This is a genomic window from Pseudomonas sp. LM13, from assembly GCF_041381355.1.
Classification (GTDB): domain Bacteria; phylum Pseudomonadota; class Gammaproteobacteria; order Pseudomonadales; family Pseudomonadaceae; genus Stutzerimonas; species Stutzerimonas frequens.
Window position 1 is genome coordinate 1 of sequence record NZ_JACBXH010000028.1, and the last position, 57,671, is coordinate 57,671.

General features: G+C 64.4%; 48 protein-coding genes and 2 pseudogenes (1 of these 50 running past the window's edge). 13 read left to right on the plus strand and 37 right to left on the minus strand.

What is annotated here, in order from left to right; translation table 11 throughout:
• The 5 genes from HZR81_RS16410 to HZR81_RS16430 all read right to left on the minus strand — a co-directional run.
• The coding region (locus HZR81_RS16410; protein WP_500128728.1) for a hypothetical protein at positions 1-615 on the minus strand (615 nt) is incomplete at its 3' end.
• 49 nt (positions 616-664) lie between these two features.
• Entirely contained in the window at positions 665-1,780 is a 1,116-nt protein-coding gene (gene aguA / locus HZR81_RS16415) for an agmatine deiminase (protein ID WP_500128729.1), read from the minus strand.
• 93 nt (positions 1,781-1,873) lie between these two features.
• A complete protein-coding gene (aguB, locus tag HZR81_RS16420) occupies positions 1,874-2,755 on the minus strand; it encodes an N-carbamoylputrescine amidase (RefSeq protein WP_500128730.1) in 882 nt (293 codons plus the stop codon).
• Positions 2,756-2,881: 126 nt separating this feature from the next.
• Entirely contained in the window at positions 2,882-3,538 is a 657-nt protein-coding gene (locus HZR81_RS16425) for a TetR/AcrR family transcriptional regulator (protein WP_125867614.1), read from the minus strand.
• A gap of 74 nt (positions 3,539-3,612) precedes the next feature.
• Positions 3,613-4,989 (minus strand): glutamine synthetase family protein, encoded by a 1,377-nt coding sequence (locus HZR81_RS16430; protein WP_500128756.1) that lies wholly within the window; start codon positions 4,987-4,989, stop codon positions 3,613-3,615.
• A 237-nt stretch (positions 4,990-5,226) separates the two neighbouring features.
• Here HZR81_RS16430 and HZR81_RS16435 point away from each other — a divergent pair, with 237 nt between their 5' ends.
• The 8 genes from HZR81_RS16435 to HZR81_RS16470 all read left to right on the plus strand — a co-directional run bounded on the left by HZR81_RS16435 (position 5,227) and on the right by HZR81_RS16470 (position 14,710).
• Complete coding sequence (locus HZR81_RS16435) at positions 5,227-5,973, plus strand: gamma-glutamyl-gamma-aminobutyrate hydrolase family protein (RefSeq protein ID WP_063540312.1); 747 nt, start codon at positions 5,227-5,229, stop codon at positions 5,971-5,973.
• Positions 5,974-6,015: 42 nt separating this feature from the next.
• Positions 6,016-7,374 carry a glutamine synthetase family protein gene (locus HZR81_RS16440; RefSeq protein ID WP_063540313.1) on the plus strand — a complete coding sequence of 453 codons (1,359 nt, stop codon included), beginning with the start codon at positions 6,016-6,018 and terminating at the stop codon, positions 7,372-7,374.
• A gap of 67 nt (positions 7,375-7,441) precedes the next feature.
• Positions 7,442-8,800, plus strand: coding sequence for an aspartate aminotransferase family protein (locus tag HZR81_RS16445; RefSeq protein ID WP_500128731.1), 1,359 nt, complete (start codon positions 7,442-7,444; stop codon positions 8,798-8,800).
• 214 nt (positions 8,801-9,014) lie between these two features.
• The gene (locus HZR81_RS16450) at positions 9,015-10,112 is read left to right on the plus strand and encodes an extracellular solute-binding protein (RefSeq protein ID WP_156245644.1); all 1,098 of its coding nucleotides are present in this window, start codon (positions 9,015-9,017) and stop codon (positions 10,110-10,112) included.
• 262 nt (positions 10,113-10,374) lie between these two features.
• The gene (locus tag HZR81_RS16455; RefSeq protein ID WP_200600895.1) at positions 10,375-11,460 is read left to right on the plus strand and encodes a polyamine ABC transporter substrate-binding protein; all 1,086 of its coding nucleotides are present in this window, start codon (positions 10,375-10,377) and stop codon (positions 11,458-11,460) included.
• A gap of 146 nt (positions 11,461-11,606) precedes the next feature.
• Positions 11,607-12,758, plus strand: coding sequence for a polyamine ABC transporter ATP-binding protein (gene potA, locus HZR81_RS16460; protein WP_063540317.1), 1,152 nt, complete (start codon positions 11,607-11,609; stop codon positions 12,756-12,758).
• A gap of 11 nt (positions 12,759-12,769) precedes the next feature.
• Entirely contained in the window at positions 12,770-13,651 is an 882-nt protein-coding gene (locus tag HZR81_RS16465) for an ABC transporter permease subunit (RefSeq protein ID WP_172974197.1), read from the plus strand.
• Between the two features lie 156 nt (positions 13,652-13,807).
• Complete coding sequence (locus tag HZR81_RS16470; RefSeq protein WP_063540319.1) at positions 13,808-14,710, plus strand: ABC transporter permease subunit; 903 nt, start codon at positions 13,808-13,810, stop codon at positions 14,708-14,710.
• Between the two features lie 93 nt (positions 14,711-14,803).
• Here HZR81_RS16470 and HZR81_RS16475 read toward each other — a convergent pair whose 3' ends face one another.
• Positions 14,804-15,373: a DUF6436 domain-containing protein gene (locus HZR81_RS16475; protein WP_500128732.1), complete on the minus strand. Its 570-nt coding sequence runs from the start codon at positions 15,371-15,373 to the stop codon at positions 14,804-14,806.
• A gap of 85 nt (positions 15,374-15,458) precedes the next feature.
• Here HZR81_RS16475 and bipL point away from each other — a divergent pair, with 85 nt between their 5' ends.
• On the plus strand, positions 15,459-16,397 hold the full coding sequence (bipL, locus tag HZR81_RS16480; RefSeq protein ID WP_125867618.1) for a phospholipase BipL: 939 nt from the start codon (positions 15,459-15,461) through the stop codon (positions 16,395-16,397).
• Between the two features lie 10 nt (positions 16,398-16,407).
• Here bipL and HZR81_RS16485 read toward each other — a convergent pair whose 3' ends face one another.
• Positions 16,408-17,172 carry a DUF2059 domain-containing protein gene (locus HZR81_RS16485; RefSeq protein ID WP_102839171.1) on the minus strand — a complete coding sequence of 255 codons (765 nt, stop codon included), beginning with the start codon at positions 17,170-17,172 and terminating at the stop codon, positions 16,408-16,410.
• A 153-nt stretch (positions 17,173-17,325) separates the two neighbouring features.
• Here HZR81_RS16485 and HZR81_RS16490 point away from each other — a divergent pair, with 153 nt between their 5' ends.
• Complete coding sequence (locus HZR81_RS16490; RefSeq protein ID WP_110778575.1) at positions 17,326-17,934, plus strand: 2OG-Fe(II) oxygenase; 609 nt, start codon at positions 17,326-17,328, stop codon at positions 17,932-17,934.
• Between the two features lie 75 nt (positions 17,935-18,009).
• Here HZR81_RS16490 and dctM read toward each other — a convergent pair whose 3' ends face one another.
• The 30 genes and pseudogenes from dctM to HZR81_RS16640 form a co-directional block, all read right to left on the minus strand.
• Complete coding sequence (gene dctM, locus HZR81_RS16495; protein WP_500128733.1) at positions 18,010-19,290, minus strand: C4-dicarboxylate TRAP transporter large permease protein DctM; 1,281 nt, start codon at positions 19,288-19,290, stop codon at positions 18,010-18,012.
• Positions 19,290-19,916 carry a TRAP transporter small permease gene (locus tag HZR81_RS16500; RefSeq protein ID WP_500128734.1) on the minus strand — a complete coding sequence of 209 codons (627 nt, stop codon included), beginning with the start codon at positions 19,914-19,916 and terminating at the stop codon, positions 19,290-19,292. The genes dctM and HZR81_RS16500 overlap by 1 nt, the downstream gene beginning before the upstream one ends.
• Positions 19,917-20,180: 264 nt before the next feature.
• Positions 20,181-21,176, minus strand: coding sequence for a C4-dicarboxylate TRAP substrate-binding protein DctP (gene dctP, locus HZR81_RS16505; protein ID WP_063540326.1), 996 nt, complete (start codon positions 21,174-21,176; stop codon positions 20,181-20,183).
• 340 nt (positions 21,177-21,516) lie between these two features.
• Positions 21,517-22,911, minus strand: a complete 1,395-nt coding sequence (locus tag HZR81_RS16510) for a sigma-54-dependent transcriptional regulator (RefSeq protein ID WP_500128735.1) — start codon at positions 22,909-22,911, stop codon at positions 21,517-21,519.
• The gene (locus HZR81_RS16515; protein ID WP_500128736.1) at positions 22,908-24,713 is read right to left on the minus strand and encodes a sensor histidine kinase; all 1,806 of its coding nucleotides are present in this window, start codon (positions 24,711-24,713) and stop codon (positions 22,908-22,910) included. Before HZR81_RS16515 ends, HZR81_RS16510 begins: the two co-directional genes overlap by 4 nt.
• Before the next feature lie 125 nt (positions 24,714-24,838).
• On the minus strand, positions 24,839-25,753 hold the full coding sequence (gene rfbD, locus HZR81_RS16520; RefSeq protein ID WP_500128737.1) for a dTDP-4-dehydrorhamnose reductase: 915 nt from the start codon (positions 25,751-25,753) through the stop codon (positions 24,839-24,841).
• Positions 25,750-26,295, minus strand: a complete 546-nt coding sequence (rfbC, locus tag HZR81_RS16525; RefSeq protein WP_500128738.1) for a dTDP-4-dehydrorhamnose 3,5-epimerase — start codon at positions 26,293-26,295, stop codon at positions 25,750-25,752. The genes rfbD and rfbC overlap by 4 nt, the downstream gene beginning before the upstream one ends.
• Entirely contained in the window at positions 26,292-27,164 is an 873-nt protein-coding gene (rfbA, locus tag HZR81_RS16530; protein ID WP_500128739.1) for a glucose-1-phosphate thymidylyltransferase RfbA, read from the minus strand. The genes rfbC and rfbA overlap by 4 nt, the downstream gene beginning before the upstream one ends.
• Entirely contained in the window at positions 27,161-28,231 is a 1,071-nt protein-coding gene (gene rfbB / locus HZR81_RS16535) for a dTDP-glucose 4,6-dehydratase (protein ID WP_045159584.1), read from the minus strand. Before rfbB ends, rfbA begins: the two co-directional genes overlap by 4 nt.
• A 196-nt stretch (positions 28,232-28,427) precedes the next feature.
• Positions 28,428-29,555 (minus strand): ABC transporter permease, encoded by a 1,128-nt coding sequence (locus tag HZR81_RS16540; RefSeq protein WP_017246009.1) that lies wholly within the window; start codon positions 29,553-29,555, stop codon positions 28,428-28,430.
• Between the two features lies 1 nt (position 29,556).
• On the minus strand, positions 29,557-32,301 hold the full coding sequence (rbbA, locus tag HZR81_RS16545) for a ribosome-associated ATPase/putative transporter RbbA (protein ID WP_500128740.1): 2,745 nt from the start codon (positions 32,299-32,301) through the stop codon (positions 29,557-29,559).
• A complete protein-coding gene (locus HZR81_RS16550; RefSeq protein WP_500128741.1) occupies positions 32,298-33,374 on the minus strand; it encodes an HlyD family secretion protein in 1,077 nt (358 codons plus the stop codon). The genes rbbA and HZR81_RS16550 overlap by 4 nt, the downstream gene beginning before the upstream one ends.
• A gap of 118 nt (positions 33,375-33,492) precedes the next feature.
• Positions 33,493-34,113, minus strand: a complete 621-nt coding sequence (locus tag HZR81_RS16555; RefSeq protein ID WP_500128742.1) for an ABC-type transport auxiliary lipoprotein family protein — start codon at positions 34,111-34,113, stop codon at positions 33,493-33,495.
• Entirely contained in the window at positions 34,110-35,048 is a 939-nt protein-coding gene (locus HZR81_RS16560) for an MlaD family protein (RefSeq protein ID WP_500128743.1), read from the minus strand. Before HZR81_RS16560 ends, HZR81_RS16555 begins: the two co-directional genes overlap by 4 nt.
• A gap of 144 nt (positions 35,049-35,192) precedes the next feature.
• The gene (locus HZR81_RS16565; RefSeq protein ID WP_500128744.1) at positions 35,193-35,975 is read right to left on the minus strand and encodes an ABC transporter ATP-binding protein; all 783 of its coding nucleotides are present in this window, start codon (positions 35,973-35,975) and stop codon (positions 35,193-35,195) included.
• Complete coding sequence (locus HZR81_RS16570; RefSeq protein WP_500128745.1) at positions 35,972-37,120, minus strand: MlaE family ABC transporter permease; 1,149 nt, start codon at positions 37,118-37,120, stop codon at positions 35,972-35,974. Before HZR81_RS16570 ends, HZR81_RS16565 begins: the two co-directional genes overlap by 4 nt.
• A gap of 144 nt (positions 37,121-37,264) precedes the next feature.
• Positions 37,265-38,401 (minus strand): catalase family protein, encoded by a 1,137-nt coding sequence (locus tag HZR81_RS16575; RefSeq protein WP_500128746.1) that lies wholly within the window; start codon positions 38,399-38,401, stop codon positions 37,265-37,267.
• Between the two features lie 27 nt (positions 38,402-38,428).
• Entirely contained in the window at positions 38,429-40,300 is a 1,872-nt protein-coding gene (locus tag HZR81_RS16580; RefSeq protein WP_500128747.1) for a di-heme-cytochrome C peroxidase, read from the minus strand.
• Between the two features lie 160 nt (positions 40,301-40,460).
• Entirely contained in the window at positions 40,461-40,871 is a 411-nt protein-coding gene (locus HZR81_RS16585) for a lysozyme inhibitor LprI family protein (protein ID WP_063540342.1), read from the minus strand.
• A complete protein-coding gene (locus tag HZR81_RS16590; protein WP_500128748.1) occupies positions 40,871-43,168 on the minus strand; it encodes a DUF8812 domain-containing protein in 2,298 nt (765 codons plus the stop codon). The genes HZR81_RS16585 and HZR81_RS16590 overlap by 1 nt, the downstream gene beginning before the upstream one ends.
• Positions 43,169-43,216: 48 nt before the next feature.
• Positions 43,217-45,319 carry a type VI secretion system Vgr family protein gene (locus tag HZR81_RS16595; RefSeq protein ID WP_500128749.1) on the minus strand — a complete coding sequence of 701 codons (2,103 nt, stop codon included), beginning with the start codon at positions 45,317-45,319 and terminating at the stop codon, positions 43,217-43,219.
• Between the two features lie 21 nt (positions 45,320-45,340).
• Positions 45,341-46,318: a serine/threonine-protein kinase gene (locus tag HZR81_RS16600; RefSeq protein WP_500128750.1), complete on the minus strand. Its 978-nt coding sequence runs from the start codon at positions 46,316-46,318 to the stop codon at positions 45,341-45,343.
• Positions 46,315-47,046 carry a PP2C family protein-serine/threonine phosphatase gene (locus HZR81_RS16605; protein WP_500128751.1) on the minus strand — a complete coding sequence of 244 codons (732 nt, stop codon included), beginning with the start codon at positions 47,044-47,046 and terminating at the stop codon, positions 46,315-46,317. Before HZR81_RS16605 ends, HZR81_RS16600 begins: the two co-directional genes overlap by 4 nt.
• A complete protein-coding gene (gene tssM / locus HZR81_RS16610) occupies positions 47,046-50,585 on the minus strand; it encodes a type VI secretion system membrane subunit TssM (protein WP_500128752.1) in 3,540 nt (1,179 codons plus the stop codon). Before tssM ends, HZR81_RS16605 begins: the two co-directional genes overlap by 1 nt.
• A 1-nt stretch (position 50,586) precedes the next feature.
• Positions 50,587-51,468 (minus strand): type IVB secretion system protein IcmH/DotU, encoded by an 882-nt coding sequence (icmH, locus tag HZR81_RS16615; protein WP_020309034.1) that lies wholly within the window; start codon positions 51,466-51,468, stop codon positions 50,587-50,589.
• A gap of 5 nt (positions 51,469-51,473) precedes the next feature.
• A pseudogene (gene tssK, locus HZR81_RS16620) lies at positions 51,474-52,806 on the minus strand (type VI secretion system baseplate subunit TssK).
• A 2-nt stretch (positions 52,807-52,808) separates the two neighbouring features.
• Complete coding sequence (tssJ, locus tag HZR81_RS16625; RefSeq protein WP_500128753.1) at positions 52,809-53,291, minus strand: type VI secretion system lipoprotein TssJ; 483 nt, start codon at positions 53,289-53,291, stop codon at positions 52,809-52,811.
• 4 nt (positions 53,292-53,295) lie between these two features.
• Positions 53,296-54,492, minus strand: coding sequence for a type VI secretion system-associated FHA domain protein TagH (gene tagH, locus HZR81_RS16630; RefSeq protein ID WP_500128754.1), 1,197 nt, complete (start codon positions 54,490-54,492; stop codon positions 53,296-53,298).
• Between the two features lie 20 nt (positions 54,493-54,512).
• Positions 54,513-54,614 (minus strand): type VI secretion protein, encoded by a 102-nt coding sequence (locus tag HZR81_RS16635; RefSeq protein ID WP_369806274.1) that lies wholly within the window; start codon positions 54,612-54,614, stop codon positions 54,513-54,515.
• Between the two features lie 874 nt (positions 54,615-55,488).
• Entirely contained in the window at positions 55,489-55,734 is a 246-nt protein-coding gene (locus HZR81_RS16640) for an AbrB/MazE/SpoVT family DNA-binding domain-containing protein (protein WP_500128755.1), read from the minus strand.
• A 323-nt stretch (positions 55,735-56,057) separates the two neighbouring features.
• Here HZR81_RS16640 and HZR81_RS16645 point away from each other — a divergent pair, with 323 nt between their 5' ends.
• The 3 genes and pseudogenes from HZR81_RS16645 to HZR81_RS16655 all read left to right on the plus strand — a co-directional run.
• Complete coding sequence (locus HZR81_RS16645; RefSeq protein ID WP_003294185.1) at positions 56,058-56,534, plus strand: Xre family toxin-antitoxin system antitoxin; 477 nt, start codon at positions 56,058-56,060, stop codon at positions 56,532-56,534.
• On the plus strand, positions 56,531-57,022 hold the full coding sequence (locus tag HZR81_RS16650) for an RES family NAD+ phosphorylase (protein ID WP_003294183.1): 492 nt from the start codon (positions 56,531-56,533) through the stop codon (positions 57,020-57,022). The genes HZR81_RS16645 and HZR81_RS16650 overlap by 4 nt, the downstream gene beginning before the upstream one ends.
• Before the next feature lie 637 nt (positions 57,023-57,659).
• Positions 57,660-57,671 (plus strand): annotated as a pseudogene (locus HZR81_RS16655) (DUF3375 family protein) (its annotated part continues 222 nt past the right edge of the window); the annotation flags it as partial.

The following is a 57,671-nucleotide window of genomic DNA, read 5'->3' on the forward strand; positions in this document are numbered from 1 at the left end:
AGTCACCACCAGATTGCCGGCGACATGCTGCAGGGTCACCTGGCAGTCGTACTCGTCATCGCCTTCGCTGATCTTCAGCAGGTCGTCCGAGGGTCGAGCATGGCCGGAGAATGCCCCGACATGAACGATTGGCTCTCCGTAGCTGTTGAGGCCGCCTTGCCACATGGCCTCGCCTTCAACGGTGAAGGGGCCGTCGGGCGAGGGTTGGGTAATGAGGATGCTGTTGCCTCCCGCGATGGGGTGCCAGCGGCCGATCCAGTCGCCGGCCTTGGGTACCGGCGTAGCGTGGTCGATACGGACGTGGTGCGCCGGCAGCCAGCCGACGAACTCGCGCTTGCTGGAGAAATACCAGCCGCAGGCCCAGCCATCCGCCTCCTTGCCAACCAGCAGCCTGTCGCCATTCACCAGATAGGCGCGTCGGATGCAGGATTCCTGCTCCGGGCAGCCAACCGCGTCATCGCGGAAATGCACGGGTTGATCTGCATTGGCGACAACCTCCGCATGCCTTACCGCGCCGGCGAAGGCCGGAAAGAAGCCATTGCGGCAGGAATACGGGTCGATGGCCTGCGCTGATGGCGCCAGTAGCATGCATAGCAGGATGGCTCTGATTCGCACGGTGCGCGGTCTCCTCATTACAGCCATGTTGACCCGCCCAGGGGATCAACTACATGGCTGATCGGTTCAGCGGTGCCGGCTGCTGCTGGGTGATGCAGTGAATATTGCCGCCGCCGAGGAGAATCTCGCGGCCGGGCACCATGACGACCTGATGCTCCGGAAATACCCGCGCCAGGATGCGTTCGGCCTCGGCGTCCAGCGGGTCGCCGAAGGCCGGGGCGATGATGCCGTCGTTAACGATGAGGAAGTTCACGTAGCTGCCGGCCAGACGTATCGACGGGTCGCGCGGCTGGCTGCCATCCAGGGCGAGCACGCCGGCGCATTCTTCGGTGGTCGCGTGCAGCGGGCCGGGGATTGGCATCTTGTGCACCGTCAGCGTGCGGCCCTTGGCGTCGCGAACGCTCTGCAGCACGGCCATGGCCGCCTGACAGCGCTCGAAGTTGGGGTCGTTCGCATCGTCGGTCCAGGCCAGCAGCACTTCGCCGGGGCGGACGAAGCAGCAGAAGTTGTCGACGTGGCCGTCGGTTTCGTCGTTGTAGAGGCCGTGGGGCAGCCAGATGATGCTGTCGACCGCCAGGTGCTCGCGCAGCACCGCCTCGATCTGCTCGCGGGACAGCTGCGGATTGCGGTTGCGGTTGAGCAGGCATTCCTCGGTGGTGATCAGCGTGCCTTCGCCGTCGACATGGATCGAGCCGCCCTCGAGCACGAAACCTTCGGTGCGATAGCGATCGCAGTACTCGATCTCGAGGATCTTGCGCGCCACCTCGTCGTCACGCTGCCAGTCGGCGTAGAGCCCGCCGTCTTCGCCGCCCCAGGCGTTGAAGGTCCAGTCGACGCCGCGCAGACCGCCGTTGTCGTCGATGACGAAGGTCGGTCCGGTGTCACGCACCCAGGCGTCGTCGCTGCTGATTTCCACCACGCGAATGCGCGGGTCATCCAGCGCGGCGCGCGCCGCCAAGTATTGCTCGGCGCTGGCGCAAACGGTCACCGGCTCGAAACGGGCGATCGCCTTGGCGACGGCGGTGAACGCCGCCTGCGCCGGTCCCGCGTTGTCCCGCCAGTTGTCCGGGCGCTGCGGCCAGACCATCCAGGTCTGGCTGTGCGGTGTCCATTCGGCGGGCATGAAGTAGCCGTCTTGGCGGGGCGTGGAACTGAGGGTGGTCATGGCTGAGATCCTGATAGGGTGGAAAACGGCCGCAGGCCTTTTCCACCATGTGCGTCCCTGGTGGAAAACGCTGCGCGGTTTTCCACCCTACGTTCATTCCGACGGCGTTTCACCGTCCAGGGTCTTGATCGAGCCGTACAGGTTCGGCCGGCGATCACGGAACACGCCCCAGGCGCTGCGGATATGTTCGAGCTGGTCGAGATCGAACTGGTGCACCAGCACGCCCTCGCTGGTTTCGTCCAATTCCTCGACCTTGGCCCCGAACTGGTCGGCGATGAACGACGAGCCGTAGAAGGTGATGTCGTAGCCGTCCTGCTCCTCGCGGCCGATGCGGTTGCTGGCGATCAGCGGCATCAGGTTGGCGCCGGCATGGCCCTGTTGCACGCGCTGCCAATGGTCGCGGGAAGTGATGCTCGCATCGTGCGGCTCGCTGCCGATGGCGGTCGGGTAGAACAGCAGTTCGGCACCCATCAGCGCCATGCTGCGTGCGGTCTCGGGGAACCATTGGTCCCAGCAGATGGCCACGCCGATCTTGGCGTAGCGGGTGTTCCAGACCTTGAAGCCGGTGTCGCCCGGGTTGAAATAGTATTTCTCGTGGTAGCCGGGGCCGTCCGGGATGTGGCTCTTGCGGTAGACGCCGAGCAGCTTGCCGTCGGCATCGATGATGGCGATGGAATTGAAGCGTGCCCGCCCGGCCAGCTCGAAGAAGCTGATCGGCAGCACCACCTGCAGTTCGGCGGCGAGCTTCTGGAAATGCTGGATCGCCGGGTTCTGTTCCACCGGTGTGGCCAGCTGCAGGTATTGCGGATTGGGTTTCTGGCAGAAGTACGGGGTCTCGAACAGCTCCTGGATCAGGATGATCTGCGCGCCCTTGGCGGCGGCCTCGCGCACCAGCCTGTCGGCATTGGCGATGTTGGCCTGGCGATCCCAGGAACAGGCCATCTGGGTGGCGGCTACGGTAACGACTCGGGACATGGAGCACCTCGCGGCTGCGGTTGAAAGGGCGGCGGCTATCGAAGGCGCAAATTTATTCGATAGTTATCCGGATTGATAGTGCAGTGAATGCGTTTACGACCGATTAGGAACGCCTTTTGTCGATATCTATCGATTAACGATCGGCGATTCTCGCTTCGGCAGGCACGGCGGCAGATACAGGCCCAGATAGGCATCGAACACCCGCATGCCTTCCTCGGCCATGCGCGGCGTCAGGCTGCCGTACAGCTGTATGGATCGAGCATAGACGCGGTCGCCGAGTTCCACGGCCAGGGCGAATACATCGATGTCCTGCGGCAGCGGAGGCAGGGCGAAATGCCGCTCGAACACCGCCTGCATGGCCTGGCCGAGTTCCAGATCCAGGCGCTGGTCGGTCTGGGTGACTTCACCGAGACCGTGTTGCGCCAGGATCAGCTGGCGAGCGGCGCTGTCCTGCTCGTAGACCTTGAGCATGCGCTGTTCGATCAGCCGCGACAGGTCGCGCCAGCTGGTCAGGCTGTGGTGATCGATGGGCTGTTCGAGACTCGCTCTGAAGGTCGCGTGCACATCCGCCGTCAGCGCTGCGAGCAGTGCCGGCACGCCGGAGAAGAAGTGATAGACGGAGGAAGGCGGAATGCCCGCATGCTCGGCGACGGCATACACCGACAACGTCGCGGCCCCTTGCCCGGCGAGCAGTTCACGGGCGCTGGCGAGGATCTGGCGAATGCGCGCCTGGCTGCTGGCGCGTGGGCGGCGACTGGTGGTCGCGGGGCTGGGCTTGGTCATCGGCCTATTTGATGCCAGCCCGGCGGCGGATGCAAACCGCCGTGGCGGTCGCCCCGCAGCACACGGGCCCGCGGCTAGACGGTATGCAGATACCAGTTGTACTCGAGGTCCGAGATCGAATGCTCGAACTCCGCCAGCTCGCTCTCCTTGCACGCGACGAAGATGTCGATGTAATCGGGGCTGATGTAGCGCGCCATGATCTCGCTGTCGTCCAGCTCGCGCAGGGCGTCGCGCAGGTTGGTCGGCAGGCTCTGCTCGACCTGCTCATAGGAGTTGCCCTCGATGGGGTCATCCGGCTCGATCTTGTTGGTCAGGCCGTGGTGCACCCCGGCGAGGATGCCGGCAAGCAGCAGGTAGGGGTTGGCGTCGGCACCGGCGACCCGATGTTCGATGCGTACCGCGTCCGGGCTGTCGGTCGGCACGCGTAGCGCCACGGTGCGGTTGTCCATGCCCCAGCACGGCGCATTCGGCACGTAGAACTGCGCACCGAAGCGGCGATAGGAGTTCACGTTCGGGCAGAGGAAGGCCATCGAGGCGGCCATGGTCTGCTGCAGGCCGCCGATGGCGTGGCGCAGCGGTTGACTGTCCAGCGGGTTCTCGGTGGCGAAGATGTTGTTGCCATTCTTGTCGAGCAGCGAGATGTGCACATGCAGACCGTTGCCGGCCTGGCCCGGATAGGGCTTGGCCATGAAGGTGGTGTCCATCTCGTGGTCGTAGGCGATGTTCTTGATCAGCCGCTTGAGCAGCACCGCATAGTCGCAGGCCTTGATCGGGTCGGCGACGTGATGCAGGTTGACCTCGAACTGCGCCGGGGCGCTTTCCTTGACGATGGCATCGGCCGGGATGCCCTGTTCCTTGGCGCCTTCGAGAATGTCCTGCAGGCAGTCGACGTACTCGTCCAGGTCGTCGATCAGATAGACCTGGGTCGAGTGCGGGCGCTTGCCGGAGATCGGCGAGCGCGGCGGCTGCGGCCGGCCGTTGATGTTCTCCTGGTCGATCAGATAGAACTCCAGCTCGAATGCGGCGCAGATGGTCAGGCCCAGCTCGTCGAACTTGCTCACCACCTGGCGCAGCACCTCGCGCGGGTCGGCGAAGAACGGTGCGCCGTCGCGCTCGTGCATGGTCATCAGCAGTTGCGCGGTGGGGCGCTTCTGCCAGGGTTCCTTGGACAGGGTGTTGGGAATCGGGAAGCAGGTGCGGTCGGAGTCGCCGATGTCCATGCCCAGACCGGTGCTTTCCACGGTGATGCCGTTGATGTCGAGGGCGAACAGCGAAGCGGGGAGGTTGATGCCCTTCTCGTAGACCTTGTGCAGGCTGGCGCGCTCGATGCGCTTGCCGCGCACGACTCCATTCATGTCGGTGATCAGCAGATCGACGTACTGCACCTCCGGGTGTTCCTTGAGAAATGCGTTAGCTTCGTTGAGCTGAACGGCACGCGGCGGGGCCATGATGAATTACCTTAATTGTTAAAAATTTCAATCATCAGATGCTTGTCTGGGAGTCAATCGAAAAGCCTGATCACTGTCAATAGTAGCCGGCCGGCGCCCCATGAGTGCCCATGCTGGGCCTTTTTTGGGGCATCCTTGCGCTGTGACGAGCGCAGCGCACGCGGCCGAAGTTCGGGCTATTGTCTATAAAAATGAACAAGACTACTCTCCGGTATGCCCCATTCGAACGACGAGTATCCCATGTCGCGCAAGCCTCTGATCGGCGTATCGGCCTGCACCAAGCAGCTCGGCCACCACAGCTTTCATATAGCCGGCGACAAGTACCTGCGTGCCGCGGCGATCGCCGGACTACCGCTGGTGATCCCGGCACTGGACGAGCTGATCGATCCCGCGACCCTGCTGGAAAACTTCGACGGCCTGCTGTTCACCGGCTCGCCGTCCAACGTCGAACCACATCACTATGGTGGGCCAGCGAGCGAACCGGGCACTCATCATGATCCGTTTCGCGACCGCCTCACCCTGCCGCTGATCCGCGCGGCGGTCGAGGCCGGCATTCCGGTGTTCGGCATCTGCCGGGGCTTTCAGGAAATGAACGTGGCCTTTGGCGGCACCCTGCACCAGAAAGTGCACGAAGCCGGCCCCTATCAGGATCATCGCGAGCGTCCCGAGGATCCGCTGGATGTGCAGTATGGTCTCAGCCATGCCTTGCATGTGCAGCCAGGCGGGCTGCTCGAGCGCCTCGGCCTGCCGCCGCAGATACAGGTCAATTCGGTACACGGACAGGGTGTCGAGCGCCTCGGCGCCGGCCTGCGTATCGAGGCGCTGGCCCCCGACGGGCTGATTGAGGCATTTTCCGTGGAAGCCGCGCCGAACTTCGCCCTCGGCGTGCAATGGCATCCGGAATGGCAGGTCCACTCGCATCCGCACTACCTGGCGCTGTTCCAGGGCTTCGCCGAAGCCTGCCAGGCACGTGCACGACAACGCTGAGGCCGACCCCGTACGGCCACTTCCCAGCAACCCGAGGTCAACATGAGTATCAAGCTCGACCAGCTCACCGGCTGGCTGAAAGAACGCAAGATCACCGAAGTGGAGTGCCTGATCAGCGACCTGACCGGGATCGCTCGCGGCAAGATTTCACCGACCAACAAGTTTCTCGACGAGAAGGGCATGCGCCTGCCGGAAAGCGTGCTGCTGCAGACCGTGACCGGTGACTACGTCGAGGACGACATCTACTACGAACTGCTCGACCCGGCCGACATCGACATGTTCTGCCGGCCCGATCCGAACGCGGTGTTCCTCGTGCCCTGGGCGATCGAGCCCACCGCCCAGGTGATCCACGACACCTACGACAAGATGGGCAACCCCATCGAGCTGTCGCCGCGCAACATCCTCAAACGTGTGCTGAAGATGTATGCCGACCGTGGCTGGCAGCCCATCGTCGCGCCGGAGATGGAGTTCTACCTGACCAAGCGCTGCGAGGACCCGGACCTGCCGTTCCAGCCGCCGATCGGTCGTTCCGGTCGCCAGGAGACAGGCCGCCAGTCGTTCTCCATCGATGCCGCCAACGAGTTCGACCCGCTGTTCGAGGACATGTACGACTGGTGCGAGGCGCAGGGCCTGGATCTGGACACCCTGATCCACGAGGAAGGCACCGCGCAGATGGAGATCAATTTCCGTCATGGCGAGGCGCTGCACCTGGCCGACCAGATCCTGGTGTTCAAGCGCACCATGCGCGAGGCGGCGCTCAAGCACAACGTCGCCGCCACCTTCATGGCCAAGCCGATGACCGGCGAGCCGGGCAGCGCGATGCACCTGCACCAGAGCGTCATCGACCTCAACACCGGGCGCAACATCTTCTCCAACGAAGACGGCTCCATGAGCCAGCTGTTCCTGCACCACGTCGGCGGCCTGCAGAAGTACATCCCCGAGCTGCTGCCGATGTTCGCGCCGAACGTCAATTCGTTCCGCCGCTTCCTGCCCGATACCTCGGCGCCGGTGAACGTCGAATGGGGCGAGGAGAACCGCACCGTGGGCCTGCGCGTGCCGGATTCCGACCCGCAGAACCGCCGCGTCGAGAACCGCCTCGCCGGCGCCGACGCCAACCCCTACCTAGCCATCGCCGCCAGCCTGCTGTGCGGCTACATCGGCATGGTCGAGCAGCTTCCGCCGAGCCAGCCGGTCAAGGGCCGCGGCTACGAGCGCCGCAACCTGCGTCTGCCGCTGACGCTGGAAGCGGCGCTGGAAAGGATGGAAACCTGCCGCGAGCTGGAGAAATACCTGAGCCCGAAATTCATCACCGGCTACGTCGCGGTCAAGCGCGCCGAGCAGGAGAACTACCACCGCGTGATCAGCTCCTGGGAGCGGGAATTCCTGATGCTCTCGGTGTAAGCAAGCGCAGGGTGGGCCGGCCCGTTGCCGGTCCGCCGACCCCACAATACTGGCTAAGAGGTGACTGATGAGCGATTCGCAAACCCTGCACTGGCAAGCGCTGAGCCGTGACCACCACCTGCCGCCCTTCACCGACTACAAGGCGCTCAACGCCAAGGGCACGCGCATCATCACCCGGGCGTCCGGCGTCTACCTGTGGGACAGCGAGGGGCACAAGATCCTCGACGCCATGGCCGGGCTCTGGTGCGTCAACGTCGGTTATGGCCGCGAAGAGCTGATCGAGGCGGCGACCCGGCAGATGCGCGAGCTGCCTTACTACAACCTGTTCTTCCAGACCGCGCATCCGCCCGCCGTGGCCCTGGCCAAGGCCATCGCCGACATTGCTCCGGCCGGCATGAACCATGTGTTCTTCACCGGTTCCGGCTCCGAGTCCAACGACACGGTGCTGCGCATGGTGCGCCATTACTGGGCGGTCAAGGGTCAGCCGGAGAAGAAGGTGATCATCGGCCGCTGGAACGGCTACCACGGCTCTACCGTCGCCGGTGCCAGCCTCGGCGGCATGAAGGCCATGCACGAGCAGGGCGACTTCCCGATTCCCGGCATCGAGCACATCGACCAGCCCTACTGGTACGGCGAAGGCGGTGACATGAGTCCGGAGGAGTTCGGCGTGCGTGTCGCCGATCAGCTGGAGCAGAAGATTCTCGAAGTCGGCGAGGACAAGGTCGCTGCCTTTATCGCCGAGCCGATCCAGGGCGCGGGCGGCGTCATCATTCCGCCGGCCAGCTACTGGCCGCGAGTCAAGGAAATCCTCGCGCGCTACGACATCCTTTTCATCGCTGACGAGGTGATCTGCGGCTTCGGCCGTACCGGCGAGTGGTTCGGCAGCGACTATTACGGTCTCGCGCCCGATCTGATGCCCATCGCCAAGGGCCTGACCTCCGGCTACATCCCCATGGGCGGCGTCATCGTGCGTGACGAAGTGGTGCAGACGCTCAACGAGGGCGGCGAGTTCTATCACGGCTTCACCTATTCGGGGCACCCGGTGGCCGCCGCGGTGGCGCTGGAGAACATCCGCATCCTGCGCGAGGAGAAGATCGTCGAGCGGGTCAAGACGAAGACGGCACCCTATTTGCAGTCTCGCTGGCAGGAACTGGTCGAGCATCCGCTGGTGGGCGAAGCCCGTGGTGTCGGTCTGCTCGGCGCGCTGGAACTGGTGAAAAACAAGAAGACCCGCGAACGTTACGCCGATGCCGATGTGGGCATGCGCTGTCGCGAGCACTGCTTCCGCAACGGCCTGGTGATGCGTGCGGTCGGCGACACCATGATCATCTCGCCGCCGCTGGTGATCAGCGAGGAGCAGATCGACGAGCTGATCGGCAAGGTACGGCTGTGTCTGGATGCGACGGCCAAGGACGTGCGCGGTTGATTCGCGGCAGCCGGTGGAGGCTGGGGCAGGGTTGCCCTTCGCACCGCCGATTGCGCTCGGCTTGTTGAAAAAAAGGGCCTGACCTTGCCAGACTGCGCGCGTGCTGGAAGCCAGACCTACCACGGGGTGTGTCGATGCCGGCACACCCAGGCCGCCACGCTGTTCATGGCCTGTTCCACTGCCCCTACTAACGATGACAACAGGAGCTGCACGGATGAATCCCTTCGCCAAGACCCTACTTGCCATGACGCTGGCCGGCACCCTAGCCGGAGCTGCGCAGGCCGAGGAAAAGGTGCTGCACGTCTACAACTGGTCCGACTATATCGCCGAAGACACCCTGGAGAACTTCACCAAGGAAACCGGCATCAAGGTGGTCTACGACGTCTTCGACAGCAATGAGGTGCTGGAAGCCAAGCTGCTGGCCGGCAGCTCCGGTTACGACGTGGTAGTGCCCTCCAACCCCTTCCTGGCCAAGCAGATCAAGGCCGGCGTGTTCCAGAAGCTGGACAAGTCCAAGCTGCCGAACTGGGAAAACCTCGACAAGGATCTGCTCAAGGCGCTGGAACCTAGTGACCCGGGCAATCAGTACTCGATCCCCTACATGTGGGGCACCATCGGCATCGGCTACAACGTCGACAAGGTCAAGGCCGCGCTGGGCGACAATGCCCCGGTGGATTCCTGGGACCTGGTGTTCAAGCCGGAGAACATCGAGAAGCTGAAGTCCTGCGGCGTCGCCTTCCTCGACTCGCCGACCGAAATGCTGCCGGCCGCGCTGCACTATCTGGGCTATGCCCCGGACAGCGGCAAGGCCGACGAACTGAAGAAGGCCGAGGAGCTGTTCATGCAGATCCGTCCGCATGTGGCCTATTTCCACTCCTCCAAGTACATCTCCGACCTCGCCAACGGCAACATCTGCGTGGCGATCGGCTACTCCGGCGACATCTACCAGGGCAAGTCGCGCGCCGAGGAAGCGGCCAACGGGGTCAACGTCAGCTACAAGATTCCGAAGGAAGGTGCCGGCAGCTTCTTCGACATGCTGGCGGTGCCGGCCGACGCGAAGAACGTCGAGAGTGCCCACGTCTTCCTCAACTACCTGATGAAGCCTGAGGTGATGGCCTCCATCACCAACTACGTGCAGTTCCCCAACGGCAACGCCGCGGCTACCCCGCTGCTGGATGAGGCGATCCGCACCGACCCGGGCATCTACCCGAGCCAGGACGTGCTGAAGAAGCTGTACACCTTCCCCGATCTGGATCCGAAGACCCAGCGTGCCATGACGCGCAGCTGGACCAAGATCAAGTCGGGTCGCTGAGGCGACTGCGTACACCGGCCGGGCGATGCCGGCCGGTGCATGCACCCGATCCGGGCGCCGGGGCAATCCGCGCTTGGAACACCAGCACGAGGACACGGAATGCTTGAAGCCTTTGCAGCCACGTCATCTGCCCTCGTCTCCATCTGCCCTGAAACTGCAGTGGCACTTGCACCAAATCTGTTGATTTCCAGAGGTTTTTCCAATAAATAGGCCGGCCTTTCCCGCCGGGACATGCGCGGCCTGTAACAAGAGGACTCATCCCATGCGCTCGACCCTCAAGTCGCTGATCGTCGCCGCCGCGGTAGCCGGAGCGACAGCCGCCCAGGCTGCCACCGTACATGTCTACAACTGGTCGGATTACATCGGCGAAACGACGCTGGAAGAGTTCGAGAGGGAGACGGGGATCAAGCCCGTCTACGATGTCTTCGACTCCAACGAAACCCTGGAAGGCAAGCTGCTCGCCGGCCGCAGCGGTTACGACGTGGTGGTGCCCTCCAACCATTTCCTCGGCAAGCAGATCCGCGCCGGCGCCTTCCAGAAGCTGGACAAGTCCAAGCTGCCGAACTGGGAAAACCTCGATCCGGCCCTGCTCAAGCAGCTGCAGAAGAACGACCCCGGCAACGCCTACGCGGCGCCTTATCTGTGGGGCACCAACGGCATCGGTTACAACGTCGAGAAGGTCAAGGCGGCGCTCGGCGTCGACAAAATCGACTCCTGGGCGGTGATCTTCGAGCCGGAGAACGCTGCGAAACTGGCCAGCTGCGGCATCGCCTTCCTCGATTCGGCCGATGAGATGATCCCGGCCATGCTCAACTATCTGGGCCTGGACCCCAACAGCGAGAACGCTGCGGATTATCGGAAGGCCGAGGAGAAGCTCCTGGCCGTGCGGCCGCATGTGCGTTATTTCCACTCGTCGAAGTACATTTCCGACCTCGCCAATGGCAATATCTGCGTCGCCGCCGGGTTCTCCGGTGATGTGTTCCAGGCCGCCGCCCGCGCCGAGGAAGCCGGCAAGGGCATCGAGATCGCCTACGCCATTCCCAAGGAAGGCGGCAACCTCTGGTTCGACATGCTGGCCATCCCTGCCGATGCCAGTAACGTCGACGAAGCCCACGCCTTCATCAACTACCTGCTGCGTCCCGAGGTGATTGCCGCGGTGAGCGACTATGTCGGTTACGCCAATCCCAACCTCAAGGCGGGCGAGCTGATGGACCAGGAGGTGCGGCAGGACGCATCGGTGTACCCGCCGCAGGAAGTGCTCGACCGGCTTTACGTTTCGGCCGAGCTGCCGCCAAAGGTTCAGCGGCTGATGACGCGCACCTGGACCAAGGTGAAATCCGGCAAGTGAACTCCGGAGCGGTTGCGCTTGGCCCGGCCTGCCTTGGCCAAGCGCAGCCCGCTCTGCCGGGGTGTGCCAGCAGGCGTGCCCGCTGCAACGATCATTAGATTTCCGGCAATGGCCGGGCCAACCATTTTCATTTCGGGAGTTCGCGCATGGCCGTTGCCTCCAGCGCCTACAAGAAAGCCCTCAGTGGCGAGAGCAAGAACAAGCAGGTGCTGCTGAAGATCGATCGCGTCACCAAGAAGTTCGACGAAACGGTGGCGGTCGATGATGTCTCGCTGAGCATCCACCAGGGCGAGATCTTCGCCCTCCTCGGCGGCTCGGGTTCGGGCAAGTCGACGCTGCTGCGCATGCTCGCCGGCTTCGAGCGGCCCACCGAGGGGCGCATCTTCCTCGACGGACAGGACATCACCGACATGCCGCCCTACGAGCGGCCGATCAACATGATGTTCCAGTCCTACGCGCTGTTCCCGCACATGACGGTGGAGCAGAACATCGCCTTCGGCCTGAAGCAGGATGGCCTGCCGAAGGAAGAAGTCGAGGCGCGGGTGAAGGAGATGCTCGGCCTGGTGCAGATGACCCAGTATGCCAAGCGCAAGCCGCACCAGCTGTCCGGTGGCCAGCGCCAGCGCGTCGCCCTGGCGCGCTCGCTGGCCAAGCGCCCCAAGCTGCTGCTGCTCGACGAACCCATGGGCGCGCTGGACAAGAAGCTGCGCTCGCAGATGCAGCTCGAGTTGGTGCAGATCATCGAGCGTGTCGGCGTGACCTGCGTGATGGTCACCCACGACCAGGAAGAGGCCATGACCATGGCCGAGCGCATCGCCATCATGCATCTGGGCTGGATTGCCCAGGTCGGCAGCCCGATGGATATCTACGAGACGCCGGCGAGCCGTCTGGTCTGCGAGTTCATCGGCAACGTCAACCTGTTCGACGGCGAGCTGGTCGAGGACATGGGTGACCACGCCATCATCGCCTCGCCCGGCCTGGAGAACCCGATCTACGTCGGCCACGGTATCAGTACCCGCGCCCAGGACAAGCAGATCACCTACGCGATCCGCCCGGAAAAGCTGCTGATCGGCACCGAACTGCCGGAACTGGAGCGCCCCGGCTACAACTGGGCCAAGGGCGTCGTGCACGACATCGCCTACCTCGGCGGCCACTCGGTGTACTACATCAAGCTGCCGTCCGGCGGCGTGCTGCAGGCCTTCATGGCCAACGCCGAGCGCCACGTGAAGCTGCCGACCTGGGAAGAAGAGGTGTACGTCTACTGGTGGGATGACAGCGGCGTGGTGTTGCAGGCATGAAGCGCTCGCCCCTGAACACCGGACGCCGACTGGTCATCGGCGTGCCCTTCCTGTGGCTGATGCTGTTCTTCCTGCTGCCGTTCGCCATCGTGCTGAAGATCAGCTTTGCCGAAGCGGATGTGGCCATTCCGCCGTACACCGACATCTTCGCCTATGCCGATCAGCAGCTGCAGGTGCTGATCAACCTGGGCAACTACATCTTCCTCAGCGAAGACGAGCTGTATCTGGCGGCCTATCTGGGCTCGCTGCGGATCGCCTTCTTCAGCACGCTGCTCTGCCTGCTGATCGGCTATCCAATGGCCTACGCCATTGCCCGTGCACGAAAGGACCTGCAGACAGTCCTGCTGCTGCTGATCATGATGCCGACCTGGACCGCCATCCTTATTCGCGTCTATGCCTGGATGGGCATCCTCAGCAGCAACGGCATACTCAACGGACTGTTGCAGGGGCTCGGCCTGATCGATGCGCCGCTGCAGATTCTCAATACCGATATTGCCGTGTACATCGGCGTGGTCTATTCCTACCTGCCGTTCATGATCCTGCCGCTCTACGCCAACCTGGTGAAGCACGACCCGAGCCTGCTCGAGGCAGCTTCCGACCTCGGCGCGCGCAACCTCACCAGCTTCTGGAAGATCACCGTGCCGCTGTCGAAGAACGGCATCATCGCCGGCTGCATGCTGGTATTCATTCCGGTGGTGGGTGAATTCGTCATTCCCGAGCTGCTCGGCGGTCCGGAGACGCTGATGATCGGCAAGGTGCTCTGGCAGGAGTTCTTCAATAACCGCGACTGGCCGGTGGCCTCGGCACTGGCGGTAGTGATGCTGGCGATCCTGCTGGTACCGATCATCCTGTTCAACCGGAATCAGGCGAAAGAGCTGGAGGGCAAGCTATGACCTACCCGACTCGCTGCCTGTCCTGTTCAACCGGCTCTTCATCCACAAGCATGGCGAAAGAGCTGGAGGGCAAGTTATGACCTACCCAACTCGCTGCCTGTCCTGTTCAACCGGCTCTTCATCCATAAGCATGGCGAAGGACCTGGAGGGCAAGCTATGAAGCGCTGGAGCTTTTCCAACCTGATCCTGGTGCTCGGGCTGCTGTTCATCTACCTGCCGATGGTCATTCTGGTCATCTACTCGTTCAACGCCTCGCGGCTGGTGACGGTGTGGGGTGGCTGGTCGCTGAAGTGGTACGCCGGCCTGCTCGACAACTCCCAGCTGATGGGCGCGGTGATGCGCTCGCTGGAGGTCGCGGCCTACACCGCGATTGCCGCGGTGGCGCTCGGCACCATGGCCGCCTTCGTGCTGACGCGTATCCCGGTATTCCGCGGCCGCACGCTGTTCGGTGGCCTGGTCACCGCGCCGCTGGTGATGCCCGAGGTGATCACCGGCCTGTCGCTGCTGCTGCTGTTCGTCGCCATGGCGCAACTGGTCGGCTGGCCGGCGCAGCGCGGGCTGGTGACCATCTGGATCGCTCACACCACGTTCTGCTCGGCCTACGTTGCGGTGGTGGTGATGGCGCGCCTGCGCGAGCTCGACCTGTCCATCGAGGAAGCGGCGATGGACCTCGGCGCGCGGCCGTGGAAGGTGTTCTTCCTGATCACCATGCCGATGATCGCACCGTCGCTGGCGGCCGGCGGGATGCTCTCCTTCGCCCTCTCGCTGGACGATCTGGTGCTGGCCAGCTTCGTCTCCGGACCAGGTTCGACCACCCTGCCGATGGAGATCTTCTCCGCCGTGCGCCTGGGCGTGAAGCCGGAGATCAACGCGGTGGCCAGCCTGATCCTGCTCAGCGTGTCGCTGGCCACCTTCCTTGCCTGGTATCTCACCCGGCGTGCCGAGAAGCGCCGCATCCGCGCGATGCAGCAGGCGATGGATGAAACCGCTGGCAATCCCACCTGGCGCCAGGTGATCGACAGCCGCAAGGTGCTGGTGCCACCCTCGGCGCATAGCTGAGCGTTACCGGGAAGCGAGAAAGGGCGCAGCGGTGCGCCCTTTTTCGTGGCGCCTAGAAAGCCATCACCGGCGTACCTGCGCTGCCGCTAAGCCTCAACCCTGCCAGTCACAGAAGCAGGCTACCGCCAGGGAGTGAGTCGCGCGTACCTTGCGCCCCGCGAGTACCGCTTCGAGGATCGGCTCGACGAAGCTGTTGTCCGAGCTGCACACAGCCCCCTCGCTGTAGGGCCCGATATAGACGAGCTCACCATGCTGGTCCCAGATGCCCACCGCGGGGCTGGCCGGCAGCTGTTCGGCACCGATGAGCCCCTCCAGCGCTTTCAGCGAGGCCAGTGGTTGCGGCAGGCGACCCTGGCTGCCGGGCTTGCGCACCTCGTAGAAGGCGACCGGCTGATCGGCGAAGCGCTCGAGCAGCTCCTGCAGATGCTGCTGGTTGCCGACATTGCACGGGCAGCCGGGATCCCAGAAGTGCACGAAGCGGACCGGGCCGGGTCCTTGCAGGGCGGCGGGCAGCTGCAGCGCATCACCCGAGAACAGCTCGGCGCGCTCGCCTTCGAAGGTGCGCAGGTAGCGCGCCTCGAACCACCAGAACGCAGCCAGCATGGCACCGGCCCACAGCAGGGCGATCAACGCGGCGATCAGATACTTGCGGCGACTAGTCATGACGGAACCCCGGAAAAGGTGCGCAAGCTTGCCATGCGGCGATGCAGAGCTGAATATCCCAGCTCAACGCAATCGAAGAATGTCCATGTCCGCGCGTATCCAGCCCGAGCGTCTGCGCAACAGCCTGCCGGCTCTGTCCGAAGCCGTCGAGGCGAGCGTCGAGACCCTTCACTATCAGGCCTACTACGGCCTCGATCTGCCCCATCGCCAGTCCATTCAGCGCCGCCTGGGGCGCTTTCGCGTGCACGACTACGATGTCGTCGCGCAGGCCTGGTGGCCGGAACAGCCGCACGCCAGCCTGCTGATCCTGCATGGCTACTATGACCACATGGGCCTGTATCGGCATGTGGTCGACTGGGGGCTGGAGATGGGCTTCGCCGTGCTGGCCTGCGACCTGCCTGGCCACGGCCTGTCCAGCGGGCCCGTCGCCAGCATCAACGAGTTCGACGAATACCAGGCGGTGCTGGCCGGACTGTTCGAGCAGGCTCGCCAACTCGATCTGCCGCGGCCCTGGCATCTGCTTGGCCAGAGCACCGGCGGCGCCATTGCCCTGGACCACCTGTTACACCAAGCGGAGAACCCGGACCTCGGGCGGACTATCCTCCTCGCGCCGCTGGTACGGCCAAGGGCCTGGTTGCGCTCGCGCTTGAGCTATGAGCTGCTGCGGCCGTTCGTGCGGCAGATTCGTCGCTCGTTCAGCGACAACTCCGGCGACCCGGCCTTCCTCGAGTTCGTCCAGACGCGCGATCCGCTGCAGGCCGATATTCTGCCTACCGCCTGGGTCGGTGCGCTGTCGCGCTGGATTCCGCGCATCGAAGGCGCCGCCGACAGCGCGCATGCGCCGCTGATCGTGCAGGGCGAGGCCGACATGACGGTGGACTGGCGACATAACCTGCCGATTCTCGAAAGCAAGTTCGCCGCTGCGCAAATCCTGCGCCTGCCCGATGCGCGGCATCATCTGGTGAACGAGCGCGAGGAGATACGTCGCGCCTATTTCGATTTTCTCCGCGAGCGTCTCGGCTAACGCCGGCCGGTCAGATGCCCTGTTGCGGCTCCAGCTCGGTGCCGCTCATGCCCACGGCGAGGCCGGCACGCAGGGCCTGCAGCGCGGCCTGGTAGTACGCCTTGCCGTCATCGGAGCGGGCGAACTCGAGGTATTGCTCAAGCTCGGCATCGGACAGATCGCGGTAGACATACAGCAGCGTGTTATCCAGGTCGCCCTCGATCTGCTCGATCATCCGCTGGCGCTGGCTGCTCAGTAGACTCTGCGCCTGGTTGCCGCCGAGCAGCCCGGGAATCATCTGGCTGAGGCTGTCGGCGGCGACACCGGCCAGCGCCAAGCTGACTTCGGCACCCGCTTCGCTGGCCGGCAGCGCCTGCGCCAGATGGCGGATCAGCAGCTGCCGGTTGCTGCCCGCTTCCATCCGCGGCAGGCCTGAAGCGTGCTGAGCCAGCTGTTCGCGGCGAGCGGCAAGCACCTCTGCCGAAACGATCTTGCGGCCCAGGGTCGACTGGAAGAACTCCAGCGCCGGTTGCGGCTCGGCCAAGTGCTCGCGCAGCGCCTGCTGCGCGCGCTGGTCGATTGCGTGCGAGGCGAAGCGGCGGTTGCTGTTGGTCACCAGGGTCTGGAATACCGCGGGCGGCAATGTGTCCTTGTAGCGCTGCTGCGCGGCGGTCAGCGCATCGGAGAAATTGGCCCGCTGTTCGGTCCAGCCGGCGGTCTCGTAAAGTTCTTCATAGGTGTCGGCGAAGCTGGCGAGGCTGAAAGTCAGCAGGACACAGGTCAAGAGGGCGCGCATGGAAACTCCTGTCAGGCGGGCGGTTCATTTTCCGTGCCCCGACAGCCGCTTGTCGAGGCGCGCGAATGTGGCTGTGATTGGCACAGCGAGGCAGCTTGTGGTGGAGTCTCAACAGACCCTAGACTCCTGCGGTATCCCTTCGGAGTCACTTCCTTGCAGTTCTCTTCGATCATCGACGACCTCGCCGAGCGCGGCTGGTCGCTGCAGAGTTCTTTCCTTCCCAGTGATGTGACCCACAAGCTGGCCGACGAGTGCCGCAGGCGCGAGGCCGAGGGCGCGCTGGCGCCCGCCGCGGTCGGCCGCGGCGAAGCGCAGGCGGTGCGCGAAGGCATTCGCAGCGACCATATCCAGTGGCTGGAGCCAGGCCAGTCGCCGGTCTGCGACGACTACCTCGAGCTGATGGACGGCCTGCGCCAGCAGCTCAACCGCGAGCTCTTCCTCGGGCTCGAGGAGTTCGAGTGCCATTTCGCCTTCTACCCGCCGGGCGCCTTCTACCAGACCCACCTGGACCGCTTTCGCGATGACGACAGCCGTTCGGTCACCGCCGTGCTCTATTTGAATCCGGATTGGCAGCCCGCCCATGCTGGCGAACTGCGGATGCACCTGGCCGACGGCTCGCAGCTGGACGTGCCACCGCTGGCCGGCAATCTGGTGGTGTTCCTTTCCGGCGATTTTCCCCATGAAGTGCTGGTGACCCAGGCCGACCGTCTTTCGCTGACTGGCTGGTTCCGCCGGCGACCGGCGGATGTGCTGGCGCTCTGACGAGCATGTCTCGGCATTCGCGCGGACGAAAAAAGCCCGGCACAGGCCGGGCTAAAGGGAAGTCGGTGCTTCGTGCTACATGCCGAGCATGTTCGGTAGGCCCAGGGAAATCGACGGCACGTAGGTGATGATCACCAGGAAGCTCAGCATCAGTGCCAGCCACGGCAGCACCGCGCGGATCACCTGGGTCACCGGCATGCCGGTCACCGCTGAGGCGACGAACAGATTCAAGCCCACCGGTGGCGTGATCAATCCGATCTCCATGTTCACCACCATGATGATGCCCAGGTGGATCGGGTCGATGCCCAGCTGAACGGCGATCGGGAACAGGATCGGCGCCAGGATCAGGATGATCGCCGATGGCTCCATGAAGGCCCCGGCGACCAGCAGCACGATGTTCACCACCAGCAGGAACATCCACGGCTGCAGCCCGGCTTCGATCACCCAGGCGGTGATCGCCTGCGGAATCTGCTCGGTGGTCAGTACGTGGGCGAAGAGCATGGCGTTGGCGATGATGAACATCAGCATGATGCTCAGCTTGCCGGACTCCAGCAGCACCTTCGGGCACTCGCGCAGCTTGAGGTCCTTGTAGACGAAGATTGCGACGAACGCCGAATACACCGCCGCGACGGCTGCCGCTTCGGTGGGCGTGAACATGCCCGAGTAGATGCCGCCAAGGATGATCACCATCAGCAGCAGGCCCCAGACTGCCTTGCGTGCGGCGGACAGCCACTCGCGGAAGCTGGCGCGCGGCAGTGCCGGCAGGTTCTTCTTCACCGCGATGATGTAGATCGCCAGCATCAGCGCGCCGCCGAGCAGGATGCCCGGGACGACACCGGCCATGAACAGCTTGCCCACCGAGGTTTCGGTGGCGGCGGCGTAGACCACCATGACCACCGACGGCGGGATCAGGATGCCCAGGGTACCGGCGTTACAGACGATGCCGGCGCCGAAGGCCTGCGGGTAACCGGAGCGCACCATGCCGGCGATGGCAATGGAGCCGACCGCGGCCACGGTGGCCGGCGACGAGCCGGACAGCGCGGCGAACAGCATGCACGCCAGCACCGCACCGATCGCCAGACCGCCGCGGATGTGGCCGACGCAGGCATTGGCGAAGTCGATCAGGCGACGGGCCACCCCGCCGGTGGTCATGAAGGCGCCGGCCAGCAGGAAGAACGGGATTGCCAGCAGGGTGTAGTGCTCGGAGGTCTCGAACAGCTTGATCGCCAGCGAGCGCACCGAGTCCTGGCTGAAGATCATGATGGTCAGCGAGCCAGCCAGGCCGAGGGACACGGCCACCGGCACGCCGATGAACATCAGCAAGAAGAGGGCGACGAACAGGAACAGGATGGTCATTACTTGGGCTCCTCTTCGCCATGCTTCAACGCATCGGCCGCTTCATCGGCGAGGCCGAGGCCGGTCTGCTCGTTGCGCAGGATACGTACGAAGATTTCGGCGAAACGGATGAACACCATGGCGAAGCCGAACGGCACGATCATGCCGATGTGCCACTGCTTGATGCCGATATGGCCCAGGTCTTCGGCGCCGATGTTGGCGATGAACAAGGCTTGGATCCACTCGAAGCTGGCCACGGTCAGCAGGCCGGCGTACCCCAGGCAGAACAGGCAGGCGATGATGCCGATGACACGCTGGATATGCCGCGGTGCCAGTTTGACCAGCGCATCGACGCCAATGTGGCCGGCGGTGCGCACGCCATAGGCGAGGCCGGAGAAGATCAGCCAGGCGAACAGCGCCTTGGTCAGCGCGGTGCTCCAGGTCATGGACTGGGCCAGCCCGATGATGAAATCACCGATGGCGAACCAGAAGTCGGCGCTTCCCTCGAAGCGGTCGCCCAGGTCGTAGAAAAGGGTGTAGAGGTTGTTGAGGATCACGTAAACGAAGGTCACCAGTGTCATGGCGGCCAACAGAAAGGCAATGAAACCTTCCTCGAAGTGGTCCCAGACGCGCCAGAGGGCGTTCATGGATGACATCTCCCGATGGACTGCTTGTTGTATCGAAGGCAGCACGGAGGTGCGCCGTGAACCAGCCAGGGCAGGCTGGGGGACAGAGCAATGAAAAACTCTTGTTGTGACTGTCGAAGCGGCGCGGCCCGGGATCGCCTCGGCCATGCCTGTCAGCCCTTGGTGCGGGCTTCATCTTCTTCAGCTGCTGTGTTTTTTCACTGAGCTGTCGGTATCGCTGGGTAGTACAGCAAAGGGGCGGGGAGCCCGCCCCTCGGCAAAGGCTTACTTAGCCTGGTTGGCAGCTTCGGCGGCCTTGATCAGGTCAGCACCGATTTCGCCTTCGAACTTCTTCCACACCGGCTTCATGGCTTCGCGCCACTTGGCACGCTCTTCCGGAGTCAGCACAAGAATCTCGGTGGTGCCAGCGGCCAGAATGTCAGCCTTGGCCTTCTGGTTCAGGTCGTCGGCCTGCTTGTTCACCTCAACAGTGACTTCTTCCACGATCTTTTCCAGCTCGCCACGCACATCGGCAGGCAGGCCGTTCCAGAACTTGGTGTTGGTGATCAGCATGTAGTCCAGCAGGCCATGGTCGGACTCGGTGATGTGCTTCTGCACTTCGTGCATCTTCTGCGAGTAGATGTTCGAGTAGGGGTTCTCGGCACCGTTGACCACGCCGGTCTGCAGGCCCTGGTACACCTCGGCGAAGCTCATCTTGCGCGGGTTGGCACGCAGCGCCTTGAACTGCTCGTCCAGCACGGCCGACGCCTGTACGCGGAACTTCAGGCCGCGTGCGTCCTTCGGCTCACGCAGTTCCTTGTTGGCCGACAGCTGCTTCATGCCGTTGTGCCAGTAGCCCAGGCCGGTGATGTTCTTGTCTTCCATGGAACGCAGCAGGCTCTGGCCGGCCTCGCTCTTCTGGAAGCGGTCGACTGCCGCGATGTCATCGAACAGGAACGGCAGGTCATAGACCTGAACGCCCTTGGAGTAGTGTTCGAACTTGGCCAGCGACGGGGCGATCAGCTGAACGTCGCCCAGCAGCAGGGCTTCCATTTCCTTGCCATCACCGAACAGCGAGGAGTTCGGGTAAACCTGTACCTCGACCTTGCCCGGCAGACGCTCTTCCACCAGTTTCTTGAACATCAGGGCGCCCTGGCCTTTCGGCGTATTTTCGGCGACCACGTGCGAGAACTTGATGGTGATCGGGTCAGCCGCGTGGGCCAGACCAGCGATGCTCAGCGACAGGGCGCATGCCAGCGCCTTGGCAGTCAGTTTGAACATTGGATGTTTCCTCTTGTTGTGGATGGAGCGCCACGGGGCGTCTCCGGCAGGAACCGGCAGGGCAAGTCTAGGCGGCAAATGCGCAGGGCGATGGCCGGTTGCGACTCGTTCCATTCAGTTCGTTGGGTTGCAGGAGCAATGCCTGTGCCAGAAGCAGCAGTACCACCTGTGCGCCGGAAGTTTACCCAGCCGAAGGTTGAACTTTGTATGTCGGATTACCGACAAGCGCGTCTAGGTCGCACCTTTCACGATTCCAGCGGCGGCCGTGAAGCGTCGAGGGCGATGCAGGGGAGCAAAGCGGAGCCGTTGAAAGATAGGGTGGATGGCGGTTTTCCGCCATCTAATCGTTGTCATCGGGCGAGCTTCCGCCAGCGTCGGCGAAGCTCAGGCCATGCTTGCGCAGCTTGTCGTGCAGCGTCTTGCGCGGCAGACCGAGGGCTTCGGCGACGCTGCGCAGCGAGCCATGCGGGCGATTCAACTCGGCGGCGATCAGTGCGCGCTCGAAGGCATCGACCTGCTCGCCGAGGCTGCCGCCGCTGGCGAGGCTGGTCGCTGGCTCACTGCCTGGCACATCCAGGCCCAGCCCCAGCCCGAGGGCGAAGCGCTCGGCGGTGTTCTGCAGTTCGCGTACGTTGCCCGGCCAGGCGTGTTGCAGCAGCACGGCACGCTGCTCCGGCTGCAGCTCGCGGATCGGCAGGCCATGGCGCTGGGCGGCGGCTTCGGCGAAATGCTGGAACAGCAGGAGGATGTCTTCGCTGCGTTCGCGCAGCGAAGGGATACGCAACGGCGCGACATTGAGCCGGTAGTACAGGTCGGCGCGAAAGCGGCCCTGGTCGGCGGCCACGCGCAGGTCTTCCTTGGTCGCGGCTATGACGCGGATGTCCAGGGCGATCGACTGGTTGCCGCCGAGCCGTTCGACCACCCGCTCCTGCAGCAGGCGCAGCAGCTTGACCTGCACATCGAGGCTCATGCTCTCGATTTCGTCGAGGAACAGGGTGCCGCCATTGGCGAACTCGAACTTGCCGATCCGGCGCTTCTGCGCGCCGGTGAAGGCGCCGGGCTCGTGGCCGAACAGCTCGCTCTCCACCACCGATTCGGCCAGGGCGCCGGCGTTGATCGCGACGAAGGGGCCGTTGCGCCGGCTCGACAGGTCGTGCAGCGCGCGGGCTACCACCTCCTTGCCGGCGCCGGTCTCACCGAGGATCAGCACATCGGCCTGGGTGCCGGCCAGTGCGCCGATCTGCTCGCGCAGGCGCAGCATCGCCCGGGACTGGCCGAGCAGGCGCGCCGACAGCTGTTGGCGGTCGGCCAGGGCCAGACGCAGGGAGCGGTTGTCCAGCACCAGCTGGCGCAACGCCAGGGCGCGGCGCACGCTGTCCAGCAGCGCTTCGCTGGGGAAAGGCTTTTCCAGGAAGTCGTAGGCACCGGCGCGCATGGCCTGCACTGCCAGCTGGATGTCACCGTGCCCGGTGATGAGGATCACCGGCAGCTCGTTGTCGCGTGCGCGCAGCTGTTGCAGCAACTCCAGCCCGTCGATCCCAGGCATGCGGATGTCACTGACCACCACCCCCTGCCAGTCCGCCGGCAGGCGCGCAGCCAGGCCGCGAGCATCGCCCAGGCTGACCACCTCGAGCCTGGCCAGGTCGAGGGTCTGGCTCAGCGCCTGGCGCAGATGCGGATCGTCGTCGATCAGCACCACCTGCGCCTGGGCACTGATCGGGGTGTCGCTGCTCATTGGAGATGGTCCTCGCTGGGAAAGGCCACGCCGGGTTCGGCGCTACGCAGGAACAGGCCGAGCTGCGCGCCACCCTCGGGATGGTTGCTCATGCGCAGCTCACCGCCCAGGGCGCGGATCAGGGTATCGCAGATCGCCAGGCCGAGGCCCAGGCCCTGAGCGCTGGTCTTGGTGGTGAAAAAGGGCTCGCGGGCGCGCTGCAATGCCTCGGCAGAGAAGCCTGGGCCATTGTCGCGCAGGCTCAGCAGCACGCCGTCGCCTTCGCGTTCGGCGCGCAGCCAGATACGCCGTGGTTGCGGGCGTTCGGCCAGGGCGTCGAGGGCGTTGGCCAGCAGGTTGGCGAGAATCTGCCGCAGCCGCGTTTCGCCGGCCTGCACCCAGAGGGTGGCCTCCGGCAGATCGCGGATCAGCTCGACACCCATGGCCTGGCGGCGTTTGGCGAGCAGGGCGAGGGCATCGTCCAGCGCCGGCTGCAGCGCCACCCGTTCCGGCGCGTGCTGGTCGCGGCGGGCAAAGGCGCGCAGGTGGGCGATGATCGAGGCCATGCGCGCGGTCAGTTCGCTGATCAGCCGGAGGTTGTCGCGTGCCTCGCTGGTGCGGCCGTGCTCGAGCAGCACACCGGCGTTGTCGGCGTAGCTGCGAATGGCCGCCAACGGCTGGTTGAGTTCGTGGCTGATGCTCGCCGACATTGTGCCCAGCGCCGACAGCTTGCCGGCCTGCAACAGCTCGTCCTGGGCGCGCACCAGTTCCTGCTGGGCCTGCTCGCGCTCTAGCACCTCGACCTTGAGCCGGCTGTTCAGTGCCTCCAGATCGCGGGTGCGCTCCTGCACCCGCTGCTCCAGCTGCTGACGTGCCTGGCTATCCAGCGCCAGCCGTTCGAGGAAGTGTCGGCGGCGCTGCATCAGCAGGCCGAGCCAGAGCAGCAGCGCCAGCAGTGTGGCAGCGCCGATGGCGACGACGGTGCGCACCGGGCGTTCGACCAGGTTCACCGGCGCGAGAATACGCACCGTCCAACCGGTCTCCTTGAGCTCGCGGCTCTGGATCAGCCAGGCGTCGATGTCCAGTGTCAGGTCCTGCGGATACAGGGTCGGATAGGGCTGATCGAAGGCGATCTGCTCGCGCTCCTCGACGCCCAGCCCGCGGGTGGCGCGGAACCGCCACTCCGGCCGCGAGGTGAGGATCACCACGCCGAAGTTGTCGGTCACCAGCAATTGCTCCGGCGTGCTGCCCCAGAGTGTCTCGGTGTGATCGAGGTCGACCTTGACCACCAGCACGCCGAGCACCTGATCACCGTCGCGCACCGCCGCGCCAAAGTAGTAGCCACGCTTGCCGGACGTCGTGCCGAGGCCGAAGAAGCGCCCGAGGTGGCCTTCCATGGCCTGGCGGAAGTAGGGGCGGAAGGCGAAGTTGCGGTCGACGAAGCTGTCTTCCTCGTCCCAGTTGGAGGCGGCCAGGGTGTTGCCGTCGGTCGCCATCAGGTAGATGACGTCGGCACCGGTCTGCTTGCGCAGCCGCTTGAGCAGGCGATTGGCGTTGTCGCGCACCTGTGGCGAATCCTCCTGCAGCACGGCGCGCAGAGTGGGCAGATCGCCGAGGATGCGCGGCAGCACCTCGTAGCGATTCAGCGTGCCGAGCAGGTTGGCGACGTACAGGTCCAGGGTCTGGCGGTTCTGTTCGGTCAGTTCGTTGCGGTAATAGCGCTCGGCGAGCTGTTGCAACGGCCACAGCAAGGGCGCCAGCAGCAAGGCCAGCAGGGCGAGATTGCGCCAGCGTGGGCGGCGGGGAGGGAGCGGTACGGTCATGCGTGGGCGCCTGAGGGTCCGGCGCATTATGCACGCAGAGCGTGCCGGCGTTCAGCGTCGGTGGTCGAGGCGGCGGAAAAACGCCTGATTTGCGGCGCGGCCAAGCGGCGCGGTGACCAGCTGGATCAGCGTCCCGCGGCGACGGGCTGCGGGGCCTCTTCGCTGTCGAAGCCGCGGGCCCGGTTGAGGCACTCGTGCAGAGCGGTTTCCCAGTCGGGGAGGGTGACCCCCCAATCCTGCCGCAGTCGCGCACAGTTGAGCCGCGAGTTAAGCGGACGCTGCGCCGCGGTCGGGTAGTTCCTGGACAGGATCGGGGTGATCTCGGCACGCAGGCGTCCTTCCTGGCGCAATCGCTCGGCGATGCTGCAGGCGAAGCCGTACCAGGAGGCCTCGCCGCTGGCGCTGAGGTGATACAAACCGCTCGGCCCGGCCTGCCCGGCGTTGCGCTTGCGCACCAGCTCGGCGGTGACGCGGGCGATGGTTGCGGCCCAGGTCGGCGCGCCGATCTCGTCGCTGACCACCGACAGCGCATCGCGCTCCTGCAGCAGGCGCTGCATGGTCAGCAGGAAATTCTTGCCATGCTGGGAATAGACCCAGCTGGTGCGCAGGATCAGGTGTTCGCCGCCGACGGCCTGGATCGCCTGTTCGCCGGCCAGCTTGCTGGCGCCATAGACATTGAGCGGCTGTGGCAGGTCGTTTTCGTCGTAGGGTTCGGCCTTGCGCCCGTCGAACACGTAGTCGGTGGAGTAATGGATCAGCGGCACACCGAGCCGCGCGGCTTCTTCAGCGAGCACCTGCGGACCGCGGGCATTGACCGCGAAGGTCTGCTCGCGGTGGCTTTCCGCCGGGTCGACGGCGGTATAGGCCGCCGCGTTGATGATCAGGTCCGGCCGCAACAGGCGCACCTGCTCACGAATCTGTTCGGGCACGGCGAGATCCAGTGCGTTGTGCCCGAGGGCGAGCAGTTTGCCGGTGCCAGCCAGTTCCACTTGCAATTCGCGGGCGAGCTGCCCAGTGCTGCCCGTGATCAGGATTTTCATGGAAACAGCTCCGCATCGCGCAGCAGCTTGCCGGCCTGGTCCTTGGCGGACAGTTGTGGCGCCTCGTCGAACGGCCATTGGATACCGAGCTCGGGGTCGTTCCACAGCAGGCTGCGCTCATGCTCAGGCGCGTAGTAGTCGGTGGTCTTGTAGAGGAACTCGGCGCTTTCGCTGAGCACCACGAAGCCGTGTGCGAAGCCTTCGGGTATCCACAGCTGGCGCTGGTTCTGCGCGCTCAGGTGGGTGCCGAACCAGCGGCCGAAGCTCGGCGAGCTCTTGCGCAGGTCGACGGCGACGTCGAATACCTCGCCGGCCACTACCCGCACCAGTTTTCCCTGCGGCTGCTGGATCTGGTAGTGCAGCCCGCGCAGCACGCCGCGTTGGGACTTGGAGTGGTTGTCCTGGACGAACTGACGCTTGAGCCCCGTGGCCGCTTCGAAAGCGGCCGCGTTGAAGCTCTCGTAGAAGAAACCGCGTTCGTCGCCGAAGACCTTGGGTTCGATGATTAGTACGTCGGGAATGCTGGTTTCGATGACCTTCATGCGTCTTCACCCGCCAGCTTGAACAGGTACTGGCCATAGCCGGTCTTGCCCAGGGCGTCGGCGCGGCGCAGCAGCTGCTCGCGATCGATCCACTTGTTCTGGTAGGCGATTTCTTCCAGGCAGGCGACTTTCAGACCCTGGCGGTGCTCGATGGTTTGCACGTACTGCGAGGCCTCCAGCAGGCTGTCGTGGGTGCCGGTGTCGAGCCAGGCGAAGCCACGGCCGAAGCGTTCGACATTGAGATCGCCGCGCTGGAGGTAGGCCATGTTGACGTCGGTGATCTCCAGTTCGCCGCGCGGCGAGGGCTTGATCGACTTGGCGATCTCAATCACGTCGTTGTCGTAGAAGTACAGGCCGGTCACTGCGTAGCTGGACTTGGGCTTCTTCGGCTTTTCCTCGATGGACAGCGCCTTGCCGCTCTCGTCGAAGTCGATCACGCCGAAGCGCTCCGGATCCTTGACCCAGTAGCCGAACACCGTGGCGCCCTTCTCCTGACGCGCGGCGCGCTGGAGCTTCTCGGTGAAGTGCTGGCCGTGGAAGATGTTGTCGCCGAGGATCAGGCATACCGAATCGTCGCCGATGAACTCTTCACCGATCAGGAAAGCCTGGGCCAGGCCGTCCGGCGAGGGCTGTTCGGCATAGCTGAAATTGACGCCGAACTGGCTGCCGTCACCGAGCAGATTCCTGTACTGCGGCAGGTCCTGCGGTGTGGAGATGACCAGGATGTCGCGGATGCCCGCAAGCATCAGCACCGAAATCGGGTAGTAGGCCATCGGCTTGTCGTAGATCGGCAGCAGCTGCTTGGATACGCCAAGGGTGATGGGGTGCAGACGGGTGCCGGAGCCTCCGGCGAGGATGATTCCTTTCATGCGTTCTCCAGTGCGCCTAGGCGCTCGCGTTGATAGCTGCCGTCCTGAACGCGACGGCACCATTCGAGGTTGTTCAGGTACCACTGCACGGTCTTGCGCAGGCCGGTCTGGAAGGTTTCCTGCGGCACCCAGCCGAGCTCGCGCTCGATCTTGCTGGCGTCGATGGCGTAGCGCAGGTCGTGGCCCGGGCGATCCTTGACGAAAGTGATCAGGTCTTCATAGCGGGCCAGGCCGGCGGGCTTGTTCGGCGCCAGCTCCTCCAGCAGCGCGCAGATGCCGCGCACCACCTCGATGTTCTTCTGCTCGTTGTGGCCGCCGATATTGTAGGTCTCGCCGACCTTGCCCTCGCTGACCACCTTGAACAGCGCGCGGGCGTGGTCCTCGACGAACAGCCAGTCGCGGATCTGCGAGCCGTCGCCGTAGACCGGCAGCGGTTTGCCATCCAGCGCGTTGAGAATCACCAGCGGGATCAGCTTCTCGGGGAAGTGGAACGGCCCGTAGTTGTTCGAGCAATTGGTGATCAGCACCGGCAGGCCGTAGGTACGCTGCCAGGCCCGGACCAGGTGGTCCGACGAGGCCTTGCTGGCCGAGTAGGGCGAGCTGGGCGCGTAGGGGGTGGTCTCGGTGAACAGGTCGTCGACGCCGTGCAGGTCGCCGTACACCTCGTCGGTGGAGATGTGGTGGAAGCGGAACGCCGCGCGACGCTCGGCCGGCAGCGTCTGCCAGTAGGCGCGGGCGGCCTCCAGCAGCTGGTAGGTGCCGACGATATTGGTCTGAATGAATTCGGCCGGGCCGTCGATGGAGCGATCGACGTGGGATTCGGCGGCCAGATGCATGATGGCGTCCGGCTGGAAGTCCAGCAGCGCCTCGCTGACCCGCTCACGATCGGCGATGTCGGCCTGAAGGAACTGATAGCGCGGGTTGCCTTCCACGCTGGCCAGCGACTCGAGGTTGCCGGCGTAGGTCAGTTTGTCCAGGTTGAGCACGCTGTGCTCGGTATCGAGGATGAGGTGACGGATCAGTGCGGAACCGATGAATCCGGCACCGCCAGTAACGAGAATGCGCATAGTGATAGGGCTTCCTTGGCGCGCTGTCGAGCATCAGGCTCTTAGCATGTCGGCACGATAGACCGGCCTTCGATACAAAAATTCCCGAAGGGTGCCGGCGGCCGGGTAACGGCTTGGTTACAGAGGTAAACACGGGCTGCTGGCCCGCCGCCAGCCCCCGTGCTGCAGGGACCGCACGGCGCGGCGTTGTTGCCGGCTAGCGCAACGACACGCGCAGCCGCGACAGCGCACCGACGAAGAACACCGCGCCGATCACCGCCAGCGCCAGCAGCTGCGGCCAGACGATGGCGGCGTCGGCATTGCGGAACAGGATCGCCTGGGCCAGTTCGACGAAATGCGTGGTCGGCGCCACCAGCATGATGTTCTGCACCAGTTCCGGCATGCTCTCGCGCGGCGTTACCCCACCGGAGAGAATCTGCAGCGGGATCAGCGTGAGGATCACCAGCAGGCCCAGCTGCGGCATGGAACGCGCCACCGTGCCGAAGAAGATGCCCATCGAAGTGGCGGCGAACAGGTGCAGCGCCGCGCCGCCGGCGAACAGCCACAGCGAGCCCTGGATCGGGATGTCGAGCCAGCCCTCGACGACGAAGCGCAGGGCGAAGGCTGCTGCGGCCAGTACGACCAGGCCCATGGCCCAGACCTTGCCGACCATGATTTCGAATGGCGTCACCGGCATCACCAAGAGGTGTTCGATGGTGCCGTGCTCGCGCTCGCGGATCAGCGCCGCGCCGGTGAGGATGATTGCCAGCATGGTGATCTGGTTGATCACCTCGTTCACCGCGCCGAACCAGGCGCGGCTGAGGTTGGGGTTGAACGCGGTGCGCACCACCGCTTCGACCGGCAGCGCGTCTTCGCTGCGGTAGCGACGAACGAACTCGGCGGTCTCGCTGGCGATGATCTGCTGGATGTGCCCGGCGCCGGTGAACGCCTGGCTGACCTGGGTGGCATCGACGTTGAGCTGGATGGTCGGCTGGCGGCCGGCGAGCAGGTCCTCCTGGAAGCGCGGCGGGATGTTCAGGGTGAAGGTGTAGAGGCCGTCGTCCATGCCGCTGTCCATCTCTTCGTGCGTGATGGCTTTCGGCTCGATGAAGTAGGGCAGCTGGAAGGCATTGACGATGCGCAGCGAAGCCTGCGAGCGGTCCTCGTCGACCACCGCGATGCTGGCCCGGTGCGGCGCCTCGGGAATCGCCGTGGCACCTTCGTAGATCGCCACGGTGAACGAATAGATGATCAGCACCAGCATCGCCGGGTCGCGGTACAGGCTGCGCAGCTCCTTGAGGCCGAGCTGGAAGATGTTGCCGAGCTTGCGTCGCAGGCCGCCCATGTCATTTCTCCTGCTTGCGCAGGCCGGCGACGCTGAGCAGGGTCAGCAACGGAATGGCCAGCAGCATGGGAATGAAATAGGGGTACAGCTCGGCCAGCCCGAGCGCCTTGGAGAATACCCCGCGGCTGATGATCAGGAAGTGGCTGGTCGGGTAGAGCTTGCCGATGAAGGCGCCGGCGCCCTCCATCGCCGAGACCGGGTGGATCAGTCCGGAGAACTGGATGGCCGGCAACAGGGTGACGATGGTGGTGCCGAAGATCGCCGCGATCTGGCTGTTGAGGATCGATGACATCAGCAGCCCCAGGCCGGTCGCGCAGGTGACGTAGAGCAGCGCGCCGAGGCAGAGGGTGAGGATGCTGCCCTTGATTGGAATACCGAAGACGAACACCGCCAGCAGCGCCAGGGTGGCGAAGTTGAACATGCCCAGCGCGATGTAGGGCAGCTGCTTGCCGAGCAGGAATTCCAGGCGGGTGGTCGGGGTGACGTAGAAATTGGTGATCGAGCCCAGTTCCTTCTCGCGCACCACGCCGAGGGCGGTGAGCATCGCCGGGATCATCATCAGGAGCAGCGGGATCATCGCCGGTGCCATGGCCGGCAGGCTCTGCACGTCCGGGTTGTAGCGGTAGCGGATGGCGACGTCCGCTGGCGTGAGCTGGCCGTCGACGCCGGCCTCACGGGCCAGCTGCTGCAGGTAGTTCAGATGGATGCCCTGTACGTAGCCCTTGATGGTGTCGGCGCGCATGGGCATGGCGCCATCGATCCAGAAGGCCACCTGCGGTATGGCGCCGCGCTTGAGGTCGCGGCCGAAGTTCGGCGGGATCTCCACCGCCAGGCTGATGTCGCCACTGCGCAGACGCTGATCGAGCTCGGCGTGGCTGGCCAGTGGCGCCTTCTCGATGAAGTAGCGCGAGCCGGCCATGTTCAGCAGGTAATGCTGGCTGGTGGTGGTCTGGTCGCGGTCGAGCACGGCATAGGTCAGGTTCTCCACGTCGAAGCTGACCCCGTAACCCATGATGAACATCAGCAGCACGCTGCCGAGCATGGCCAGCGTCGCGCGGATCGGATCGCGGCGCAGCTCCATGGCCTCGCGGCGGGTGTAGCTGAGCAGACGGCGCAGGCTGAAGCGGGCCTGACGGCTGCTGTCGCCGGATGCCTCGAGCGGGCCGCGCGTGCTGGCCGGCGTCGCGGCGGCCGGCTGCTCGGCGGCATTGGCCGCGGCGGCTTCCTCCAGATAGGCGATGAAGGTCTGTTCCAGCGTTGGCAGTCCGCGCTTGGCCATCAGCGCCTGTGGCGTGTCGCTGTCGAGCACTCGCCCGGCGTGCATCAGGGAGATGCGGTCGCAGCGCAGCGCCTCGTTCATGAAGTGGGTGGAGATGAAGATGGTCACGCCGTCCTCGCGCGACAGCTGCACCAGGAGTTCCCAGAAGCCGTCACGGGCGACCGGGTCGACCCCGGAGGTGGGTTCGTCGAGGATCAGGATCTCTGGGTTGTGGATCACCGCCACCGCCAGCGACAGGCGCTGGCGCACGCCTAGCGGCAGGCTGCTCGGCAGGCTCTCGGCGTCGCCGGTGAGATCGAAGCGTTCAAGCATTTCCTGGATGCGCGCGTCGCGCCGCTCTGCCGGCAGGTGGAACAGCCGCGCGTGCAGGTCGAGGTTCTGTCGCACGCTCAGCTCGCTGTACAGCGAGAAGGCCTGGGACATGTAGCCGACGCGCTGACGGGTCTGCATGTCGTGCGGGTCCACCGGCTTGCCGAACAGCAGCGCCTCGCCCTCGCTGGCGGGCAGCAGGCCGGTGAGCATCTTCATGGTGGTGGTCTTGCCGCAGCCGTTGGAGCCGAGGAAACCGAAGATCTCACCCCGGGCGATGCGGAAATTGACCCGGTCCACCGCGACGAAGTCGCCGAAGCGCATGGTCAGCCCGTGGGCCTCGATGGCGATGCTGTCGCTCGCCGGCTGCGGCGGGATGATCAGCTCGCGGTGCTGACTGCGTTTGGCTTCCGGCAGCAGGCGGATGAAGGCCTGCTCCAGAGAGTCGCTGCCGGTGCGCGCCAGGAGTTCGGCCGGCGTGCCGGTGGCCAGCACCTGGCCGGCGTCCATCGCCACCAGATGGTCGAAACGCTGCGCCTCGTCCATGTAGGCGGTGGCCACCAGCACGCTCATCTGCGGGCGTTCGCCACGGATGCGCTCGATCAATTCCCAGAACTGCGCGCGCGACAGCGGGTCGACGCCGGTGGTGGGCTCGTCGAGGATCAGCAGGTCGGGGTCGTGGATCAGCGCGCAGCAGAGGCCGAGCTTCTGCTTCATGCCACCGGAGAGCTTGCCCGCTGGGCGCTCGACGAATGGCGCCAGGCCTGTGCTGCGGGTCAGCTCGGCGATGCGCCAGTGGCGCTCTTCGGCGTCCTGACCGAACAGCCGGCCGAAGAACTCGAGGTTCTCGAACACCGTCAGCGTCGGGTAGAGGTTCTTGCCCAGCCCCTGGGGCATGTAGGCGATGCGCGGGCAGACCGCGCGGCGGTGGCCGGCATCGCTCATGTCGCCGTCGAGCACCTGCACATGGCCCTGCTGCAGCTTGCGCGCACCGGCGATCAGCGCCAGCAGGCTGGACTTGCCGACGCCATCCGGGCCGATCAGGCCGACCATGCAGCGTGCCGGCAGGCTCAGGCTGAGGTCATCCAGCGCGCGGGTCTTGCCGTACTGCAGGCTGACGCCGCTGATCTCGGCGACCGGGGCAGACGACGGGTTCATTGGCCGACATTGATCTGCAGGTGCGCCGGCCATTCGGCGTCGGCGTCCAGCTTCAGATAAGCGACGCCCGGCAGGCCGGTCTTGACCTGTTCCATGTGCTTCTTCAGCAGCTCGGGGTCGATCCGCGCCTTGACCCGGAACATCAGCTTCTCGCGCTCGCTTTCGGTTTCCACGGTCTTCGGCGTGAACTGCGCGACGCTGGCGACGTAGGTGATCTTGGCCGGAATCACGTACTGCGGTGCGGCATCGATCACCAGGCGTGCCTCCGAACCCATGGCGACACGGCCGGCCTGGCGCTCGGGCAGGAAGAAGGTCATGTAGACGTCGGCCAGGTCGACCAGATTGAGCAGTTTGCCGCCGGCGCCGAGCACCTCGCCCGGTTGCGCCACGCGGTACTGCACACGGGCCACGCGGTCGGTCTTCAGCTCGCTGTCGCGGATGTCCGCCTGCAGCCGAAGCACGCTGGCCTGGGCAGCCTCCAGCGCCGACTGCGCCTCGATCACCTGCGACCTGGCAGCCGCGATACCGGCATCGGCGGACAGCACCTGGGCGCGCGAAGCGGCCAGCGCAGCCTGGGCGCTCTGCATGGCGGCGAGGTCGTCATCCAGCTGCTGGCGCGGCATGGCGTTACGGCCGACCAGCGTCTCGGTGCGCTGATGGCGCTTCTGCGCGGCGGTCAGCTCGGCGCGGCGCTGAAGGACCACGGCCTCGGCGGTGGCCTTCTCGCTCTCGCGCTGGGTAACCAGAGCCTGGGCGGTGAGGATGGCGTTCTCCGCCTGGCGTACCTGGGCGCGGGCCTGGTTGAGCTGGGCCTCCAGCACTTCGGTGTCCATGCGCGCGATGACCTGGCCGGGCTGGACGAAGTCGCCTTCGTCGACGCTGATCTCGCGGATGCGCCCGCCGAGCTTGGTCGCCACGTCGATCTCGGTAGCCTCGATGCGCCCGTTGCCGCTGGCGAATCCGTCGCCCAGGCCATCGGTGCGCAGCTCGGACCAGGCCAGCAGGCCGATGACGACCAGCGCGACGAGTGCGAACAGCACCCGGCGAAGGGTTTTCTGGGCTGGGGCTTTCATGGGCGTTCCTTATCGTGAAGCACTGGTCTGCATGCTAAGCGATGCCCCGGCGGGCCGCGCTTAGCCTGAGTCAATAAAACTGCTGTTTAACGCGTTTATATGACCGTTTCGCCGGACTTCACTGCGCGGAATGGCTTTTTGCCACCTCAATTGTCCAGCGTTGCAGCTGGCGGCTCAGCTCGTCGCTGGCCTCGCCGAAGGCCGCCACCACGCTTTCCAGCTGCGGGCTGGCGCTGGGCTGGCGGACCTCGAAGCGGCGGCTGGCAAGGATGCGCTGCTCCGGTGCCGTCGCCAGCTGAGCATCCAGCCTGACCAGCACCTGCGGCTGGCCATCGACGTACTCGCTCTGGAAGGCGCGCAGTTCGCTGAACAGCTCCAGCTCGGCGAACAGATTGCTGTCCTCGTTGCTCACCGCCACCGGTCCGCCCTGGCGGAACTGCTCGATCAGCCGGTCGCGCAGCAGGGTTGGCGCTGCATCGCTCCAGCGTGCGCCCTGATAGCTGCTGATCTGGTTGCCATCGGGCACCACGGCGATGCGCGGCCCGGCAAGGATGCGGCTGGCATGCGGGGTGTGGATGCGCAGTGCCTGCTGCAGTCGCTCCCCTTGCTGACCGGTCGCCTCAGCGGTGGGCAGCAGGTACACGCGGATCGGCTCGGCCTCGGGCAGCAGGGTGCAGGCCGCGAGCGTGCCGAGCAGGCTTGCGAGGGCAAGGGGGCGGAACAGCGCAAGGCGGCTCATGGGTTGAACTCCTGAATCTTCTCGCGGCCGAGCAGGAAGCCGCTGGGATTGTCTTCGAGGCGCTGGGTGACGCGGCGCAGGGCGCCGAGGGTGCCGCGCAGCTCGTTGATCGCCGGGCCCAGGTCGCTGAAGCCCTGCAGGCCGTTGTTCAATGCGCCCTGGTTGCTCGACAGCAGCTCGTCCAGGCGCGACGTGGCGCGCTCCAGCGCGGCCATGGATTCGCCGGCGCTGCTCAGCAGCTGGCGCCCTTCGTCATCGATCAGGCCATTGGCGTTCTGCGTCAGCCGGGTGATCTCCACCAGCGCGGTGTTGGTCTGTTGGCCCAGTTGGCTGAGCTGGGTCAGCGCTTCGCTGAGATCGCCACGCTGTTCGGCCAGCACGCTGGTGGCCTGCTCGAGATTGGCCAGGGTGCGGCCGATGCGCCCGGCGTTGTCCTCGGAGAGCATCAGGTTGGCGCTGCGCAGCAGGTTGTTGATGTTGGTCATCAGGTCTTCGCCGTTCTCCAAGAGCGCACTCAGCGGCGAGGGGTCGGCGATGATCAGTGGCGGCTCGCCACGCTTGCCTTCCAGCGGCGGGCTTTGCGGCGTACCGCTGTGCAGCTGGATGATCATGCTGCCGGTGATGTTGGCCAGCGCCAGACGCGCGCGGGTGTCCTGCTTGATCGGCGTGCCGGCATACACGCGGATGCGCGCGCGCACCTTGCGCGGATCGTCCGGCTCCAGCCACAGCGCCTCGACATCACCGACCTTGATGCCGCTGTACTCCACCGAACTGCCGTTGGACAGCCCGCTGACCGCGCGATTGAAGCTGATCTCGTAATAGTTGTATTCGCGGTCCATGCTCGACTTGCCCAGCCAGAGGGCGAACAGCAGCGCGCCGCCGACTGCAAGCACAGTGAACAGGCCGATCAGTACGTGGTGGGCGCGGGTTTCCATGTCAGCTCTCCAGCTCTGGCAGGTCGTTGGAAACTACCTGCGTTGGCAATACTGCGTTAAAAACAGGCTCGGAATGCTCATTTAGGCAACTAAACTCCGCTTCCTCGCCTGTTTTTGCCTTGTCTTGCCTGCCTCGCATACGTTTCAACCACCCGCCAGGGCGGCCTGTTGCGCCGCCCGGCCGCGCGGGCCGTGGAAGTAGTCACGAATCCAGGCGTCGTCGGTGGCTTCCACCACCTCCAGGCGATCGGCCACCAGCACGCGCTTGCGTGACAGCACGGCCACCCGGTCGCAGATGGTGTAGAGCGTATCCAGATCGTGGGTCACCAGAAACACGCTGAGGCCCAGCGCGTCGCGCAGGGTCAGGATCAGCTGGTCGAAGGCTGCCGCACCGATGGGGTCGAGGCCGGCGGTGGGCTCGTCGAGGAACAGCACCTCCGGGTCCAGCGCCAGCGCGCGGGCCAGGGCGGCACGCTTGACCATGCCCCCGGAGAGCTCGTCGGGGTACTTGCAGGCGGCATTCGCCGGAAGACCGGCCAGTGCCAGCTTCAGCCGCGCCAGATGTTCGGCGTCGCGGCGCTCGAGCCCGGCGTGCTCGATCAGCGGCAGCGCGACATTCTCCTGCAGATTCAGCGAGGTGAACAGCGCGCCGCGCTGGAACAGTACGCCAAAACGTCGTTCCACCTGCGAGCGGCGCTCGGCCGACAGTTCCAGCAGGTTTTCGCCGAACACGCTGACGCTGCCGGCATTTGGTCGGCGCAGGCCGACGATGCTGCGCAGCAGCACCGACTTGCCGGTACCCGAACCGCCGACCACGCCGAGAATCTCGCCGCGACGGATGTCCAGGTCGAGACCGTCGTGCACGGTCTGGTTGCCGAAGCGGTTGACCAGCCCGCGTACCTGGATCAGTGCGTCGTCGCGCGTCACCAGCCCATCTCCATGAAGAACAGCGCGGCGATGGCGTCCAGCAGGATCACCATGAAGATCGCCTGGACCACGCTGGAGGTGGTGTGCTCGCCCACCGACTGCGCGCTGCCGCTGACCTTGAAGCCTTCCAGGCAGCCAATCACCGCGATGACGAAGGCAAATATCGGCGCCTTGCCCAGCCCGACCAGGAAATGGCTGACGGCGATGTCGCGCGCCATGATGGTGAAGAACATGGTCGGCGAGATGTCCAGCGCCAGCACGCAGACCACCAGCCCGCCGGCGATGCCACTGAGCATGCCGACGAAGGTCAGGATCGGCAGGGTGATCAGCATCGCCAGCACCCGCGGCAGCACCAATAGCTCGATCGGGCTAAGGCCGAGGGTGCGGATGGCGTCGACCTCCTCGTTGGACTTCATCGAGCCGATCTGCGCGGCGAAGGCGCTGGCGCTGCGCCCGGCGAGCAGGATCGCCGCCAGCAACACGCCGAATTCGCGCAGGAAGGAAAAACCCACCAGGTTGACGGTGTAGATGGTCGCGCCGAAGTCGGCGAGCACCGTCGCGCCAAGAAAGGCCACCACCGCGCCGACCAGAAAGGTCAGCAGTGCGACGATCGGCACCGCGTCCAGCCCGGTCTGCTCGATATGCACGGCCAGTGAGGTCAGCCGCCAGCGCCGCGGTCTTGGCAGGGTGAGCAGCAGCGTCTGCAGGGTCAGGCCAATGAAGCCGAGCAGCGCGCGCTGCTGCTTCCACAACGCCGTGACGGCGCCGCCGATATGTGCCAGCACGTCGCCGAAGGCATAGCCGCGCGGCGGCTCGGCGGCATCCGGTTGATTCAGGGCGGTCGCGACGGTGCGCAGCAGCGCCAGGCGTTCGGCCGGTAGCTGCGGCGCCCATGCTTCGATGGCGGCGATTCGCTCGGCGCCCAACAGCTCCACCAGCAGGCCGGCGCCCGCCGTGTCCAGCGCGCCCAGTTCGCTCAGCTCGATCTGGCTACGCTCGTCGATCCGCGCCCTGAGCCGCTGCACCTCTCGGCGCAGTGCCGCGTAATGGGCTAGGGTCCAGTCGCCGACGATGTGCGCCCGCAATGGTGAAGCCCCTTGATCGAGGGTCACCGAACCGGGAGACGAGGACAGGGTGGCGCTCATCTTCTGCAAACGGGTGCCTATGTCGGGCGATGGAGTCCTGATTGATGCTAGCAGGGCTCCGCCCGGCAAGACAGGACCGGGTGGCCCGTGGTCGGCAACAGGCGGCGCGCGTCGGTTGCTGATCCATGGACCGCCACGGCGGCGTCAAAGTGCGCCGTTGCGCTCGAGCCGGTAGCTGCTGATCGCCTCGTACACCGCCTTGCGCAGCCGGTTGATGCCGCCGATGGGGCGATGCTCCGGCAGTGCATGCCAGGGGTTGAAGCTGAGGTTGTCGCAGGCGAGGTTCTGCTCGGGGCTGTCGAAGTCCTGCGGCGGCAGGCGGATGTCGGCGACCGTCTCGAATGGCGCGATGGCTTCGTCCCACTCGATGCTGGTGTCCTCAATGGGCATGTAGTGTTCGGCGTTCTGCCGCTGCACCTGCAGGGCGAAGCAGGCGGGCGTGCGGTCGAGGGACAGCTGCTGATAGAGCGCACTGCGCAGGAAGTTCGGCAGGTCGCGGTTCTGCTCGGGCAGTTGGTAGGTCGGGCAGTTCTCCGGCGTCGGTACGACCCGGTACTTGATGTTGTGCGGGCCGAGCTTATATGGCGCCACGGAACTGTAAGTGGTGGCCACCGGGCTCTCGGGCGCGGGCGCCAAGGTCTGCAGCGCGATGAACAGGTGGCGCAGCTCCCAGCTGCGCGGATCGATGCTGGGGAAGAACGCCAGCGCCTTCTTGCCCTGCGCCTGGGCGGCGAAGTTGCTGCGATATTCGGCAACGTCGCGGACGAAGAACACCGGGTGGTTGAACATCACGAAGTCCTGCTCGCCGGCATGGCGCGGGTCACGCGTGAGCTTTTCCCCCGGCACGTCGAGTAGCTTGATCGCCATGCCGCGGGCGTCCCGAATGCGATCGAACTGCGGGTAGGCGTTGCCGTTGGACAGCCTCACCCAGGCCTGCCAGGTCTTGCCCGGCTCGCTGAAAACGCCCTGGCGCAGTGCGGGTTGCAGGTCGGCGCGCACACTGACTTCGGCGCGCACGCAACCGTGGGCCTTGGCATGGGCGTCGCGCAGCACACGGGTATTCTCGCTGTGCTGTTCCACCACGGCGATGGCGTCGGCGATGATCGCCTGGGTGTCGGCCGCTTCGCTCGGGGAGACGACCTCTTCACTGGAGACGGGGCCACGATGGGTGAAGTGAAAGTGCACGGCGGCAATCGCCCAGCCGGCCAGGCCCAGGGCGGTAATGGCAAGCAGCAGCCGGCCCAGCAGGCGGCCGATCCAGAGCCAGAGTCTTGTCAGCATGAGGCAGATCCTTGTGCGAAGGGCAGTTCAGGGGCAGCGTGGGCCGGGGTTGTGGGGCCGCGCCGGCAGTTCCTCGAGGCGTGGTTCGAAGCGGGGATCGCCGAGCACCTTGAGGTACTCGACCAGCGCCCAGCGCTCGTGTGGCGCCAATGCCCGGCCGATCACGCCATTGCCGCGACAGCCGGCGCGGAATTCATGACCGCGATTGCTGTTGCCGGTGATTGCGGTATTCAGCAGAAAGCCGCCTTCGAAGCGCTCGGTGCGAATGCCCAGGTGCTGCGGATCGTATTCGCGGCTGCCGACCCAGAACTGTTTCTGCCGTTCGGCCACCGGAGACAGCAGCTGGAACAGTGTCGGCACCGAGCCGTTGTGCAGGAAGGGCGGCGTCGCCCAGATGCCGTCCAGCGGGCGTGCCTTGTAGCCGCGCAGTTCCTGCACGCCGATCGGCAGGCCGAAGCCGTCGAATTCCGCGCGCTCGGCCTCGCCGATGCCGGCGTCACGGTAGGCGCGCTCCTCGACGTAGGCGGTGATATAGGCCAGCCCCTTGGCGCTGGACAAGCTGGCGAGATCGTGCGGGCCGGATGACGCGCCATACAGCTGCACATCCAGACGATCCAGCTCATCCTGAGTCCAGCCCAGGCGGGTCAGGTCGAAGCGGTGGTCGGCAATGTTGTCGGCTGTGGTCGGATCGGTACCGACGAAGGAGGTGGGGATCACCTTCATGCGCCACTCGGGGTCGCGTTCGGCAGCGAAACGCTTGTCGACCGGCTTGGGCCTGGCGTCGTGGCAATGCGCACAGTTTTCCTTGTACAGCGCGCGACCGAGGCTGGCCTGCTCTAGATCGATCGCGCCCAGCACGTCTTCGGGCCAGCGAGGCGGGGTCAGCTGCATGAGCGTGGTTTCAAGCCTGTGCAGGTCGCGTACGCGAACGCCCGATGCGTAGCGCTCGGCTTCGGCGACGGGCTGGCCGTTCTCGTGCAGCAGCCGCAGTGTGGCGCCAACACCCAGCGCCTCGCCGATATTGCGTGCCATCGGCTGCATGGCCGAGCCGTTCCACTGCACCCAGTCGAACTTCCAGATATCCCACAGATGCGGGTAGCTCACCGGCGCGTTGGCCACGCGGTAGTTCGCCGGATCGATGGCATCGCCGAACACGCTGTTGGCGATGCGGCCGAACGCATCGGTACGGCCGAAGCCTTCTTCGGTGGGGTAGAGGCCGCGGTGCCAGTCGTTGTAGGCGGTGCCGAGCAGACGGTCGAGCACCTGCTTGAAGTCGTGGCGCAACTGCGCGCGGTCCTGCTCGTAGCGCTCGCCCAGCACCTGCTCGGCGAAGCGACGGAACTTGAGCGGGTTGTAATAGGTGAAGGCCATGCTCATGCCCAGCGCCTGGCCAAAGGCGCCCCCGCGCAGGGTCGGTACGGTGGACGCCAGCGAATGCATCGCCGCGCCACCGTCGATACGAATGGCCTGACCCCCGTAGCGCAACTCGCCGGTGTGGCAGGCCGCGCAGGTAACATCCAGATAGACGCGACCGGTCTCATCATCCTCGTGGCGGGCAAAGCCGACCGGCAGGTTGCCGGGGTTCAGCGCGGTGGCTTGTTGCGCGGGATCGACCAGAAAGCCGAAGCGGGCGAGGTAGTCGGGCGTAGCGAATTTGTCCCGGCTGAAGGGCAGCTCCAGCGCGCGGAACCAGTCGTACTCCAGCCCCTTAACCTGAGTGCCCTGCGGCGTGTAGTAGTAGGTCTGTCGCTGCGTGGCGTCCCACTGCTCCAGATAATGCAGCGCCTCGGGCGCCTCGTACTCGGGCAGGTTTGGGTAGGCCACAAAATACAGCCCAACCCCCACGGCCAGCACGGCCAACAACAAGACAGCCCCCAGGGCTCGGCGCAGCAATCGCATCGGTACATCCTTGTAGCGTCATGGCGAATGCGCGTTTATGGCAGGGTTGTGGGGTGATGGCAATACGGTGTCATTCTTTATGTGTGACAGATATTAGCGTGGGTGTGGTCCACCCCATATTTATCTCGAACGACGCTTACACCGGTTGTTTCCAGTGTCCTCATATGTCAGGGGCAATGCGATTCAGATAGCCCGCCCTGTCATCACTCATCCTTGAGATACAATTATCAATCGTTACTTGGTAAGCCTCTGCGGTCTCCTCTATTTCAAAGGCTTCAAGCTTGCAATCTGCGTCTCGCAGATCGATCCACTCTCGCTGCGCCGTCTTTAATAGAGAAACGTATTGGTCTGCTAGCAAAGGTGAGTTTTTATACTGAAGTCTGATTCGATTCAGAGTGGCCTTGTACGATGAATTAAGAAGATTGTCTGATTGCTCTTTATTATACTGCGCGCACAGGGCTATTTGAGAAGAAGCTTCAATCTCTTCGCACGGATTGTTAACATCATTGCTTAATGCTGTACGTGCAAACAGAAGCAAAAAAATTAGAGTTATTTTTCGGATATTGAACATTAGTTATTCCTAAGGTAACGAGCTCTGTTTCGCCCCGGCTCATACTGCCTGATGGCAGGCGTATTTTCTATGTAGCGTATCAGCTCGGCTTTATCATTCCTCATTCCAGCCTTCATCGGGTTGGGCCCCTTTGTAAAACCCTGATAGACGAAATCTACCAGCACATCCCTGATGACCTGATCTAGGGCGTTCCAATCGGCCCTATCAGGCTCGCTCGCAGTCCAGTGGTCATAGTTTCTGATAGCGCGATCTACGTAGTTTGGGTAGATAATGTTGAAAAGAAGTATTTCCTGCTCGGGAGTTATTTGCCCAATAGATGATTTGTTATCTCTCACAAATTGCTGAGCAGCAGCGCCTTTCTTCCCGTGCGCCTGGGCAATCTTAGTTGCCTGATCATGCGCAATGCCGGCAGTTGTCATATGAGCGTAGATTTCTATTTCGGTCCGTGAACCCATGTCATAACCGCGACCGAGAGTGACGCCCGATAGATCGTTTCCAGGCCAGTGAACGACCCGGCTGAAGAACGGAGAGGTTGGAATATTATTCCCTTCGGCATCAAACGTTATTCTCCCTTCGCTAATCGTGTGGTTGGCACGCGCTACAGTGCTGAATATGCCGATCAGGGCAAGTGGTTGAAAGTGCCAAGCTTTCCCATCTGCGCTGATAGAGTAGCGCCCGGCGATATCGCCCCACCAGCTTAGAGTTTTGATGCGGTTCTTCTCTTCCGCCCAATCCTGATTGGGGTCATCGGAGCGGTGGCCCATCAGCTCATCGAGTTCGTCCCAACGCGCTGCATTCCAAAACCACTCGCTTTCATGCCGCGTGACGAGCTGCGAGATGGATTGGGCGTGGCAAGGCTTTTCCAGTGCCTCTTGGATTTCTTGGGAGGTCATCTTGCCGTCGCGGTTGGTGTCGATGATGTCGTAGAGGCGGCTGCGCACCGGACCTTTGTCGGCCTGGTCGATGGCGCCCTGGTAGCTGGCTTTTTCGTCGTCGGACAGGCGAAGCGCCGCGTTGAGGTAATAGACGAATCCCGAAATGGGAGGATCGGCATCCTCAAGACATTCAAAACCCTCCCACTCCCACGGGCTATGACGAGTAGTGATCAGCTCCTGCTCGGCGAGCCAGCCGTCGATGGGGTTGCCGTTAGCATCGGCGAACAGGCCGTCCAGCCGCCACCAGTGCATAGTGTTGTCCGCGCCATCCTTGGCCTGGATTTTTCTCGAAGCGGGGAGCCCATCCAGCAAGGACTGCGGAATGATCAGGTCGACGCCGATCTGCGTGCCATCGTCATCCAGCTTGGGCGGGTTCTCGGCATTGATATCGTCCCGATGGGTGATCAGTTTGCTCGCACCTTTGTAGACCTTGAGCAGGGTTTTCTTGTCGTCCGGCAAGCGGCTGGCCCAGGCGCGGCTCCGGGCGATAAAGCCGGGCACATCGTCGCAGCTGAACAGTTCGACATGGACCATGTGCTGAGCGGCGCTGTCGTGGTTCTGGTACAGGCCGGGATGGCCAATAAGGTCACCAGCCTTGATCGGCAACCCGCTGTCGAGAACGATGACCTTGCCGTAGTCCGCTGGCTTGCTGTGCGGTTTGAGCAAGCTGGTGGATACATAGCCGGGCAGTTGCCCCTCGTCGTCGGCTGATAGAGCGGGTTGTGCCGTCCCGCTGATCAGGCTGACCAGCTTGCTGAACTCGCCTTCCGTCTCGCCGATGGTGATCTCGGCACCCTTGGACAGCTCCGACAGCTTAGTGGTGTGCTTGCTCGGGCCTGCGCGAACGCTCAGGCCATCGTGCTGCGTATTCACGGTATAGCGTTTGGTTTCCCAGAAGGCGGGGCGCGGAAGGTCCGCTTGTGCCTGGTAGCCCGTCCAATCCAGCAGGTGCATGTACAGGCTGTAGAGAGTGAGGCTTGGAGGGGTTTGCCCTTCGACAATGCTGCCGTCAGCGTTCTTCAGCGGCGGCGGCTGCAGGCTGTGCTTGACCAAAACGAACCCCGTGGAAAAGGGCGCTCGTTTGACCAACGGAATGTCGTCGGTGAATTCGCTGACCGGGTAGCGCTCGTCGATGCGGTAGGCAATCACCTCTCCGTCGGCGATACAGCGCACGCTCGACTGGTCGAATGCAGCGGCCGTGCCTTCGTCGAAGTGCACGCCGCCATGCCATAAGCCGTTTTCGCCGGTGGGGTAGAACCCGCCTTTGGCCTGGGCCATATGTGTAAGCAGTTGCAGCGGATTGTGGCTGGTGTCCTTGCTGGGAAACGGATAAGCCCAATTGATCGGCTTGTGTTCGGCCATGTTCGATGCTTCCTTGCGTTCCAGCCGGCTGCGCAGCCGGCACTGTTCTTAGCCCGAGAAATTGAGCGAGCGCTTGCGTTTGCTGTGCAGGCTGGCTGGCTCGCCCGGCATTGCCTGCTCCAACAGGCTCCCGGCCTTGTCGCTATCCGCGACCCCTGGCAGTAACGGTGGCTTGATCTTGATCCCCGAGCCCTTGCCCGGTGCGCCGCCGGCGTTGATCCGCGCCAGCGGGCCGGAAACGGTGATGCCGCCCGGGTCGAGCTTGATGAAGCTGCCGCCGGCCTTGAGGGTCAGTTCGACGCCGGCTTCGATGACCATCTTCTGCCCGGCCTTGAGGTGGATCTCGCGACCGGCCTTGGTCAGCTGGGCGGTGCCGAGCTTGATGTGCTGGGTCTGGCCGACGGTGAGGTGGTCGTCGGGTTTGACTTCCACCTTGCGATCGCCGGCAACGGTAAGGTGTTCCTCGGCCTTGAATTCGCTGTAGCTGTTGGCCTCGACGGTGTCGTGGCGTTCATGGCCGACGCGGATCTTCTGGTCGTGCTCGATGTTCTCGTCCCAGTCGCGCTGGGCGTGGAGGTAGATCTGCTCCTGGCCCTGGCGGTCTTCGATGCGCAGTTCGTTGTAGCCACCGCCGCCGGGTGAGCTCAGCGTTTTGAACACGGTGCGGGTCTTGTTCGCCGGCAGCTCGTAGGGCACGACGTGCTCGGCGTGGTACAGGCAGCCGGTCACCAGCGGTTGATCGGGATCGCCTTCGAGAAAGGTCACCAGCACTTCCATGCCGACCCGCGGGATGGCGATGCCGCCGTAGCGGTCGCCGGCCCAGCTGGAGCTGACACGCAGCCAGCAACTGGTCTTGTCGTCGGCCTGGCCATGACGATCCCAATGGAACTGCACCTTCACCCGGCCGTACTCGTCGCAGTGGATCTCTTCGCCGGCAGGACCGGTAACCACGGCGGTCTGGCTGCCGAGCACCTTGGGTTTGGGATGGCGCAGGGTAGGGCGGTAGGGAACATCCCAGGGCGTGGCGGTGAAGTGGTTGCGGTAACCCTGGTGGAATTCGGTGGCGGCCAGTTTCCCCTCACCCCAGCCCTCTCCCCGGCGGGGAGAGGGGGTTGGACTGTGCAAGTTGGGCGCGCTGGTAATCGACTCTTCCAGCACCTGTGGCTGCTTGCCTTCGTGGAGCACCTCGTCCAGCAGCCAGAGCTGGTTCCAGTCGCCGCGGGGATGGTCGGTCAGTTCGAGGAAATGACCGCTGACCAGAAGTGGCTGGTCACTTTCACCCTCGGCCCGTTCGTAGTCGTGGCGGTGCCTTTCCAGCGCCCGTTGGGCCAGGTGCTTGCCGCGGCTGCGGTCGACGAAGCGGCCGGGGTAGTCGTAATCCTCCAGGTCCGGCTGGAAGTCGCCGGGCTGGTCATCGAGCCGAAACGCCGCTTCCATGGTCAGGCGCGGTTTCTCGAAGTCGTAATCACGACGGGTCACGCGGCTGGTGCGAGTCTCCAGCCGCAGGCCGAAGCGCTTGATCACTGGCTGATCGGCGACCAGCCCGGAATCCTGCTGATAGGCCACTGGCGCCAGCGTGGGGAAAACCGTCTGGTCGTCACCGAACACCAGCACATGGCCGTCGGCGCTGTGCTGGAAGTGATAGTGGATGCCTTCCTCTTCGCAGAGGCGCTGGACGAAATGCAGGTCGCTCTCGTCGTACTGCACGCAGTAGTCGCGTTCGGGATAGACCACCGGGCCGAGGTCGAAGCGACGGCCGACGCCGGCGAGGATGCCGTGCTCCTCGAGCACCTGAGCGACGATCTGCGGCACGGTCAGGTGCTGGAAGATGCGCTGGTTGGTGCGATGGGCGAGGTAGGCCAGCTGCGGCACGGGCGTGAGGCGGTAGCGGGTCAGGCGTTGGCCGGATTCGCCCTGGGCGATGCGGTGGACCAGGCCATGAATACCTTTGCCAGCCGGGTCGAAGGCGAGAAAGGCGGGTTTATGCAACAGTGCCTGCAAATCCAGATCGGGGCGCTCGCTGACCAGCTCCAGGTCGAAGCGATAGGGCTGGCTGATGGCCTCGCGGCCCCGGAACTCGAGCAGCTTGAAGTCGTGTACGACGTCTTCCAGGGTCAGGCTGAAGTGGGTTTCATTAGCCGCGTTGAACATTGGGCTTTCCTTGTCCTGATGTCATCCATGGGAGTGGCCGAACCAACGCTGCCAGCGGCTCGGTACGGGGCGACTGAAGGCGCGCAACAGGCCCGGTGCATCGATGCTGCGCTGCGCTTCGTCGAATGCCAGTGCCAGACGCAGTGCCGGCCAGCAGTGTGCAGGCAGTTGCGGCGGGCATTGCAGGGTACGGTCCAGTTCCATCGCCTTCGCCTGGCGAGCGCTGAGCCGGCGAAACGGATGGCTGCCGCTGGCCAGTTCGTAGAGCACGCAGGCCAGCGCATAGATGTCTGCGCTGGCGGTCAGCTCGCCCCCGTCGAGCAGCTCCAGTGCCGCATAGCGCGGCGTCCAGGCGGCGAAGCGCGTGCGGCACAGGCGCGGCAGACCGGGTAGCAGGCCTTCCAGCGGCTGGCCAAGGCCATAGTCGAACAGGCGCAGGCCGTCATCGGCGAGCATCACGTTGCTTGGTTTCAGGTCGCCATGCAGCACGCCCAGGCTGTGGGAGTAGCTCAGCGCTTTCAGCAGCGGCAACGCGATGCCCTGCAGTTCGCTCCAGGGCATGCCCTGCGGGCGCTCGCACAACAGCTGGTCGAGGGTCGGCCCCTTCAGCAGCTCCAGGGTGATGAAGGCGCGCTGGCTCGCCGGGTCGATATCGAAGTTGTACAGGCGCACCACATGGCGGTGACTGAGGCGCGTGGTCAATGCGTATTCGCTGTAGAGCAGCGCGCTGGCGTCTGGGTATTCGGCGAAGTCTTCACTGAGGGTCTTCAGCGCCACGTAAGGGTCCGGATCGCCGAACTGTTCGCGCAGCAGGTCACGCGCGCGATAGACCGCACCCATGCCGCCGACGCCGAGCAGGCGCTCGATCCGGTAGCGGCCGCCGAGCACATCCGGCAGCTCCCCGGCAGGCGGCCTCGGTTCCACCGGCATTGGCGTGCCCGCGGTGGATGCCAAGGCAAAGTAGGTGAGGTCGCTGGCCTGCAGCTGCGGTACGTTCATCGGCGGATCACCACGGCGCTGAGATTGTCCCGCGCCGGGCCCTTGAGCGCCTGGCGAAACAGCCGCTCTAACGCCAACTGCGTGGACGGCAGGCTGAGGGCTGCACCGAGCGCGTCGGCCGACATGCTCTGGTAGAGCCCATCGCTGCACAGCAGCAGGGTGTCGCCCGGGAATACGGCGAATTCGAGGATATCCAGTTCCAGCTTTTCGCTGGCACCGATGGCGCGGGTCAGCGCATGAGCGGCCGGGTGTTTGGCGGCGAGCTCGGGGCTGAGCTGCTGCTCGTCGATCAGTTGCTGCAACAGCGAGTGGTCGCGGGAAAGCTGATACAGCCGGCCGCCGCGCCACAAGTAGCAGCGGCTGTCGCCGGCCCAGATGCATGCCGCGCGGTCATCCTCCACGAGCAGGGCGACCACGGTGCTGCCGATCACCGGGTCCGGGCGTTCGGCGGTGACCGTCAGTTCCTGGCTGAGGCGGCGATTCAGCTCGTGCAGGCAGCACCGCAGCGCCAGCACCCGCTCTGGCAGGTCGCCCGTAGAGGACAGATCGGCCAGCTGCTCGACGATCAGGCGACTCGCCAGCGCGCCGTTCTGGTGTCCGCCCATGCCGTCGGCCACGGCCCACAACCCGGCCTGCGGCAGATCGAGGAAGGCATCTTCGTTGCGCGCCCGCACCTTGCCGGTGTCGGTGCGCGCCGCGCTGCGCCAGCTGCACACCGTTGCACTCATCACAGTGTTGCCGGCAGCTTGAAGCCGCGCAGCAGCGCGAGGTCGAAAGGATTCGGCGAGCGCTGCGCGTGCAGCAGGTAGTTAGCGCGCAGGCCGCCGAGATCGGCCTTGAGCATCAGCACGTCGCGCCCGCTGTGGTAATCGACCTGCATCAGGTCGATCAGGCGGAACAGCGACCAGGGCCCGGTGTTCTTCTCGATACCCACGCGACGGCCGCCGAGTTCCTCCACTACCAGGCTGGTGCGTCCGTCGTCGGCTTCGGCCGGCCAGCGGAACGCGGTCTGCACGATGGGCCCGTGGCGATATTCCATCTGCTGATTGCCGAAGCGGAAGTCGGCCCGGCCGAGGCTCGAATCCAGCGAGTACGGCTCGAGCTTGAACAGGATCAGCGGCTCGTTGGGGTTCTCGGCGAAGAAGCTGCGGCGAATGGTCTGCGCCCGGCTCATCTGTGCAAGGAACTGCTCGGACAGCGGCAGGCCGCGGCCATCGACTCGGCGCAGCTGGTACTGGCCGGCGCTGCCGCTGACGAAAGGCCTGAGGTAGCGCTCGAAGAAGCTGTCCGCCAGGCCCTGGGCCTTGAAGAACTCGCGGAAGTCGGCGAGGGCGACGTCGCTGGCGCTATGGGCGCTGAACGGATAGCGTTCGCGCAGGGCACCGCGATAGCTAGCATAGAGCTCGTTGCGATAGCGCTGGTTGAGGTAGTGGTAGGCATCGCTGAGCACCAGCGACCAGCTGTCCTCGGCCAGCAGGCCCAGCCATTTGCCCAGCGGCTGCGGCAGCCGTGCAGCGCTGTTGCGCAGCTGGTTGATGGCGTCGCGCTGACCGCCCATGCGTGCCTTGGCGATCTCGAAGGCGGCCTGTTCCGGTGCGCTGGCATGGGCCAGCGAGGCCAGCTGCGATTGCAGGGCGTCGAGGGCCTGCAGACTGGCGCTCAATTCGGGGCCGGCTGCGCCGTTTTCGTCCAGCAGTTGGTGCAACGGCGCGAAGCGGCGCTCCAGGGTCTTGCGTGCAGTGTCGGGTATGTTCTTCAGGAGCGCAGCCTGGGCCTGCTCCGCCGCGGCAGTGGCCAGTTTGGCCGCTTTGCCGAGCTTGCCACCGGCGCCTTGCGCCGCTTCGGCCAGCTCGCCGGCCTCGGCGGTCGCTTCGGTCACACCGGCGAAGCGGGTGTTCTCGCGTATTTCCAGCAGCAGTTGCAGCAGCGGCGAGTTGGCGGCAGTGAGCCCGGCGAGCTGTGCGGCACCCTGCGCCGCACTGGCGGCCGGCAGGATGTTCAGCTGGGCGATCGCTTCGCTCCAGTGCACGGCGTAGTCGCGGAAATACAGTTGCTCCATTTCCATCAACAGGCGGCCGAGGTCCTTGGCGCTGAGGCTGTCGCCTTCGCCCAGCACCCAGTTGTCGCGCAGGATCTCGCTGACCAGATCGGCGCCCTGAGCGACGAACAGCTTGTGATAGCCGCGCTGGGTATACAAGCCGGGAATCGCATAGTCGCCGCCGACGAACAGCGACGCCTGCGGACCGAGCTGCGTGTTCAGACGATAGTCGGGAAGGTTGCGCGCCTGGTCGCGCAACATGCGGTACACCACTGCCGCCAGCGATTCGCTGCGCAACTGGGCGCGGGCCTTGGCCACCAGTTTTTCGTTCAGCTGATACGGCGCGAAGGATTCCTCCAGCAGGCGCGCAAAGTGTGGGTTGAGCCCCTGCTGCGCCACGGCGTTGCCCGGATGGCGCAGCGACCAGTCGGCGGCCAGCCAGTCCGTGAGAAACGCCGCATCACGGCGTTCGGCCAGGTTCAGCATGAGATAGGCGCGCAGGCTGCCGAGCAGTTGCTCGCGGTCGTTCAGGTTGGCGCGAATCTGCGCTTCCAGCTGCCGGCCGACACGTGGCAGCAGCAGTTTCTCCAGATCGCGGCGGTAGGCCTCGTGCAGCGTCGGGTCGACCGCCTCGCCCTGATACAGGCCGCCCCGGCGCAGCCAGGACACCTCGTCTTTCGGCGGGAACACCTCGGTCGCCGCATAGCTCGCGTCCAGAGCCTTGAGCGTACGTAGCGCCTCGTCTCCCGCCTCGATGGACTTGCGCTCGCTGCCGAGTTGCTGGGCGATGCCGCGCAGTTGTTCCAGGCGCTCATGGTTGCCCGAGAAGTTCAGCGCCCAGGCGCCGCCGATCAGCAGCAGGCAGCCGAAGGCACCGGCATAGAGGGCACGCTGGCCCCAGTCGATGCGGCGCACCTCGCGTTGGTCGAGGCCCGCCAGTTCGGCTTCCGGAAAGATCACCCGGCTGAGCAGCTGATTGATGAAGCGCGCACGGCCGCTGCGGAAGGTTGGCAGTGCACTGCTGGCCAGGCCGAGCTGACGACCGATACCGGCGGTGAGCGGGTCGAGACCTTCGCGCAGTTGCGGCGCGCTGGTCAGGTAGAAGCCCCGCAGCTGGCTGGCACGCTGGTAACGGTTGCCGGCGAAGGCCAGTTCGATAAACAGGCTCAGATGCTCGCCGATCTGCCCCAACTGATGGGGGAAGTCGAGGATGCGGCCACGGCGCTGGGTATCGCGCTCCTGATGCATGCGCAGGATCACCTGGCTGTTAAGCCGGCGCAGCAGTTCCTCGAACTCCTGGCGCACTACCTGCGCGTCGCTGCCATTCTGTTCCTTGCGGAAACTCGCGCCGAGCACCTGGTCGCTTTCCTCCCGGGACAGCTGCTCGAAGAACTCGTCGAAACCGAGAATCCGATCGGCTTTGCTCAGCACCAGGTAGACCGGCACGTCCACGCTCAGACGTTGATGGATCTCGTGCAGGCGCTGACGGGTCTGGCGGGCAAGGTTCTCCAGCTCCAGTTCACTGCCGCCCTGCAGCTGGTCCACAGGCAGGTTGACCAGCACGCCGTTGAGCGGGCGGGCACGACGCCTGCGCAGCAGACCGAGCAGGGTGTCCCAGGCGCTGCCGTCGACGGCAGCGTCGGGCTGGGTCAGATAGCGGCCGGCGGTGTCGATCAGCATGGCATGATCGGCGAAGTACCAGTCGGCAAAGCGGGTACCGGAGACATCCTTGGTCAGGCGCTGCTGTTCGCAGCGGTTGAGCGGGAAATCCAGCCCGGAGAAGTCCAGCAGGCTGGTCTTGCCGCTACCCTGCGGGCCGATCAGCAGGTACCAGGGCAGCTCGCTGCGCCATTTCTCACTGCGCCCGCGATAGAGGCTGGAGGTCTTCAGGGTACGCAGCGCCTGCTTGAAGCGATGGCGCAGCTCCTGCTGCTCTTCACCGATCAGGCCGTCGCGGCGCAGTTGTTCCTGAACGTCCTGATCCTCGGCGTCGCGCTTCTTGCGCGCGTTGGCGCGCCAGCTGGCGAAGACCATGGCCAGGCCCCAGCCGAGAAACAGCACGCTGATGCTCAGCAGGCGGGCGGTCGAGGATTCCCAGAAGCGGTGGTCGTCGACCGCCAGCAGCGGCCCGACGAACCACATCACAACCGCCAGCAGCAAGACCAGCAGCAGGCTCCAGACCCAGGCCCGGCGCAGCACGGCGCCGAGCTTGCCAAAGAACGTCTTCATCTCATTTCATCCCTGAAAAGGTGGAACCGCCGGCATCCATGTCCAGCACTCGATAGGGTTGCAGCACCGCCTCACGCTGTTCGCCGAGGACCCAGGCGAAGCCGCCGTAGATCACCCCGAGACAGACCAGGGTGAACAGCGCGACCATCCACCAGGGCACGATGCGCACCAAGCGCCGGCGGGTGTCCTTGAGGCCCTCCCAATGCGGCGACAGCTCGCGCGGGATGTCGCCGCGCATCTGCCGGATCTGCCGGTAAAGGCTGTCGCGTACCGCTTCCAGTTCGAGCATGCCGCGCGGTAGCACGCGATACTTGCCCTCGAAGCCGAGGGACAGGCAGAGGTACATCAGTTCAAGCATCGGCAGGTGCTTGACCGGGTTGCGCGACAGCCGCTCGAGCAGCTGGAAGAACTTCTCGCCGCCGAAGGTCTCGTTGTGGAAGGAGGACAGCAGGCTCATCTGCGACCATTCGCTCTCGTTGCCCCAGGGCGTGGTCACCACGGCCTCGTCGAGCACGGTGCAGAGCACGTAGCGCGCCGCCATCACCTGGCTGCTTTCGGCGCCGTCGTGCAGCGCGCGATGCTCGAACAGCTTGATCGCGCTGCTCAACTGGCCGTGCAGGGCCTGCAGGTCCTCGCTTTCCAGGCTGTGCTTGAAGCGCACCACTTCCGACAGCAGCGGCGAGGCGGCGGCCACCAGCGGGTTGAGGCTGATGTTGAAGGTTTCCGCCGGGCGCAGGCGCGCGGCGTAGATCATTCGCTCCTCCAGCTGCTCGAAGCGTGGCGGGGTGTCGAAGTCGGTCAGCGGGCTCTGCGCCGGGGCCTCTCCCGCTCGATTGACGATGACCGTGCGGTCGTCCTGTCCGTAATCCATTTCCTTGATCATGTCGCTCAGTCCCTGACCGCCCAGAATTTCAGTTCGAGCCCGGCGAAGTCACCGGACACATGGAAGGCAAAGCCGCCGGAACGCTCCAGTTGCGCCTGGTCCTCGGCGTTGAGCTCCAGCGCGAAATAGGTCTTGCCGGCGTGGAAGGGGATCTGCCGCGGCGCCACCGGCAGCGGCTTGAGGCGGATGCCCGGCAGATGCAGGTTGACCAGCTGGCGGATGCGCTCCACCGGGCCGATCTTCAGGTGCGCCGGCAGCCGCGTGCGCAGGGTTTCCGAATCGCACTGGGCGCTGGCGGCGAGCACGAAGGACGCCGTGCCGAGCAGCTTGTGGTCATGCAGCGGCGATACCTGGATGCCGTACTGACGCTGCTGCAGCAGCAGCTCGATGGCGTGCTGCTCGAGCACCATCGACAGCACCTGGCGGATCGCGTCCATCAGCTTGCGGAAGCTCGCGCCCTGATCACTGTGCTGGTAACGGCCATCCAGGCGCGGGCGCTTGCTCTCGCTGGAGAAGGTCGCCAGCTCGCCGAGCAGGCCAAGCAGATCCCGGTAGATCTGCATCCGGATGCACCTGCTCCACGCCCAGGTAGTGGCGCAGCACCGGTTCGTGACGGTTGATCAGCTGCAGCATCATGAAGTCGCCGACCTCGGCGCCACCCACCTTGCCGGTGGCGCTGATTCGCTCTGCAAGGGTATCGCCGCGGTGGGCGAGCATGCTGATCACTTCCTTCAGACAGGACAGCAGATAGCCGGAAGCCTGGAAGTTGACGTAGGTGGGAATGAATTCCGCGTCGAGGCTGATGACCCCGTCCGGTGTGGTGTCCAGCACCTCGCACAGCTGCAGCTTCACGTAGGCCTGGTCGCTCTGCTGCTCGCCCAGTAGCAGGCGGAAATCCGGCAGGCCGGTGCTGACCTGGCTGGTGCTGCTGTCGCCGGCATTGGAGTCGGCCACGTCCAGTTCGTGGGCGGTATAGCGCGCCAGCACGTCCTTCTGCTCGGGCCGGCGGGTTTCGATGTGGTTGCCGGTGACCAGCGGCAGCGCAAGGTAGACCGGTGTGCTGCCGGTATTCGGCGGGATGTCCAGCGCCAGCGGCTCGCGCTCGCTGCCCAGCTCGAACAGCGTGCCGTCGGGGAGGATGCCGCTGGCCTGGCTGAGCACCAGCTTGCCCATGTTGAGGAACTGGCGGTCGATCTCCAGATTGAAGAACCCCCAGGCGTAGCTGCCCAGCTTCTGGGTGCGCGCCTTGAGTTGGTGATCGTAATAGCGATCGCTCTGCTGGAAGTGCTGCGGACGCAGCAGCATGCCTTCCTGCCAGACAACCTTATGCAGGCTCATGCTTACTGTCCTTCTTCGGCGAGCGGGTCGAACAGCGCGATGCCGCGCTCGTCCAGGCTCAGGGCGATGCGGGTGCGCTCTTGCGGCGGCAGCGCGATGACGTAGCGCCAGCTGGCTTCCGGCAGGTCGCGGTAGGCGGCCAGCACGCCGACGTAGCGGCTGCCGTCCTGCACCGAGAGCTTCAGCTCACGGCTTTCGCCGGGACGCAGTTCCAGTTCCTCGGAGGTCACCAGGTCCGGCGCCAGGGCTTCCTTGGGCCGCTGGTAGAGGGTGAAGAAGTCGCCATTCTCGAACGCCACCGGATGCTTGAGCTCCAGCAGGCGCAGCACGATCGGCGACGGCCGGCCGTTGAGATCGGGGTTGAGGCGGTCGCTGCCGTGCAGTTCGAGGTCGAGTTTGGTCAGCTTGGAGTACGGCGACAGCGCCGAGCAGCCGCCCAACAAGAGCAGCGAGGCCAGCATGGCCAGGGTGATGCGACGAGGCATGGGATCATCCTTGATGGGTTGAATCGAGCGTGGCGATCAGGCGCACCTGCTCCTCATAGGTCTTGGCGAAGTCGCGGGCGAACAGTCGCTCGCTCCAGTCGGCATCCTGGCCGAGGCTGTGATGCAGCCGGCGATAGGCGCGCCAGCGACTGCCGGCAGTAGCGATCAGCGGTTTGCGGCCTTCACGTTCGAAACGCAGCGCCAGCTGTTCTGGTGCCAGCTGCTCGAACATCGCGTGAACAGCCGCGCGACTGGCCGCCAGCAGCGCCACCTGATGCGCCTGGAGGTCTCGGAAGGCGCGGCCGATGGCCTGTTCGGCCGAGAGTTGGCCTGGCTTGCCACCGCGCAGCAGGGCGCTCAGGGCCTCACCCGTATCAGTGCTGTGCTTGAGCGGGTTGTTGCCGGCGCTCTGCACGGTGGTCAGCGCCAGGCGCAGCTCGTTCTTCAGCTCGCTGCGGGTGCGCAGGCTCTGCTGCAGGCCGCCGACGCTCTGCTTGAGCAAGCGGGCGGCATTCAGCGCCAAGGCCTGGCGCTGGTCCTCGTCGAGATCGTCGAGATCGATGCCCAGCGCCTCGCCGAAACGCGCCCAGAATCCCTGCGGCAGTCGTTCGGGTTCTGCTTCGCGCTTGGTTTCGGGCGCCGCCTGCGGCATGACCAGCTCCGGCAACGGCAGGCTTTCCATGTCGATGCGCGCGTAGTCGCGCTGCTGCGCCTGGCGCTGTGGCGCTACCAGAGCGAGGTCGAGGTCGTCGACCTCGGCATAGACGCGCTCTTGCTGTTCCATCGCGACCAGCGGATCGAGGTCGAGGAAGGCATCATCGGGGATGATGCTGCCAGCCGGCTGCGGGCGACCGATGTCGCCTTCGAACAGCGCCGGATCCTGGATCAGCCGGGCGCGGATCTCGAAGTCGCCCAGGCAGTAGACGCTGCCATGCTCGATGCGTTGCGGCTGGCCTTTGACCAGGCTGGCGCCGCTGTCCTTGAGCTGGATGCCGTTGCTGCTGGTATCGGTGAGAAAGAAGGCGCCGTCGCGGTAGCTGATCACTGCATGACGTCCGGAGAGGACGCGCTTGCGGTCGGGGATCACCCAATCGCAGCCCTCTGCGCGGCCGATCACTCCGCCGGCCTGCTTGAAGGTTTTGGTGGTCAGCAGCCCCGGTACGAATTGCTGGGCACCCACCATATCGAAGACCAGTTCCATGGTCGTGTCGCTCCTTGCGGTTACTGGCCGCGATTCAAGGCTTGCGGATCACCCAGCGGGCGATAGTGGTCATCGTCGAATTTGTAGTTGCCGGTGCAACCAGCGAGCAGCGCGGCGGCGATGAGCGAAACGAGGGCGTAATAGCGCACGGGCACGCGATTTCCTCCTTGAAGTCGTGTGTGGGGGCAAGGTGCGCATGGCGCGACCTGAGCGGGGCATTGAAGTTCAGTTGTCCCGCAGGCTCGGTGAACCGGTTCACAGAACGCCCGGTGGATGCGTCTAAAACGAGCGTGAGGTCAGATTGGGGCGGTTCGGCGTCGCCGCACGGCGGGTTTGGCTTGCATCGGTCCGGCAATGCTGGCAGGCGATCTGCTGATCGCTGACGGACCTGCAGAAACGCAAAAGCCCGCAGCGAGCGGGCTTTTTGGAGTGCTTCGACTGAGGCTCGAAACGACTATCTGTATGGCGCATCCGGCGGGATTCGAACCCACGACCCCCCTTCGGAGGGTAATGCGGTACAGGAATCTTGGTTGGTGGCAAGCGTTCAAAAATGCCTCTAAGTGCCGTCCCGCAAAGCTTTGGCCTTATCTAACTGCCTGCAGTTTATAGCTCTTAGCGATATCTAAGGGTGGTTATCTAGGGCACAAAAAACGAAATGGGGCCCAGCGCTTTTTGACACCTAGCCAGCCCCTAGCTCGTCCTGCCGTCTTCTCACCGAACCTGATTTCTACAAGCGGCTGGTGGCCTACGGGCAGCGACTTAGCCCAGCATGGTCACAGGTCGCAGTGGGCATTAACACGATCAAGTAACACCTGCCGCTTTGGGCTTTCCCGCGTCCACACAAACCTGTTCTGTTGCCCTCGGCTGTTGCTTTACATATAGGCAACTCAGGAGTGCGCAAGCCCTAAAGTCAGCGATGCTTTTCTGGTGGAAGACTCTACTCTCGAGAAGGTGCCAAGGTCGTGCAAGATGCGTCGGGATTGTGCGGCAGTTAACTCACTCGTCCTTGGCGTTTATCTCGGCAGAGATTTTGCCAAACGACTCCCAATGGCCAACCAGCTCATCCACGTGATCAGGAATGCGCGGTGACTTACTGAGCACCAGACAGCGGGTCGTACCCACGTATTCCTCAAGGAGGTAGAGCGTGTCCCCAACGTCGACGCCCATTTCCTGCAGAACGTCGTCGGGCAGGCGAATGGCGCCATCGCCTTCCCAGTCTTCGATCACCACATGATGTTTCATCGTGACTCCAGAAGCCGGTTGGATGAGGTGTCCGCAAGGGGAGGCGGCGGCAGGCCGCTGCCAACTTAGTCCTGCGGCGCAGGCCGGCAGCATAGCAAAGAGCGGAACGCGTCTACCCAGCCATTGCTTCCGGTGGACGAAAACTCACCCGAGCAGCTCAACTGCGCAAGCCGGGAACGAGCACCCGGAATGGGGCGTCAGGAATGCGCTCAATCGATTCAGACCACGAACAGAGCGATACCAGATGCCAGGCACTTACCCGCTGCATGATGCGCCAAATGACGCTACAATAATGTCATATGTCGCATCTGGAGGAATGCTCTATGGTTTCCGCCGACACTCGCACTCGCACTCGCAAGGCAGCACCCGCCGCCCGTAGGCCAACGGAATACCTTTTCCAAAGTGACTCTGACCAGCTCAGTCCGGTCATGGTCTACAGGCTCACGGTCAAAGGCTTCGACCTGAAAGACGTGCAAGACATGCTTGCGATTTCTGATCTGTATTCGACGAAGAAGATCATGAGTCGCATTGTGGGCAAGTCCATCAGGACGATTCAGCGCCAGGGCAGCAAGCAACCAGCACACCTCAACTCCCAACAGAGCGCCGTGGCATTTCAGTACGCGAAGGTGCTGGAGCACGCGATCAATGTATTCGGCACTCAAAAGCTGGCCGAAGAATGGCTAGGGCGCCCTTGCAAGTATCTGGACGGTGACGTGCCGCTGGACGTTATCGACAACCCAGTGGGTTTTCAGGCAGTCGAGGACTATCTGGAGCGCATCGAGTACGGGGTCTATCAGTGAACCCATTTCCCTGGTCTGGCTCATGGTACGCATGGCGCCTCGACCGTGAGCTCTACAAGGACACCTGGGACAGTGGCATTGGTGCCCACAAGCTGGGTGGCCGCTGGAACGCTCCGGGGCGAAACGTTGTGTACGCATCGGCAGATCCCTCAACCGCCATCCTGGAGGTGGCGGTGCATGTCGGCTTCGATGCGTTGGATACGGTTGCGCATGTGCTCACATGCTTCGAAGTGCTCGATCAAAGCCTTATCAAGGTCGTACAGCCTGAAGATGTTCCCAATCCTATCTGGCTGACTAGTGCATCCGCTTCACCTAACCAGCAGAAGTTTGCAGACGCCCTGCTGGCCGAGCATCCGTTCGTACTCATCCCATCCGCCGTCACTCGCCACTCTTGGAACTTGCTTGTCAGTCGCGAGCTGGCCGAGGGCAGGTATCGAATGATCAGCCAAGAGCGCTTCGGCCTGGATACGCGTCTCGTTAAGGTCTGAGCTGCTTGGCACTGGCTGAGCCAGCAGTGTCTTTCAGGTGAATGCCCTCAGATTGCGTGATAGCTCTTCACGTAGCCGTAGCACCAGGACGTGTACCGGCCAGAACAACAGGCCCTACCTGTTCCCCGGATTGACAACGCCCCAGCCTACGGCACAGCAACCAAGCCAGTGAAAGCTCACTTGAGTTTTAAACCGACGCCGCTCTTTTGGAGTAGGAAACGACGGAATACCGCAGGGAAAACAAATATTTCCATGCCACATCCAGCTATTCCACAGACAGGACATCGAGACTGTGCTCTATAGCCACCATGGCTGCGCTGGATTGCCGCAGGATGCCAGTGGCAGTCCCGCAAAAACCACTGAACCACCACATCCGCTCACTGGAACCTCTTCGCCGAACTAGCCAAATACACCTAGGTTAAGACAGATCCCTCCGCCAAATCGCCGATATCCAGCGTGCGCCCAAGGAATAAATCGCGAAACCTCGACTGGGCTGGCCTTTCACTCACTCTATTCGGAATGACGCAGCCCCTGCCGGCTATTAAATGGGGCCACGCTCCAGGACAAATACGTATCATGAGGCAGCGGGTTCGCTTGGTAAGCTCGTGCTCAGAAAACCCTAGTCAATGTGGCCGTCATGGAAGAAAGC

Excerpts from the sequence above, each read along its gene's own strand:
- aguA (WP_500128729.1), bottom strand. The coding sequence starts at position 1,780 with ATGACCACCCTCAGTTCCACGCCCCGCCAAGACGGCTACTTCATGCCC.
- aguB (WP_500128730.1), bottom strand. The coding sequence starts at position 2,755 with ATGTCCCGAGTCGTTACCGTAGCCGCCACCCAGATGGCCTGTTCCTGG.
- HZR81_RS16425 (WP_125867614.1), bottom strand. The coding sequence starts at position 3,538 with ATGACCAAGCCCAGCCCCGCGACCACCAGTCGCCGCCCACGCGCCAGC.
- HZR81_RS16435 (WP_063540312.1), top strand. The coding sequence starts at position 5,227 with ATGTCGCGCAAGCCTCTGATCGGCGTATCGGCCTGCACCAAGCAGCTC.
- HZR81_RS16440 (WP_063540313.1), top strand. The coding sequence starts at position 6,016 with ATGAGTATCAAGCTCGACCAGCTCACCGGCTGGCTGAAAGAACGCAAG.
- HZR81_RS16445 (WP_500128731.1), top strand. The coding sequence starts at position 7,442 with ATGAGCGATTCGCAAACCCTGCACTGGCAAGCGCTGAGCCGTGACCAC.
- HZR81_RS16450 (WP_156245644.1), top strand. The coding sequence starts at position 9,015 with ATGAATCCCTTCGCCAAGACCCTACTTGCCATGACGCTGGCCGGCACC.
- HZR81_RS16455 (WP_200600895.1), top strand. The coding sequence starts at position 10,375 with ATGCGCTCGACCCTCAAGTCGCTGATCGTCGCCGCCGCGGTAGCCGGA.
- potA (WP_063540317.1), top strand. The coding sequence starts at position 11,607 with ATGGCCGTTGCCTCCAGCGCCTACAAGAAAGCCCTCAGTGGCGAGAGC.
- HZR81_RS16470 (WP_063540319.1), top strand. The coding sequence starts at position 13,808 with ATGAAGCGCTGGAGCTTTTCCAACCTGATCCTGGTGCTCGGGCTGCTG.
- HZR81_RS16475 (WP_500128732.1), bottom strand. The coding sequence starts at position 15,373 with ATGACTAGTCGCCGCAAGTATCTGATCGCCGCGTTGATCGCCCTGCTG.
- bipL (WP_125867618.1), top strand. The coding sequence starts at position 15,459 with ATGTCCGCGCGTATCCAGCCCGAGCGTCTGCGCAACAGCCTGCCGGCT.
- HZR81_RS16485 (WP_102839171.1), bottom strand. The coding sequence starts at position 17,172 with ATGCGCGCCCTCTTGACCTGTGTCCTGCTGACTTTCAGCCTCGCCAGC.
- dctM (WP_500128733.1), bottom strand. The coding sequence starts at position 19,290 with ATGACCATCCTGTTCCTGTTCGTCGCCCTCTTCTTGCTGATGTTCATC.
- HZR81_RS16500 (WP_500128734.1), bottom strand. The coding sequence starts at position 19,916 with ATGAACGCCCTCTGGCGCGTCTGGGACCACTTCGAGGAAGGTTTCATT.
- dctP (WP_063540326.1), bottom strand. The coding sequence starts at position 21,176 with ATGTTCAAACTGACTGCCAAGGCGCTGGCATGCGCCCTGTCGCTGAGC.
- HZR81_RS16510 (WP_500128735.1), bottom strand. The coding sequence starts at position 22,911 with ATGAGCAGCGACACCCCGATCAGTGCCCAGGCGCAGGTGGTGCTGATC.
- HZR81_RS16515 (WP_500128736.1), bottom strand. The coding sequence starts at position 24,713 with ATGACCGTACCGCTCCCTCCCCGCCGCCCACGCTGGCGCAATCTCGCC.
- rfbD (WP_500128737.1), bottom strand. The coding sequence starts at position 25,753 with ATGAAAATCCTGATCACGGGCAGCACTGGGCAGCTCGCCCGCGAATTG.
- rfbC (WP_500128738.1), bottom strand. The coding sequence starts at position 26,295 with ATGAAGGTCATCGAAACCAGCATTCCCGACGTACTAATCATCGAACCC.
- rfbA (WP_500128739.1), bottom strand. The coding sequence starts at position 27,164 with ATGAAAGGAATCATCCTCGCCGGAGGCTCCGGCACCCGTCTGCACCCC.
- rfbB (WP_045159584.1), bottom strand. The coding sequence starts at position 28,231 with ATGCGCATTCTCGTTACTGGCGGTGCCGGATTCATCGGTTCCGCACTG.
- HZR81_RS16540 (WP_017246009.1), bottom strand. The coding sequence starts at position 29,555 with ATGGGCGGCCTGCGACGCAAGCTCGGCAACATCTTCCAGCTCGGCCTC.
- rbbA (WP_500128740.1), bottom strand. The coding sequence starts at position 32,301 with ATGAACCCGTCGTCTGCCCCGGTCGCCGAGATCAGCGGCGTCAGCCTG.
- HZR81_RS16550 (WP_500128741.1), bottom strand. The coding sequence starts at position 33,374 with ATGAAAGCCCCAGCCCAGAAAACCCTTCGCCGGGTGCTGTTCGCACTC.
- HZR81_RS16555 (WP_500128742.1), bottom strand. The coding sequence starts at position 34,113 with ATGAGCCGCCTTGCGCTGTTCCGCCCCCTTGCCCTCGCAAGCCTGCTC.
- HZR81_RS16560 (WP_500128743.1), bottom strand. The coding sequence starts at position 35,048 with ATGGAAACCCGCGCCCACCACGTACTGATCGGCCTGTTCACTGTGCTT.
- HZR81_RS16570 (WP_500128745.1), bottom strand. The coding sequence starts at position 37,120 with ATGAGCGCCACCCTGTCCTCGTCTCCCGGTTCGGTGACCCTCGATCAA.
- HZR81_RS16575 (WP_500128746.1), bottom strand. The coding sequence starts at position 38,401 with ATGCTGACAAGACTCTGGCTCTGGATCGGCCGCCTGCTGGGCCGGCTG.
- HZR81_RS16580 (WP_500128747.1), bottom strand. The coding sequence starts at position 40,300 with ATGCGATTGCTGCGCCGAGCCCTGGGGGCTGTCTTGTTGTTGGCCGTG.
- HZR81_RS16585 (WP_063540342.1), bottom strand. The coding sequence starts at position 40,871 with ATGTTCAATATCCGAAAAATAACTCTAATTTTTTTGCTTCTGTTTGCA.
- HZR81_RS16590 (WP_500128748.1), bottom strand. The coding sequence starts at position 43,168 with ATGGCCGAACACAAGCCGATCAATTGGGCTTATCCGTTTCCCAGCAAG.
- HZR81_RS16595 (WP_500128749.1), bottom strand. The coding sequence starts at position 45,319 with ATGTTCAACGCGGCTAATGAAACCCACTTCAGCCTGACCCTGGAAGAC.
- HZR81_RS16600 (WP_500128750.1), bottom strand. The coding sequence starts at position 46,318 with ATGAACGTACCGCAGCTGCAGGCCAGCGACCTCACCTACTTTGCCTTG.
- HZR81_RS16605 (WP_500128751.1), bottom strand. The coding sequence starts at position 47,046 with ATGAGTGCAACGGTGTGCAGCTGGCGCAGCGCGGCGCGCACCGACACC.
- tssM (WP_500128752.1), bottom strand. The coding sequence starts at position 50,585 with ATGAAGACGTTCTTTGGCAAGCTCGGCGCCGTGCTGCGCCGGGCCTGG.
- icmH (WP_020309034.1), bottom strand. The coding sequence starts at position 51,468 with ATGATCAAGGAAATGGATTACGGACAGGACGACCGCACGGTCATCGTC.
- tssJ (WP_500128753.1), bottom strand. The coding sequence starts at position 53,291 with ATGCCTCGTCGCATCACCCTGGCCATGCTGGCCTCGCTGCTCTTGTTG.
- tagH (WP_500128754.1), bottom strand. The coding sequence starts at position 54,492 with ATGGAACTGGTCTTCGATATGGTGGGTGCCCAGCAATTCGTACCGGGG.
- HZR81_RS16640 (WP_500128755.1), bottom strand. The coding sequence starts at position 55,734 with ATGAAACATCATGTGGTGATCGAAGACTGGGAAGGCGATGGCGCCATT.
- HZR81_RS16645 (WP_003294185.1), top strand. The coding sequence starts at position 56,058 with ATGGTTTCCGCCGACACTCGCACTCGCACTCGCAAGGCAGCACCCGCC.